The sequence below is a fragment of the Pseudoalteromonas sp. PS5 genome, from assembly GCF_004103255.1.
Classification (GTDB): Bacteria; Pseudomonadota; Gammaproteobacteria; order Enterobacterales; family Alteromonadaceae; genus Pseudoalteromonas; species Pseudoalteromonas peptidolytica.
Map to the genome: position 1 here is coordinate 1 of NZ_RCSQ01000044.1, position 54,250 is coordinate 54,250.

Sequence of the window (54,250 nt, forward strand, 5' to 3'; positions counted from 1 at the left end):
TTAAGTCAAATTGGTATTAAGTGGTCTACTATTTTGAAGCGAGAAAATCTTGTCGATAGCACCGCTCCACGCCCTGCTCACGCCGAGGTATTTATGTTCTGTAAGCAATGTAAGGATTTCTATTTGGTTGTTCTAAATAGAAATTTTTAACGCAATTAGGCGTCAGATTTACTCCTTCAAATTGAGCACGTATTAAGGCTAGTTGTTATTAAACATAACTTATGCGGCGATCACCAAGGAATTGCATCTCCTTTGTAGTCATAAAAGCCACCACTTTGTGCATCAACAAAATGTGATAACACGCTATAAAGCCCAGCAGCCGACTCCTCTGGTGTAACTGGTGCCTCAGCTCCCCCCATGTCTGTTTGAACCCAACCAGGGTGCAATGCCACGGTACGGATCCCATCAACCAGTAAATCATTTGATAAGCTTTTAATCACTGAGTTCACTGCAGCTTTGGAGCTGCGATAAATATATCCACCGCCTTTGGTATTCATTGTGTGGCTACCAACTTTGGATGACACCGCGGCAAATATTTTTTCTGTTGAGTTACTTAAGTGGGTATAAAAAAGCTCAGCAAGTCGCATGGTAGCAAAGACATTGACCTCCATCACCTCACGCCACGCTTCAATATCTGTTTCTCCAAAGGCGTAACCCTTTGGTCCATATATGCCAGCATTATTAACGACAATATCAATGGCAACTGGCGCAAGCTTTTCGCTCAACTCCGTCATTTGATCAAAATTAGTGACATCTAGGGCGAACACCTGAAGTTCAGGAAACGTCGCAGATAACGCATTTAAGTCAGTTGCAGCTAGTGGATCTCTACATGTTGCAAGCACGTGCCACCCCGATTGGAGGTAAACCTTAGTTAACGCAAGTCCAATCCCACGATTAGCACCTGTTATCAGTATTTTTTTCACAGAGTCAACTCCCAAGCCATTCAGATAAAAGCCGCTGGTGTTTATTCACTATACATGATGAGCAACTGGATAATCCACTTTTTAGACCAGTAGGATTCCTGTATTCATCATTGCACATCAATGTATTACTGTTTTGTGTGTGGTTATGATTTGTTTCTAACCCAATGTATTGCCTGACTTTTATCTCGAAAATATTTTACTTCTCCAGTTATAACCCAACTACCAATCAATGCAGCAAGGCGATGCCACTTTTTGCCACCATAAATGGCCACTCTTTTAAACTCGTGACTGTGCGTTAGTACTATCTGAAAATCGTCCCACATAGCCCTAAGCTCCCAACCTTCAAAGTCAATCGCATCAATCAGTGCATACACTTTTGGAGATTTTACCGTTTTTATCACCTCTTCAATGATAGGGGTAATAGCAACGTAATCTTCATGGGTGAGCTTACCGCTGAGTATTAAGGTTAAGTAGATATTTTCTTGAGACTTCTCAGTACCTATAGAAATACCATGAAACGACTTTGACATTACGCTTCCTATTTACATGTAAACCAACTAAAACCGAAGTGCAGATACAAATAAAGCATAAGTAAAGCTAAGCGATTACGCCAATTCATCAATTTTTGATCTCTGTCAGTTCCTGTTCAGATTTCTAATACTACTATGCGCGCCGTTGAGTCGATGTAGCTCAATGTATGGAAATATAAAGGATGAACATGAAAAAACTACTATCTATCGCAGCTGTTTCACTACTTGTTTCAGCGACCGCTCAAGCTAACGCAGGAAACGTTCAAAAAGAGTGGTTCAACGCTGCTAGTTACACAGACTACGATAGCTCCGATAACAGCTTACTGATGCTTTCTTCTGACTACTTTTTCGCACCTCAAGAATCAGTTGGCGTATGGGATGACTTTGGTTACCTAGATACAGACAGTAATGTTGGCCTAAGCTATGCCAACGATGATTTCTCAAATGCCTTTTCTGCTCACGGTGAAGGGTTTATCACTAAAGAGTGGTTTGTTACTGGTAGTATTTCAGATCTTGGTGAAGCTGACGATCACTACTCTTTTGGCTTTGGTTACTTATATAACGAGAACCTAAAGCTAAGTATTCGTCAGGAAGAGTTCGAACATGGTGATACAACTTGGTTCAAAGCAGAATACAACCATGAGCTCAACTCTACAGATTATATTGGTTTTACCATTGAAACCGAAGATGAGTTTGATTACCTAAACCTAAGTGCTCGTTATTTGATGCACGTAGGTGGCGAAAGCTACTTCACAATCGACGTGGAACATAACCGCATTGACATCGAAGGCTTTGATGACAATGTGACGAATGTACTAGCAAACTACTACTTCACTCGTAACTTTGCACTTGGCCTTGGTTCATATGACTCAGACTTAGCGGTGGAAGCGAAGTACTTCTTCAATGACACTTACTACCTTACAGGTAGTGTTGTTGACACAGATGGCGGCGAAACAAGCAACCTAACTTTTGTTGCACAGTTCTAAGTTGACACAATATTGAGGTACACCAGTGCCTCATTGATCCTCCCCCAACAACTCAACATCCCTTCGCGACCACACTCCGCGTTGGGGTGTTTTTCACATTTTGAAACAAGCTACTCATCTAAATTGGGTGCATTTCAGTGCTTAATCGTTATTATGTATCAAAATAATAACGGAAACGCCTATATTATGATGAAAATAAAAACACTCGTGCTCGCCATAGCTACGGCAGCCGCGCCTTTTGTTTCAGCGTATCAAACAGAAGATACTCGCTTACTTCGCTTTCCTGACATTCACAAAGATAAAGTCACTTTTGTCTATGCTGGCGACATTTATATCGCAGATACCAATTCAGGGAAAAGTCAGCGATTAACTGACCACATTGGTTTTGAAACTTTTCCTAAGTTTTCACCAGATGGTAGCAAAATTGCTTTTGCCGCTGAGTACAATGGTAGCCGCCAGATCTATGTTATCAATGCCGATGGTTCAGGGTTAAAACAGCTCACCTATTATAACGATGTCGGCGCGATGCCTCCCCGCGGTGGTTTTGATTATCGGGTGATGGATTGGACGCCTGACGGCAAACATATCGTGTTCAGAGCAAACCGCACCCCATGGGGTAAACGCATGGGTCGCCCATATATGGTACCTGTCGAAGGTGGACTTGAGCAGCCGATGGCCATCCCAGAAACCGGTGGCGGTATGCTCTCGCCTGATGGCAGCAAGTATGTTTACACCCCTATCGACAGGGAGTTTAGAACCTGGAAACGCTCACGCGGTGGCCGTGCACAAGATGTGTGGGTTTACGACCTTGAAAACAACACGTCTAAACAGCTCACCACTGATAAAGCAACGGATCAGCAACCGACTTGGGTAAATGACAGTATTTATTTTGTATCTGATCGTGACTATACACTCAACCTGTATAAATATCGCGACGGTAAGTCTCCAGTAAAAATGACTGACCACAAAGACTTTGATGTCTTGTGGCCATCAGCAGGTCCTGACGCCATCGTTTATGAAAATGGCGGTTACCTATATCGTTTTGATGAAGCGACAAAGTCTGCCAAAAAGCTAAACATTGATGTTGCTGGTGTGCGCCAATATGCCATGCCTTACAGCAAAAATGTCAGTGATTTTATTGATTCAATGGATATTTCACATGATGGTAAACGTGCATTGTTTACTGCTCGTGGTGAGTTATTCTCTGTTCCAGTAAAACAAGGTCCAACTCGCAACATTTCTTACACCCCAGAAGGCCGAGAGATTGAAGCAAGCTGGTCACCAAATGGCCGTTATATTGCCTACATGAGTGATAAAACAGGTGAATATGAGATCTATCTTAAAGATAGAGCAAATAACAACAAAACCATCCAGTTAACCGACAATGGTACCATCTGGCGCTTTACGCCAATTTGGTCGGCTGATAACAGCAAACTGCTCTTTGCTGATAAAAACCACACGCTATGGTGGGTTGATGCGAAATCTGGTGATACGCATAAAATTGATACCGCCAAATACGATGAAGATGGTTTAACCGAATACACTTGGTCACCTAACAGCGAAGATATTGTTTTTGTTAAAAACAACGAGAACCGCTACGCCTCGCTATGGCACTATAATATCAAAGATAAAAAGGTCACTCGACTGACTGACGAAATGACCAGCGAGCGTAACCCGACTTTCTCGCCAGATGGTAACTACATTTACTTTACGTCTGAACGCGACTACAACCTCACCTTTAGTAGCTATGAATTTGATTATATGTTCAACAACGCCACACGTATTTACAGCGTCGCGGTAAACAATCATATCAAGCCATTAAACGCGTTTGAAAGCGATGAGTTAAGCATTCAATCAGACGATGAAGCAAAAGCTGATAGCACCAAAAAAGAAAATTATATTGATGCCAACGGCTTTATGTCTCGGGTTGTATCCCTCTCCGCTCCAGCCGGTAACTACGGTGCGCTAACAGGTGTCGACGGTGGCGTTCTAACACTAACAGGTGGTGCATTAAAGCTACTTGGTAGCGAACCTGATAGCAAACTAGAAACAGTTGCCGAAGGGGTAAGCAGCTATAAGGTTGCCGCTGGCGGTAAGCATCTAATTGCTCGTGCTGGCAATAATTACAGTGTTATCGCACCTAAGCCAAAACAGGACTTAAAGAGCAGTCAGCTTGACCTATCTAAGATGACACTGAAAATCGACCCTAAAGTTGAATGGCAACAAATGTATGTAGAAGGCTGGCGTACATTGCGTGATTGGTTCTACGATGAGAATCACCATGGCCAAGATTGGGATGCAATTTTAGAGAAGTATCAGCCTCTTGCCAATGCAGTTGCGCATCGTAGCGACCTAGACTACGTACTAAGTGAAATTGCAGGAGAGATAAACGCCGGTCACATTTACGTGCAATCTGGTGATGCTCCAACAGCCGAGCGCAAAAAGCACGGCTTGCTTGGTGCAGAAATAAGCGCTCACCAATCAGGTTATGTGAAAATTGAACGTATCTTTAAAGGTGAAAATTGGCATGAGAACTACCGCTCACCGCTTGACGAGACAGGCGTCAATGCCAATGTGGGTGATTACATCATCTCTGTAAATGGTCGCTCAGTAAAGGAAGTGGTTAACTTTTATGAGTTACTTGAAAATACCCAAGGTGAGCAGGTTGAGCTTGTTCTAAGCAAGTCTCCAAGTGCCGAAAATAGCTGGAAGACAACGGTCAAGCCTGTTGCCAGTGAGCAAGGACTACGTTACATGGCTTGGGTGCAATCACGGGCTGACTACGTAAGCAAGCTTTCCGATGGTAAAATCGGCTACGTCCACCTACCAAATACGCATTATGATGGTAACCGTTCTTTATTTAAGAACTTTATGCCACAAACAACGAAAGAAGCGCTGATCGTCGACGATCGTTATAATGGTGGTGGTTTTATTCCTGAGCACATTATTACTTGGCTTGCTCGTAAACCGCTTAATTACTGGAAACGTCGTGGTGTTGAGCCAACAAAAACTCCACAATTTGCCCACGACGGTCCAAAAGCGATGTTGATCAACGGCTATTCAAGTTCAGGTGGTGATGCCCTACCTTACTATTTCCGCCAAGCGGGTCTAGGAAAGCTAATTGGTACACGCACTTGGGGGGGCTTAATTGGGATTTCCGGAAACCCAAGCCTTGTTGATGGAGGCCAAGTGATAGCAGCAACCTTCCGTATCCTAGATAATGACGGCAACTGGATCATTGAAAATGAAGGAGTAAGCCCTGATATCGAGGTGATAGATAGGCCTGAACTGATCCACGCAGGTAAAGACCCTTCTGTCGAGCGTGCGGTCGAAGAGCTATTGAAAGAGTTAAAAGACAACCCGAAAAAGACACTAACAGTGCCACCTGCACCAACTAAGTTTTAAATTCATATTCAAAGTGGTTTAAAGGGTCACCTTTAAACCACTTTTCAGCCTCGCTGCAGCCACCAATTTCATCACTCACACTAGCACGTTATAAAAAAGTTACTGATACGTAATACTCCGTAATCGAATTTTTCCTAATTTACGTCTACTTTTATCTCGTGTGTTTATTACATATGCCTATATGCTTAAGTTCTAAGTTGCTTTAGGTACGCCGTCTGTATCCTAACTTATGCCAATTTGCTTAATCACATGATCTATTTTGAGGTGAAAAGGCTGTACCAGTAATCAGGCAAAAATTTTGCTATTAAGTTGTTTTTAATATGAAATATTTAACGCTGTTCGTGCCTTGTTTACTCCTTAAAATTGAACACATATTTAAACAGATTAGTACTATTTAAGCCTGTGGTATTGCACAACATTCACCGTCACAAAGGAGCAAACCATGAATGTGCAAAACAAAACGGATCAATCTGTTGTTGAAGTAAAAGAAGAAATTGATGCCGGCGCGATGCTAAGTAATGCCCAAAAGCAACAAATTAAAGCCCGTGATAGTCAGTATAAAGCTGCTGATTTATCCTGTTTGAGAGCAATTGCTCAGGCTGCAATTAATGTTGAACTCTTTACCATCCCACTTTACATGACAGGACTTTATTCAATTCAAGGAACTCACCAAATTGCAGATCCGTCAGATCTATACCCCGGTCGCTACTGGCCTGGACTTAGCCCAACAGCGGGATATATTCCAGAGCACCGCCTAAACAAAGGCTACGACGTAGAGCTTAAGCCCCTATTTGATATCGATACTTTGGTGGGTGATGATGATGACCCAAACAACCAAAAGAACGCTTTTGAACTTTCTGTGAACCAACAAGTGTTTAACGGCGTGTATAGTGTTTTTATCGAAGAGATGTTGCACTTACAACTTGCCTCAAACATGGCAAGTAAGCTGGGCCTAACACCAAGTTTTACCAGCCCAGCGCTAATTGATGAACAGTATGGCTGGAAGTGCTATAACAACCAAAGTGGTATCCCTCATATTTTAGACTTTGCCGATTGTAGCGATGACTTGTCTAAACTCAGCCCTGAAGTTCAGGCTTATTTTAAACGGATCTTTCCAAACAAGACGTTAAAGGATCTCCGTGTCAATGCCACAGAACTTAACAAAGAGCAAACACTACTCTTTATGTTGATTGAGGAAACGGAAGAAAACGCCAAAAAAATTATTAAGAACTCATGCGTTAAAGTGAATGAGAACACCACAAGACCAAAATATTTTGAGCAAGCTCCCTTTGATTGGTGGAAGCCAGATTACACCGAAAAGAACCTACCGCTATTTGGTTCGATTGGACACATGTACCTCTGCTATTGGGATTACATTCAGATCCAATATGATGATGGCACGAGCTTGCTCGACTACGCGACCATTCAGCGTGACTATTTTAATGAACGCCCCGGTAATAAAGATTACAAGGCGCAATTCCCTGGAATTAAGGGCTCACTTTACGTTCAAGAAGATCACACTGCATTAAAAGAAGCACTAATGAATAACGTGAATGCCATTACCGATCAAGGAGAAGGCGATGGTGTAGCTGACATGATATGCAAACGCTGGGCTGATGAAAAGTGGGCACAAACTCTACTGGCAGCAAAAGCGGCTAAAGCTGATGATACACATCTCAGTACCGTAGAAGAGAAGTTCCAACCCAGTGCGGAAGCATTGAAAGCGGATTATCCTGCAAGCCCCGAAGAGGGCCCAATTTCAGGGTCAGCATGTGCACGGATCACCAACAAGTACAAAGACCACTTTCAGATTTTTACAGATACAATGAAGCTCATCGTCGAATTTGAAAAGCCTGCAAACAAGTCAAACGAGCGCTACATCACTTGGCCGACTTGGTTTGCTGAGGGGAATAGCTGGAACGAGGCATTGTTGGATCCCAAAGGTGGTGATAAAGCGGCTAAAGCCAACCCAAATCTACCTTGTGTAACCAGCGTTGTGAAGGCACTAAATAACTTAAAACTGACATCCAATATTGGTAATACGCACCAATTATTTAGTCAATCAGCAGTGGGTACGATTAAAGGGCTAACCACGGCACTTGACCGCTATTGGTCAGGTAAAACCAATGAATTTCCAGGTCCTGCGATGGGTGGCTCTGGCGATAGAATTTCTATCTGTTGGGCAACGACTGGAATTGCACCTGATTTAGTTACTGGGATTAAAACACAAGATCCAAATACCCTCTACCATGCCTGTCAAGGAATGAGTTACACCAACATTGGCGCTGATAACTTGCCACCTCCTGAGGTTTATCACAGCTGTAAGGGCAGTAACGATTGTAAAGCTCAAGGTGGCTGTGGTTTCGTGCATAGTACAACCCCGGGCGGGAGCTGTGGTGGTAGTGTATCGACTGGGCCAAAAAGTGCGCCTGCCGATAACAAGTGTAACAACTTGGGCGGCTGTGCTGTACCTATCTCTGCTTCTCAACTATTCCCTGAGCTTTCTGGTGAAGACAATGAATACGAGATGCAGCTATTTAAGTTTGACTTAAAAGATAACACCTTCTCGCCGATTAAATACAAAAATATAAAAGGTCAAAACGAAGACTTCATGCCCTACAAAAAAAGGGATGCAGTGTACGATATTGCATGGCAGGCTTACTGTAATGCCAATGGATTGTTGAAAGAGGATAATACGCCCATAGATAAACCAGAGCCTTCAGATATTCGCCTTGCACTGCCTCCATCAACTTGATTGGGAGCGAGTATGAAAAATCCAATCCGGACACAGCAGTTTGCTGCGTCCGCTACACAACAATTAACCAACTTAGGATTTGGTGTTGGCCTTCGCAGCCAACACTACCCCGTTATTATGTCTCACTTAGCGCGCGGAGTATCACTTGGTGTAGACTGGTTTGAAATCATCAGTGAGAACTATATTGATAATCACGGCTATGGTCGGCATGTGCTTGCTCAACTCAAGGAGCAATATCCACTCGTGATGCATGGTGTATCAATGAACATAGGTAGTAGCGATCCACTCAATCTTGAATACTTAGGTAAACTTAAAGCGTTGGGTGAGTATGTCAAGCCGCAGCTTATTTCTGATCATTTATGCTGGACAGGTATTGCAGGCCTAAATAGCCACGATTTACTGCCTATGCCACTCACTGACGAAAGTCTGCAACACGTTATCAAGCGTGTTGACCAAGTACAGAGTTTTTTAGAGCGCCCTTTAATACTTGAGAATCCATCAACATATCTTGAATTTCAACACTCGACCCTCACTGAAAGCGAGTTTTTTAGTGAGTTAGTCAAAGCAACTGGCTGCGGTATGCTGCTGGATGTAAATAACGTTTTTGTGAGTAGTTTCAATCACGGGTTTGACGCTGAAGCTTTTATTCGTCAGCTCCCTCATCAACACATTGTCCAACTCCATCTAGCAGGTCCTAGTGACTGCGGTGATTGTTTAATAGACACTCATGATCATCCAGTACCCGCAAGAGTTTGGCAACTCTATCAACTGGCGCAACATTTAACCGGTGGTGTGTCTACTTTGCTTGAATGGGATGCCAATATCCCAAGCTTTGGTGAACTTGTGGATGAGTTAAACAAAGCAAAATCAGTGCTTGCTGGACACATTCCAGAGCAAGAGACTGGCACCACCCTTAACGCCATTTCAACTCCAATCGTTAATGACAGAGCAGAATTAATCAAATGAAAACGCCAGATTTAACGCAAACTCAGCAGTGGCTTAGCACAGTTTTAATGGTGCGAGGCGACCTAGAAAAAAAGCTAAATATCGCAGCCAACCCTCATGGTGTAATGCTACATGACTGTATAAAAAGTACGAAAAAATTGGGGGCGATGAGAAGAGTCGACATCTATGCAGCAGGCTATGTGATGCGGTTGGTCGAATGCCTAAAGGGCGAGTTTGCGCTGCTTAACCAATTTATGGGAGAGGAAGTGTTTGAAACATTCGCCAAAGCTTTCATCGTCAGCCTCCCCTCAGAGTCTTGGACACTGCATCAGCTTGGCGGGCGCTTTGCTGACTTTCTGAGGCAAACAAAACCCATTGGAGATTTTTCCGCTCATCAGCAAGCGATGCTGAGTATACCCGCAGAGCTTGCCAAGTTTGAGCGAGCAAAAGCACAAGCTCTACTAAAACCCGGACCAGAAACCGGATCGGAAACCGGATCGGAAACCGCCCTGCCCACCCCAGCAATAAATGAAATAGAGCTACTGTGTGGGATAGCGGAGGACTTTACTATCGCAGTGCCAGAATCAGCACAGCTTATTCATACCGACTACCCCCTGCTACCACTTATTGCGCAACTTGAACAATCTACACCATACACGATACCAGAGCCAATGCAGACGCATATTGCAGTGTCTCGACAGCAATACCGTATCAAGGCTTGCACGATAAGCGATTGGCAAGCAGACTTTTTACTCCATCTACAAACTAAGCCTCTGCGCTTACGAGATGCAATAAGCTCCTGTGCTCATCACACCAATGTGGCTGTACAAACGCTCCATTCACAGCTAGCCGTTTGGTTACCAAGCGCAATGAATGTGGGGCTGGTAATGCGAGTACCGTAGCAGTAAAAGCCTCTTTAGGTGAGGTAGGGTTCTCACTGTTTCACAACACAGCGGAGCTACTTTTAATTTTAGCCTATTTGACTTTTTAAACTATTATTTAATCTGGGATTGAAATCGGTTAGTTATGCAAACCTCGATTTTTAACCAACCACAATATCGTTTCGCTGGATCGGCAGCTGATCGTACAAAGGTGACATAGCTATGCTCATTTTTGACTTGGGCTCATTGAACGATAACTTTACGGGCAAGGAAAAGCACGCTATCTACCAAATAGGTGTGTTATGAATTTAAGTAAAAAGCTCTTTGTAGCGTTCGGCGCATTAATACTGCTAATGACTTGTTCGAGCGCATTTGTTTGGGTTAAGGTTTCAACCGAAACAGCTCGAGCATTAGAAGTTAAAAATGACGACTTACCCGGTATATTGTTATATAACAAACTCATCGATATAGAGCATAAACTCAAAACATCAGCGCTTGAATACATCAACGGCGACATTAGTAAAAAAAGCGATTTCAACCAGTTATTTGCTCAATTTAAGCAAACTCAGCAGGAGCTGTACAAGTACGAGTCAGCCAAGCAATCTGATCGGGAAAAAATGGCAATAATCTTAAATACTATGACTCAATTTCACGAAAAAGTTAACCGTCAGGTATTCGATTCCTATGATCCCACATCTCACGAACGGATCAAAAGCCGCGTCTATAAGCTCAAACAAACCATAGGTGAAGATTTAGAGTCCATTTTAGACAAAGCCAAAGAGCAAGAATTCAATGATGCGCTGCAGTCTACCAATTTACAGGAATCCCTCAGCGATGATTTACCTGGCGTGCGCTACTACCTTGAGTTAGTCGATGAATCAGGCGATATGCTCGCGGCAATTATTGCCTACACCATGGGTGAACCGGGAGCAAAAGCAGAATTTAAGGAAGATTCTGATAGTTTCAAGCATTATCTCGCAAAACTCAAACCACTTGAACAAAAAGAAAACGAAGTAAAAGACATTGCAACCATTGAGTCAATGTATGATGAAATTCAAAAAGAAGCGGAGTACATATTTAGCGAGTATGACGGCGGTGCAAAAGCTCGTGCAGTAGCTAGCCTTCAGCAGCTCGACAACAGCTTATTGGTCGAGCTTGCAAAAATTCTCAGTGTTTCATCTGAGGAAGAGCGCCACGATGCAGAAAGCGCACTCGACTTGCTAGTAGATGGATTAAATACCACGCTACTTATCATCATTCTGATCACATTGATTGCCGCAATATTCGGTGCAACCATTGCATTTTTCATCAGCAAATCTATTGTTTCTAGATTGAACAAGGTACTGGAAGTGGCTGAACGGATCAGCGAAGGAGATATATCTCAACCAGATATTAGTCACGACGGTGTTGATGAAATTGACGGTCTTGCGGATGCCACAAACAAAATGTCAGCATCGCTGAATACTCTACTTGTGGCTATCACTAAAGTGGTTCACGATGTACAAGTCTCCAGTAATGAAATCTCGGATACTAATAGCCAGATAGCAAACAGAAGCCAAAGCGCGTCAGAGCAATCTACACAGGTCGCAACTGCAATTGAGCAAATGAGCGCAACAGTTTCTGAAGTAGCCTCGCAAAGCCAAGTCGCTGCGGGGCATGCAGATCAAGCCAGAGTTTCAGCCAGTGCAGGTGGCGATTCGGTTGGTCAAACCATAACTAAAATAAAAGAAGCATCGAGTAATGTGCAAAACACCGCTGATAATGTAACCAACCTAGGAGAGCTTAGTAATCAAATTGGTAATGTAATAAGTGTGATCGGTAGTATCGCAGAGCAGACGAATCTACTGGCGTTGAATGCAGCCATAGAAGCTGCTCGTGCAGGTGAGCAAGGACGGGGTTTTGCCGTGGTCGCAGACGAAGTAAGGACATTAGCAGAAAGAACATCCAAAGCCACCGATGAAGTAGTGTCAACTGTTCAATCTATCCAAACACAGACGGAGCATGCCGTAGCCTCAATGGAAAGCAGCGTTGCACAGGTTGAGCAAAGCGTTACTATGGCTGAAAAAGCCGGTTCGCTATTAGAAGACATAGTAAAAGGCGCATCGGAAATCGCAACGATGATTCAATCTATTGCAACAGCAACTGAGCAACAATCTGTTGTGGCCAGTGAAATGGCAAAAGATATTGCTCACATAGAGCAATCTAGCCAAAGTTCATTGAATGATACTCAAGTCGCTGCGCATTCGGCCAAAGAACTAAACCAACAAGCTAAAGCGCTATCGGAGTTAGTTCAAAAATTTAAGCTAAAACGTTAGCAAATTAAGTGCGGTTAAAGCCACCGCACTTTTCCTTATCAACAATTATTCTTATTCATCTCAACGGGTTTTCACATCCATAAATTCACCTTTTAAATAGCTGATTCACGTCAAATAAAATTCAACTAAGCGCAATAAATAATGCAACAACTATCAATCCAGTGTATAAGTAAATCAGTGCAAAAAGCCTCTTTACGCTGCGTGCTATATATCTAAAAATGAAATACTCCGGTATGACTAACTGACTTATTTCATTTTCTTCAATGGCGCTTAATAATAACAAATCGTTACGATTAAATGCGATGAAACCGCAGCTGAACTGCAAACTAATTACAGTGCACATAAAAATAATCTATCTCAATAAAGACTCTCTACTCTCTGGTTGTAACAATGAAGCTAAGTAAAAAACTCTATTTCGCATTTGGTACTCTGATTTTACTCATGACACTATCCAGTATTTTCGTATGGTTTAAGGTGTCGACTGAAACATCGCGTGCACTTGAGATCAAAAATGATGATCTCCCCGGTATGATTTATTACAACAAATTATTGGATATAGGTCATAGACTTGAGGCATCTGCACTGGAATATGCTAATGGTGATCTGAGTAAAAAGCGTCAGTTTAATGAGCTATTGGAAGACTTTAAGGAAACACACGAAACCTTGTATTTCTATGAATCAGCCAAAGCATCTGACCGACAAAAAATGGCTGAGATTATGCGCTTGATGTCTCAATACCATAAACAGATAGATGCCACGATTTTCGCCAGCAACGGTAATGCACAAAGCAGCACCCGTGCTATTCAGCTCGCCGACACAAACTATCTCCAACCTTTGAAGAAAATATTAACCGTCTCTGCAACTGAGGAACGAGACGATGCGACTCAGTCTCTCGACCAGTTGGTTAATGGATTAAACTCAACGCTTTTGATTATTATTACTATTTGTATAATTGCCGCGATATTAGGCTTAGTAATTGCTTACTCATTAAATAAATCTATTATTACCAGATTAAATCAAGTACTAGAAATTGCTGAGCGTGTCAGCAATGGAGATATTTCTCAACCTGATATTATTCATCAAAACCAGGATGAAATAGATAGCTTAGCAACATCAACAAATAAAATGGCAGCCTCCCTTAACCACCTTCTAAAAGAAATTAGCAAAGTTGTCGGTGAGGTGCGTACCTCTAGCCATTGTATTGCTGAAACAAATAATCAGATAGCTGTGCGAAGCCAAACATCTTCAGATCAATCAACCCAAGTGGCTACCGCAATTGAAGAAATGAGTGCCACAGTGTCGGAAGTGGCAGCACAAAGTCAAATTGCAGCTGGGCATGCAGAGCAAGCTCGCTCTCTTGCTAGCCAAGGCGGTAAATCTGTCGGCGAAACAATAGACAAGATAAGAGCCGCGTCAAAGGACGTACAAAACACCGCAGACAATGTTACTAGCCTTGGAGAGCTGAGCAGCCAAATTGGTAATGTGATAGGCGTCATAGGTAGTATTGCCGAGCAAACTAACTTGCTCGCGCTCAATGCAGCCATAGAAGCAGCGAGAGCTGGAGAGCAAGGACGAGGCTTTGCTGTCGTAGCAGATGAAGTTAGAACCTTAGCAGAACGCACTTCACAAGCCACTGAGGAAGTCGTTTCGACAGTACAGTCAATACAGCAACAAACTGATCACGCGGTCAACTCAATGCAAAGTAGCGTCAGCCAAGTAGAGCAAAGTGTCGTGATGGCCGAAGTCGCTGGCTCTCAACTTGGAGAAATCGTGAAAAGTGCCTCAGAAATTGCTTCCATGATCCAATCTATTGCAACAGCAACAGAAGAGCAGTCAGTTGTGGCAAGTGAAATGGCGCGTGATGTTTCGCATATTGAAGAATCAAGCCGAAACTCACTGCAAGACACTCAAGTTGCCGCACGCTCTGGTGAGGCTCTGAGTACCCAAGCAACAACACTGGCGCAGCTTGTACAAAAATTTAATTTGCGCACGTAAGGTTGATCAATCAAGCGCTTTATTGCCATTTTTAATCTATAAGTTAAACCTTACGTACTTGTGTCTCAAGTGCGTAAGCATTCTTATCTTGTAGGAATGAATATCGCGGCGCAGACGCCACTCTCAATTACGCAATAATTGGCCTATGAAATGGCTAGCTTACATCTATAACCCGCGAATTAAATTAGCCTCAGGTAGGGTCGAAACTAATTTCTTGTGTAAACTTGGAGCAATGGGAATTTACTCTCACCAAACGATAACGTTAACGAGAGGGTTTCCCCACCATTAAAGTGCTCTGAAAGCTCCATAGGCATGATCCGTTGACCATTTGCCGTCAATGCTAACAGGTGTTTGTGCGTTAATGTGCGCCGTCCACTTGATTGGTTTTTAAGGGTAACTGTTGCAAATCGTTCACCGCTATCATTACTCATCAGCACAGCGTTAAGCACTGTAAAATCACTGCTGTCTGGATACACCTTAGCATCGTTTGGAAAGGCCAGCTCCATATGACTTGGTACTACACTGTCTATTGTCAACGCCTCTTCTGCAGCTTGGCTCTGCACAGCCAACAACATCCAAAGCGCACTCATTATCCTTTTATACATAGCTTTACCTTCCTAATATCTGTTAACTGTTTAACCTGAGACTGGGGCTATGAGTAAGTTAGCTCGTTGTTTTTGAAAATGGAAGTAGCGCCAAACCAAACGTGTTAAAAAAGGCATCCCTCATCCGAAGCTCAGATTACTCGAGTATGCCTACGATTTATGTACGCTATAGCTGCCAACTCACTTGAAACTCAACTAGCTTAACAAGACTTGTCGCCACACAGGCTACTTTCTGTTGAACACAAAGTTGTGAGCCTTTAGTAAACCCCGCAGGCTGCGTCAATTATTTGCTTTTAGCTTCGCGATAACTCTCTCAGCGAGCAGTGTTGCTGATGCTGGGTTTTGTCCCGTAATTAACTGACCATCTTCTATTACATTGGTTTGCCATGCAGCTGCTGAGGAGTAAATACCGCCACGTTCGATAAGCCGGTTTTGCAATAGAAATGGGACGATATCCGTTGTCCCTAAATCACTTTCCTCTTGATTGCTAAACCCTGTCACCCGCTTACCTTTAACTAAATAATCTCCGTTCGCAAGTTTAACATTCGTGATCGCTGCTACACCATGACAAACAGCAGCAAGTACTCCATTTTTATTTAAAATATCGGAAGCGACACGCGCAACATCACGATTGTCAGGGAAATCCCACATAGGCCCAGATCCGCCACTAAAAATTACCGCATCATATTCATTTGCATCTATTTGGTTTAGTGGGATCGTATTGATCACCTTAGTCATTAACTCCGCGTCATTTAAAAAAACCTGATGGTAATCGTCCGGCTCAGCCAATGCTTTTGCATCTATTGGTGCAAGGCCACCTTTAATGCTGGCAATATCCACGTTGATATTAGCCTTTTTTAAACGGTAATATGGGTGTGTTAATTCAGGGAGCCAAAACCCTGTTTTTCGCCCCGTAGTGCCAAGTTGATCATGGCTGGTTAGTACGATTAATACTGTGTGCTCATTAGATGCGTTTGCAACCGAAGTAAAAGTGCTAATCGTCAAAATAAAAATCAAAAATATCTGTTTAATCATATGCTAATCACCCTAATTGTTTTCAGTGATTACACTGTAGCGCGCTTGATTACCTACTTCATTTACATAGGTTGATAATACCTTAGAGTTAAACTCATTGGACTCAAATAGATTGGTTCAGCTCAAGCATTGCGATAAAGGTTGCTTGTTAGCGACACTTTTACTTTGTCTATATGGGATAGCTATCTTGTTGATAGCACACTGCCGTAGCAAGGTTTTTGGCAGCATTTTTTTATTGGAGAATAAGTTTCTTAATTACGAAGATTACGATTAAAAGTCGCAGATACAACATTAACCGCCTGTTTTTGTATCGGAATAACAACGACTCAAAGACGTTGCTATTCCGCGTACAGTTTTATTATTCAATCAATGATGATTGTTATATTGACTATAGTGTCTCATCTAACCACTTGAAGAATTCGCGCTGCCATACTATGCCGTTTTGCGGTGTCAGTACCCAGTGGTTTTCTTCAGGGAAATATAAGAAACGGCTTTTTAGTCCACGTAATTTAGCTGCCTGAAAAGCTTGCATGCCTTGGCTTAGAGGAACTCGGTAATCTTTACCACCATGGATCACAAACATGGGAGCATCCCATTTGTCGACATAGCTGATTGGATTAAATTGCGCGTAAGCCTTGTTGATTGCCGCGTTATTTTTCTCCCAATACGCACCACCAAGTTCATGGTTCACGAAGAACATTTCTTCCGTTGTGCCATACATACTGCGTAAGTCAAAAATACCACAGTGAGAGATAAAGGTTTTAAATCGCCCTTCATGTTTACCAGCTAAGTAAAATGCAGAGTAACCACCAAAACTTGCACCTATAGCTGCAATTCGTTTGTTGTCAACGTAAGATTCTTTAGCCACATTATCTATCGCATCAAGGTAGTCTTGCATTACCTTGCCACCCCAGTCTTGGCTTATGTCTTTATTCCACTTCACACCATGACCTGGCATACCACGACGATTTGGTGCCACCACAATGTAGCCCTGTGATGCCATCACTTGGAAATTCCAGCGGTATGAATAAAACTGAGACAACGGTGACTGCGGACCACCTTGTAGATATAACAGGGTTGGATATTGCTTGCGCTTATCAAAATTAGGTGGATAGATCACCCACGTTAGCATATCTTCACCGTCTTTTGTCTTCACCATTCGTTTTTCAACATTCGGTAAATCAAGACCTGCATACAGTGCTTCATTTACGTTGGTTAGCGCGACAAGCTTTTTGCTATTGAGATCAAAACGGAAAATCTCTTTCGCTTGGTTCATGCTATTTCGCGTAACCACCAGCTGACCATCCAAGGCTGCAACGATGCCATTGACATCAAACATACCCTTGGTTAACTGCTTAATTTTTGGCTTATCTTTTGTTTTACGATTTACTGCAACCTGAAACAGCTGAATTGTACCGTCTATTGGCGCGATAAAATAAATGTGCTTACCATCGTGGCTCCATTCAAAGCTACTCACCGTGCCATCCCAGTGTGCCGTCAGGTTTACTTCTCTTTCACCCAGATTAACAATTATGTCGTTTTTATCAGCTTCGTTACCAGGCTCATCCATACGCAAAAAAGCAAGCTGGCCTGTTGGCGAAAATTCAGGACTTTTATCATAACCTAAGTTTTGCTCTGTCAGGTTTGTGGTTTTCTTACTGGCTAAGTTGTAGCGATAAATATCAGTGTTGGTGCTTGTTACATACTCTGTGCCGGTCAGTTTTTTACTGACATAGTAGATATTCTCACCTTTAGGGCACCAAATGTAGTCACTGGAGCCACCAAATGGTGACGTTGGACTATCAAAAGGCATCCCTTTCATAATGTCGACTTTTTCTTCCGTGATAAGGTCTTGATAAAAAACATGTTTAACGCTGCCATCTTTCCATGTATCCCAATGACGGTAGTTTAAATCGTCAAATACATAAGCATTGGCTTGAGTTAATGCTTGGTATCTATCTGTGGCTAAAATAGACTCTACTTTAACGCTATCATGGAATAACTTTTTGCTACCATCAGGTGACACATTGTTATCTGATAGCACTCCCTGATAAGCGGTGAGTAGCTGCGCAGTGCCGCCTTTTAATGGTACTTGATACACTTTACTATCAAAGTCATTATTCTCAACGCTTGGTGTAGTAACTCGGTAAATCACATGTGTTTTATCTTTAGATAACCCAAGTGCACTTACGCGCTTTACTTGCCATAGCTTCTCTGGGGTCATTACCTCTTGGGCTGATACCCCCACTATTGGTGCTAACCCTAAGCTAGCACATAAAAAAAATTCGCAACATCGGCAAATGTCTCCACTAATCAAAACCCAGTTAGACTACATAATAAGAAGAAAACTTAAAAGAATACGCGACAAGATACTTTAACCCTAAGCAAAGTTGATGAAGCATGGCCACTTTACACCATAAGGTGATGGAGTTTTACTCAATGTAGTAAGCCAGCCTGCGTTTTACTGTAAGTTATCAGTACGGTACTTTTTTGGTGTTTGGTTGAATAGCTTCTTAAAAGCTTGGACAAAAGCAGAGTCAGAGGCATAGCCCAGCTCAACGGCAACTTCCTGTATGGTTTTTTGCGAGTCCAACAATTGCAAAGATAACACTAACCTTATGTTTTGCCGCCATCGTGCAAATGATTGAGAAAACTCTCTAGCACATAATCGAGACAAAGTACGCTCTGATGCACCCACTATATTTGCCCACTCCTTTAACGTAAATGAAAGATATGGCTGCGCTTTTAGTTGTGAGAAAATGGATAAAAGCCGCTTGTCAGTAGGAATGAGCAAAGGGATTTCATAACTTGTTGCCATATCAATTTGATCTCGCAATACCGTCAATAAATGCGTGATATTCGCTTGTGGCTGCTTGTACGTATTGTTTTCAAATAGCATTAATATCAATGCTTTGATAAAGGGGGTAACCTGACAGGATTTAGGCTGCTGCGCATACTGAACATACTTTTTAGGGTTGAGGTAAATCGCTAAAAACGTTGTATTGGTCACTGCGATGGATTTATGAGTTGTATGTGCAGGTATGTAAAGCATGCCATTGTGAGGCACAATACTACGCTTATCCCCAATATTTGACTGTAGTAGCCCTCGCAATGGAAACACAATTTGGTGCCACGAATGACAGTGGAAGTCATCAATATAGCCAGCCGCCATATTAATCGTCTTTGTTATGATTTGTGTATTCGGAGCGTTTTTGATTAGGTCGTTTGCTTGCATCTTGGCGACTTATCAACATTAAACGTCAGTTATTATAAATGACGCCATGATAATTTGATATAAAATCTATGGCTTACATTAATCGAAAGGTTGAAAGATGCATATTCACTTTATCATCCATGAACATTTTGAAGCGCCCGGTACCTATGAAGTATGGGCTGAAAAACGCGGCCACACCATCACCTACTCACGAGTTTATCAAGCCGAACCACTTCCAAAAAGTATCGAAGACATAGATTTTTTAATAGTGATGGGCGGCCCTCAAGATCCGTCGACAACGATTCAACAATGCCCACATTTCGATGCTAAAAGTGAACAAGCTATCATTTTAAGCTCCATTACAGCCGGAAAAGTTGTGCTTGGTATATGCTTAGGAGCCCAGCTTATTGGTGAAGCACTAGGAGCAACATTTGAACCTAGCCCTGAACGTGAAATCGGAAAATACCCGATAACCTTGACAGAAGCCGGGATGCAACACCCGCTATTTAGTCATTTTGGACAAGTATTGGATGTGGGTCATTGGCATAATGATATGCCAGGGCTTACCAATGGAGCACAAGTAATTGCATATAGCGAGGGGTGCCCAAGGCAAATTGTCGCCTATCAAGAGTTGGTATATGGCTTTCAGTGCCATATGGAGTTAACGAAAGAAGTCGTCGCATTACTTATGGCAAATGAGGACTTAACTAAAGCGTCTAACTATCGATTTGTCGACGAACCAGAGGTATTACTTAATCATGACTATCAAGAAATGAATCAAAAGCTGCATGATTTTTTAGATAAGTTAGAGCGCTTTTATAGCAATTCGCTTAATTAAGTGGTCTGCAACAGTTAGCATTTTAACAATATAGCGTGATATGAAAGCGTTTAAGTACTACGGTTGCCCATACCTGAATAAAGCGTAGTGCTTTTTAATTTGTTTGTTTAACAGAGGTAACACTATTGCAACCACTGAATAAAACGCCGACATAACACATTCTACTATAAGCTCTTCAAATATGAGCACCGCGCTCGTGTTTTTTAGTTGCAGGCACTGCTGTTCAAAGGAGTACATCTTTTCAAATGGCGATTTTCCCCTCGATATCCGCTTTGTTCTTTGTGGTGTAGGTCGGTATTTTTATATTGATCAAAGTGGCAACGAACGCAATAAATCCTTGGTCAGAAAAGGCGGGGCTTTTGCAAGTATAAGCTAAATAATAGTTGGGGAGACTTAGTGCGCAAAATGTTAAAACACTGAGAGTGGAAGAAATGCCCTTCGCCGTATTACGATGTATTTAGGTATTACGAATGTTACGCTCTCGTGTATTCGTCGCGAGATAGGCTTAACATAGGTCAAGGTACTGATAAAATGATTCTTGTATGCTCAAGCTTTATCAAAGGAGTGCTTAGATGAAAATGCTGTTACCACCATTTTTGTTCTTAATTTTTATTATTGCTATGGGCCTTATTTGCTGGGCAGCAGGCTTCCCACATCCATTCGGTTTTCCATATAACCTAATTGGCATATCTATTATTGGTATTGGCTTTATCATTTCAATGACAGGTAAAAAGTTATTCAAAAAACTCGAGACTAACATTATGGCGTTTGATGAACCAACGGTCTTGGTAGCAAGTGGGATTTATAAATATACTCGAAACCCGATGTACCTTGGATTCACTGTCGCCATATTTGGTTTTGCTATACTTTTAGGTGGCTCCCTTTCATCTTTTTTACTGACAGCTGCTTTCTTCTTAATAACTGATAGATGGTATATACCGTACGAAGAACGAATGATGCACGCCAAGTTTGGTGCAGAATATGAAGTATACTGTAGAAAAGTTCGCCGCTGGATTTGAAGCGTAACAGAGCAGCAACATACTCTAACTCTGACACCTACGCCAATTTGCATCGATATTGTGGTGGGTGTCTGTGTTTGGAGGGGCTAGGGTGAATTAAACAGTATCTAAAAAAGGGGGATGCCAGTAAAACTAGTCACCCCCTTCACCGAAAATATATTATCGTCAATCCCTTGTAGGTGCGCTGGCATAAACAAGATCAACTAAGTTACTCATCGTTTTGGATTTCTGCATATACGTTTTTTCCATGTGCGCAAGCTCTTGTAGCTCAAATAACGTCGTTTCCACAAGTGATAGCCACTTAGCCGTTGACTCAGGCACTTCTGGTTCCTTCATACTCGCTTTTTTTAATGCCGCATAGTAAATATGAAGATCGTTATACTGGCGTAGATAATCCATATAATGTCCTTAATAACTAACCCCTATGTTTATGAGATTAAGCTTATCAAAAACTTCGCCTGAAAATTCTGCCGAACAAAATAATTTACAAAAAAAAATCACAAAACCATTAAAATTCATAACTTTAAATAAGAACAAAACCATTTTAGCAACATTAAAGTAAAACAAGCTTGCAAATTTGGTACATGCAGTTACAATCCAGATTTTACAAAATAGAAACAGTAACAGCGTAAAATTTAACTTTCGCATATCCGCGAGCCCGATTAAAAAAGGATTAAGTGAGTGGGCAGAACCCGATTTAAGTGTACAGGTGATGATCTTCGAAGACTGCGAATGTCGGCTGATAAAACCACCCAGCAGATGGCTGACTTAGTAGGGATCTGGCGGCAAACCTATGAAGAGTATGAAAAAGGGATTCGGAAATTTTCATTCGAGTACTTTTTAGAGTGGAGTACTTATTGTGGTATGGATGTCAATCCAATTACAGACTATTTTATGGATTTACGCTCCAAAATGAAGGACGTCAAACTATGGCGAGAAAGTCCTTCTCCTGCAAAAAAGCGCAAAAGCCCCAAAGGTCAGTAGCATTGATGTGTTAACATCTACTCGTTAATACTGCTTCTTTAGTTTCACTTGTTTACAGCATAAGCAACAAGTTATTCTCATTTTTGGTGTTTCGCGATAAAGTAGTGCGAACCAAAACACCGAAAATAATCCTGAAGGGAAATCAACATGCAGCTATTCAAAAATGTAAGAGTAAACATACTAACCTTTTGCTTTATCATGATAAAAGAGCTTATAAGTAAAATAATAAAAGTTACTAATGAGCGTTTACTTGATGGTGCTAATCGTGACAAATATTGTGCTGTTGCAACTCAGTGCTATCGCAGCGGTAAGACTATGACGGAGTCACAAATTTACCAAATAGTGGGTGGTTCAGGTTTAGACCAAGCTAAAGACCCAAGAGGTGAGCAGGTTAACAATATTGCTCCTTTAGTGCTAAATACGCCCGAACTACGTAAAGTTAAGGGTGGCTCAGGTTTAGACCAACACAAAGATCCAAGAGGTGAGCAGGTTAACAATATTGCTCCCTCAGTGCTAAATACGCCCGAACTGCGTAAAGTTAAGGGTGGCTCAGGTGGGCACCACAATGATGATCCACGTGGAGTAGGCAAGCAAGGTGAATTAATCCGAGACAAAACGGCTTCAGCATTGACTCAACACACTCTAAATACCACACAGCTGGCGAAGATTGTAGGGGGAAGTACTGGTGTTATTTTCGAAGATCCTAGGGCAGAAGGTCAAAGCGTTAAAGTCAAGAGGTCTGCGTTCATATACGATAATACAGATGAGAATTAGGATCAGATGATGCCAACTTCAAGTTATTTTTTATTGTTTTGTATTACTTTTTCGGGTGTAGTGTCATTCGTACATCTCCAATTGGTGGATCACGTACATCTTCTCCTAATTAGCGCTCTACTATTGGTCTCTTTGCTCATAAGATATCAAGAAAATATGAAGCATATTATTTCTCTTATTCTAATATCACTGATTGTAGAGGCTGCAATCTTTAAGCTCTTGGCGAGTTTCTTCGCCTCTGGTGAACCTCCTTATATCGTGAACTCGTACTTACTTACAACTCATTTGGTATTAGACATCATAGTTTTTAGAATCCTCAAATACCGAGTTCGTTTTTCGCTCCAATTTGTTAAGCGTTTTCAACCAAAGAAATGGCAATACATCTACACCACTCATGCAGATATCCTTTTATATGGTGTCTACTTAGCTTTTATCGTGGTGGATTTACTTGTTTTAGGTGAACACCTACTGCGAAATATGGACTATATCTTCGGCGTCTCTGAGGCAACGGCCAAACCCTTCTGGAGCTGGAATTGGGTTTACAAAAGCTACCCCTACGCTAAAAGTATTCTACTTTCTTGTGTTGTAACTATTTTACTCGCCACTATTTTTGTAGAAAATCAACGCCCAGAACAGGAAGACGATGAAGATGAAGATGATGGCAATGGCAATGGCAATGGCAATGGCAATGGCAATGAGATAATGCACAAAACCGATAAACAATCGCAGTGATAAAAGGAAGGAATTAGCACAGATACCCACGCCAATTTGCAACTATATTATGATGGGTGTCTGCTACCTAGTTTCGCGAAATTCTTGTTATTCTTCTGTTGATTTGGCCACCCTACAACCCTTGACTTGCTTAAGGTTTGGGACAGATGTCCGTGAAACTTCCCCAGCAAGACCGCAAAAGTAGTGCAAAACAAGTGACCCGCTCACTGCGTTTTGCCACTGCTTTCTCCCTTGAAACAACAAAATTTTGTATGTAAATCTCCTTGGTTGTTTTAAAATGGATGTTGAACAATCTCAGGTGTTTTTTCACCCTCGGTGGCAAGCCTCGCAGATCAGGAAATTTCTAGTGCAATGAAGTTAAACACACGTATTATTTATGTCGAAGATGAGCAAGATACTGCTGATATAGTTAGTGCTTACCTTGAACACGCGGGTTATTGTGTAACTCACTTAACCACCCACGAAATTGCGAAAAAAGCGTTGTATAAAGAGGATTTTGACTTAGCCATTCTGGATATTATGTTGCCTGATGGCAGTGGCCTTGAACTGTTGCAAAGTGCCGTTGAGCACAATATCCCGAGTATTTTATTGTCGGCCAAAAAAACAGAGGCTGAGCGCATAGAGGGGTTCAGATTGGGAGCTGATGACTATGTCTGTAAGCCATTTAGCCCGCGAGAGCTAACGTACAGAGTAAAAGCGCTATTAAACAGACTACATCCCACCCAGCACGGTCGTGTTCTTTACTTTAACGGGTTACAAATAGACCCTGAATACCATACTGTAACACTCAACGATACCGCTATCCGTTTTACAAGCCTTGAGTTTGCGCTGTTATACACACTAGCCAGCAACGCCAAAAAAGTCTTCTCACGGGATATGCTGATCACTCAGGCATGGCCAAATGCTTCCGACATTACTGACAGAGCAATCGATACACATATTGCGAACCTGCGCAAAAAGCTCAATGACGATCGACAAAACCCCTGCTGGATACAGACCATTTACGGCCAAGGCTACCAGTTTATTGCGACCCCATTAAATGAAACTACAAACTAAGTTACCCCTAGTGGTAGCAATGTGCACCATTGCCCTACTTGGCAGCTATTATCTACTTTCCAGTTTCAGTGCTAACAAGGCGATCATTAAGTTTGATAGCAGTGCACTCATCACGCTCTCACGCGCATTCACCCAGGAGCTTGAGATGTTTCAATTTATACATGCCCTCGCTCCCCTTGACTCCCAAGCTGAGCTGATTGCATTGTTAGAAAAAACGTATCCAAATCATTATTTTATCGTGCTAGTCAATGATAAAGTCGCACAGCATACATTTCATCAACATGACTTTAAATTAGAGGTACTTATTTCATCTCCTAGTCATCAATTTACTGTCACAGATGAAAACAAGACGATCGTTATGCAGGCGTTTATGGAACCTGCCGTGGTACAAATCAGTCAGCAGCATACTGAAGTACTATGGTTTTCAAAAGACATTTTAAAACAGCATAGTCAGGATATCGATATGCGCGCTTTACTGCACAGAGACTTTGCCTTTTGGCTCGCAATACTCTGTGTATTGGCGGTGCTCGTGTCATGGCTTAGCGCATGGTACTTCCTGAAACCCATAAAGTCTTTGAGCCGTGCCTTTAGACGTATTGAGTCAGGCAATTACCGTACCCAGGTTGAGCATATAAGTAATGACGAATTTGCTGTACTGATCACGCGCTTTAATCAAATGGCGGCTGAGCTGGCAAAAACCACTGCACAGCGCGATCAGCTTACGGCCGATCTGGCCCACGAACTCAGGGCTCCCCTGACCAGTTTAAGAGCAAGAATAGAAGCGATCCAAGACGGTATATTACCTGCCGAATCCGATCAATTTAACACTCTGATAGGTCAGACCGTTTCATTAGATAAGCTGATTGAGGACTTACATGCGCTTAGCAGTGGTAAGGTCTCTCTCACCGCTTTAGATATACAACTCTTACAGCCAGCAAACCTTATCAGAGACTTATGTGAGATTTATCGACCATTGGTTGAGCAAAAAGGAATGACGCTGTTTTGCAATTGCACCGACAACAGAAAGGTAATGCTAGATGCCCAGCGCTTAAATCAGGTGCTGCTAAACTTGATTGAAAATGCGATTAAATACGCTGCTCAGGGCGGTGAAATCCGGCTTATTGTCGAACCTCAAGGGACCCAGCTTTGCATCCATGTTATCGACAAAGGGCCTGGGGTTGATCCCAATAGAATAGAAGATATTTTTAATCGTTATTATCGTGAACCTGGGCAGCAAGACACAAAAGGCCAGGGTCTTGGACTGGATATTTGTGCCCGCCTCACCCGTCAAATGGATGGCAATATAGGCGTAAACAGTAAGCCCAACGAGGGAGCCTGCTTTACGCTAACATTTACTGCTTTGGAAGGACCCTAGTTAGACTGTCTATTAAACAGGCTCACCAGACATAACGCTTACTGGGTGTCGATTGATATTGCCATCATCTCACTCCCGGTTCCTTGCACGACAACATGATGTTCCGACACTGCATCGATATAGTATTCATTGTCAAGATAGTTGTGCCACAACACACCTGAAAACACTTTGTGTGCATCATGAGCCGACAGAAGCCATAGCTCTCCTGTTGCATTCGTGCTGCTGGTGTCACCAACATAACCCAACAAATAGCCTCCTTGGGCCACAACTTGGGTTGAGACCTTACTGTGATTTTGCGGGAAGTAGAGATCCTGATTTCGCCAGTTTGGTAGCACCACATAAATATCCTTATCGGTTACCAGCCTAGCTTTTAACCCTGCGAGGTTGATTGCCACGTCACCACTTTTGATATAACTTAAGCGACCAAATTCATCCCCCTCATTTGCCGTGCCGGCCAATAACGTGGTCAGGTCGCCTCCCAGCCAGTTAACAGGTTCACTGTTTAGCTCGCCTAAATCAAGTGCCACAGTTCCCTCAACGCCGTTGACTTTGACATTGAACTGCTTTGCCTGATTGTTCTGCAAATAAAACAAGTACTGATTTTGTTGGCTATCTTCCCAAAGTGTTACATCGCCGACATTTTCGTACTCAAATACCGCCTCATGCCGATAAGGCAGCACAGTGTCCAGATAATTCACCAACAAGTTACCCTGCTGGGTATAACCTGCAAAATAGTTGCGCCCATCGTAATTAAACGCAGGCAGTAAACTGGGTACGTCTATCTGCTCAGAAATTACTTTAGGGTAAATGTACCCACTGTCTTTAATTTGACCCAATGCATGACCCCCTGCGTCCTTATTCAGGTTAAAATACAGGTCTTCATTATTCTGTGAAAAACCACCTGAGATCTTCATATCATCATATATGGCAACCGTTTCCCACTGCCCATCAACGAACTGCGCTATCTGATTAGCGTCACTACCGACAGGAGAGGATAGCGCATAGAGTTTGCCTTTGTTCGCTTTTACCGTGTATGCATCAAAACTGAAATTAACAACCCCCATGGGCTGGCCATTTTCAAACTCAAGTTTGTGAACCATGTGCACATTCTCGTCCCAGGAGCTAAACCACACTCCCTCATCAAACCATTCATAACCCTGTCTTATCAGGCGCTTATTGGCATTCTCCCAGACAATTTTCGGCGCTTGATTATCTCTTGATATCGCCAGTTTTCTGCCCAACAAACCAACAGTAAAACTCTCACACGCCAGCTGATACTCTAATCCCGACAGTTTCTCGGCCAGTGTACACGTCTGTGGTCCCTGTAAATCCGCGACTTTTGGCACTATACCTGGCTGATAATCAAACACAATCGTTTCTGAATTGAACGGGTGTACCGTGTCACCATAGCGAATATCCAGCCCGTATGCAGGGCCAATGTCGGCGTGTACCTTCACCTGGCTGGTAACACAGTTTACCGTTAACTCATAAGTATGCTTTTCACTTTCCTTTATTTCGGAATCACACTGTGTCGCAATAGACGATACCTTGATGTCTGGCGCTTTAAACTGTTTTCCTGCCTGCGTAAACTGATAGTCTTGTTCAGCACTCAACGTTTCATTGTGTCCCATCCATTGCAAACTCACCGTTTCAAAGTCTCCCGACGTAGTTACGTTCAGTACATATTGATTGTGGTCATCCGTTTCACGTTCAAGCGGGAGTGTTGAGTTTTTTGAACCGCCACAGCCTGTCAATATACACAGGCTAAATAGGCTTAAACCTAAGGAATAATGCATAGTAAATCCTCGATAGTTATGGTTAATAAGTCACCTTCGATCCTGAGTCAGTATTAGTCTGACAAAACGATAACTTAAATACGCTGCGTGTTATCACACCCTAGGGTATTCGTAAGTCATCACTGAAAGCACTTGTAATTACAGAAAAAGCAAATAATGCCTTGATCAGTCCCCAGTTTAATGACCAATTGTTAGGGAATTATCAGGGGGAAGTTGTTTTGTGATTTCATATCAGCAAGGCGCTGAGCGAAATAGACTCAGCAGCCAGCCTATACTTAGTCCGTACTTCATCAACTAATCGACGTCTTGAGCTATTCGCTCGCTCGTGTGGGGCAAACTGAGCACTCACACTGTCTAACAAGTTAACGGCAAAAATCAGTGTTTCACGCTCTGCTTGGTTTAGTGTTTTTAACTGGCATAGCTCATTAATTTTTATGATGGCAAATTCCTTGGCAGCAATGTCCTCAGGCAAGCCAGTTTGAGTACACAAGCCATAGGTGCCATCCAAAAAGTGCTGCCATTCATCCGCAATATGGTTCGACAGAGAGGTCGTTAATTTAGGATGACTGGAGACATATCCAAGGTGACCAAGTCGCGTAAGCGTTTTTCGGTAACGTGCTGAGAACAGAGCATAAATCTTGGTTTGATCCTGCTCTTCCAAAATAACGTTCAGCCAAGATGCATAACCCTTTGCGTAAAAAGTCAGTATATGGTTTTCTTTGAATTGACCAAAGAAGGAATCACACCCTAAATTCACGTTGAGCGTATAGGAAGCCCGAGGCATTAATTGACTATCCTGAAGTGCTTTCAGCTCTTGTTCGGAAATATTGGCCACATCCAGTAGCTCTTGCATAGTATAGAATGTTGTATTGAGATATTGGTAAAGCACCACTGTTCTTACTCCTTTATGTCAAAGTCCACGACTTAAATAGAAAATTAAACAGACTGTTTTCTTTGTTAGATAACATATATACATTCAGCGTTTCACTGTGCCCCATCCATTTCAAACTCACCGCTTCAAAGTCTCTCAACGTGGTTACGTTCGGTACATATTGACTAGGGTCATCCGTTTTGCTCTCAAACGGGAGTATGAATTGGTTGAACCGCCACCCCTCTGCCAATATACGTAGGCTAAAACCTAAAAAATAATGCATAGTAAACCCTCGATAGTTACGGTTAATAAGTCACTTTCGATCCTGAGCCAGTATTAATCTGACAAAGCGATAACTTTAATACGCTGCGTGTTATCACACCTTGGGGTATTGGTAAGCCATCAATGAAAGCAATACAATGACAGAAAAAAGTAAAATAACACCTTAATCCCTACCAGTGTAATGACCAATTGTCAGGGAATTATCAGGCTGGAGTCATTTTGTCATTTCATCTCGGCCAGGCGCTGAGTGACATATACCCAGCCGCCAACCCATAATTAGCCCTTATTTCATCAACTAATCGACGTCTTGAGCCACCTGCTCGTGTGGGGCAAACTGAACACTCACACTGTCTAACAAGTTAACGACAAAAATCTGTGCTTCACGCTCTGTTTGATTCAGTGTTTTTAACTGGTATAGCTCATTAATTTTTATGGTGGGTGTCTGTGTTGGGGAGCTTAGCACAGACACCCACCACGATTTGCATCTATGCTGTAGTGGGTAGACTGTAATTTTTACCCCTTAAAATGGTCATTTACCAACTCAGGAAAATACAGTACACCCAATATATGTATAAAAATATAATTGCTTATGTAACCAGCTTTAGGTGTAATGGGTACATCGTTAAGCCAAAGTAAAAGCTACGCTGATTTGCCCAGCTATTTTACAATCATTGAGAAAAGTATTAGTTAGTTCAATCTAGAGAGGTTTTCACTTGAAAGAAAAAATCAATTTAAAAGAAAAGTTTTCAAAGTTCAGCGAATTCTGGACTCCCAAAGTTATTGCTGAAATGAACGACTATCAATTTAAATTAGCCAAATTTAAAGATGATTTTACTTGGCACAAGCATGATGACACTGATGAGGTTTTTCTAGTGATTGAGGGTGAAATGGTAATCGAGTTTCGAGATAGTGAAATTGCGCTTGCAGAGGGCGAAATGTTTGTTGTCCCCAAAGGTGTTGAACACAAGCCATCCGCTAGAGCGGAGTGTAAGGTGTTACTCGTTGAGCCAAGGGGTGTTATCAACACAGGTGAAAGAGTTGACGAGCTAACTGCTGAAAATGATGTTTGGATTTAAACTGCTAACCTATCGCTCTAACGGGCGTTATATCACTATACGGCGTGACTCGCTTTTATTTATCCTTTTGGTATTGGTTAAGCTACTAGGGTGCTCTGAACAACAAAAAGTAGATAGTAAAATTAGCAAACAAGTAGTAGATGAGTGGAACGCTAAAATCGAAGGACAACGTCAAAAATCCAATAATTATAATGATTTTAAAGATTGGTTATCTTCTAACACACCAAAAGAAGACAAAAAATCTACTATGATAAAAAGCCTTACTGGCACTTCTAACTACGTGACATTAGATACCATAGCAAGTAAAACAGATCCGAACTGTTATATCGACATATCTTTACAATTTGAAGTTTCAGTCGATTCAATCGTCGAACATTATAAAGTTAGTGCTACACAAGTATGTCGATATAAAAATACTATATAAAAGGCTAGCCAACCCAAAGTTAATTCAAATCAATAATGAGAGTTAAAGCAAATTAACACAGACACCCTCTCAAATTTGTATCTATATTACGATGGGTGTCTGCTATCTAATTTCGCAGCATGTTGACCAAATAAAACCAATACGTTTTATCTGATAGTATTTGTTTATGCGTTAATAAACACTTCTGCTAACTTATCTAGCCGATCCGCTCTTAGACAATCGACAACCTCTGCCTCTACATCAGAAACTATTCCGCTGTGTTTAAGCTCAGTGAAGGCAGCAATGTATGATTCCTCGTGTTCATACCAAGCACAGCGTTCACCGAAAGATGAAGTGAACTGATAGGTGATTAAATAATATTCGCGAGATTCTTGCCATACTTCAGTTGATTCGGTCGCCTTACGACCCTTGGCTTGCTTAACAAACAAGCGGAAAATTTCAGGGTTAAGATGATAAAAACCGAAGCATACGTCGAGGCACTCGGTGAACTCCTCTTCTGAAAACGTGCTAATGTCAATCTCAGGACGTTGTAGTAAACGGAACAGATAATCAGCTGTATATGGTATGGGATCTAGATAACCCACGATATCACACACTAATTTGAAAAATACAGTGATAGACATTCTCCCAGCTTGATGCAATTGCTTGAAACCAGGCTCAACTGTACTTTCGAAAAACTCAACATCAAACTCCATTCGGTTTGCGGTCATTTCAGTTGAGTAATAGTCATAAAATGGGAAGCCAATTCCAAGCGCAATACTATTGCGACAAGCCATTTCAATATAATCTGGCTGATGATGATCCACCAATTCTCCCATGCAAACATCAAGCTTGATATCAGTGAGCACATCTCCCATTATTTCAGCATATTTTTCAATTTCTTTTATCTCTAGCGCTGCGGTTACATCAAGATAACTATCAAATAATTCTTCACTAAGCGCAGCCACTGTTTTGGTATCTCCCGCTTCCAATGCGTTTTTCAATACAGTTAGATTCCCTGAGGTATAATCATTATACCAATTGCCAAAATAGTGTTGAGTCATGATGCGGTTTCCTTGTTGGTTGTGTGTACTACAAACTGGCTTTGATGGCGCAAAGGGTGAGACAGGATGTAAGGTAAATGAACACAAGTAACAGCGACGCGTAACGTGCGAACAATCGGGGTAAAATACATCCTTGTTTGAACTTTACTATTATTTCTAGCCAGTCACATAACTGGCGGCGAGCTTATCTTATTCAAAGATATTTGACCACAACATGAGGCGCTTTATCCGCCTTATTCTTAAAGCTCGGATTATTAACTGTTCAAAACGCTTTCTATGACAACTCAAACCCGGTATTTATGATGGTAACAAGGTAAAAACTAACACAATATTTTTATATATATTATTGTGGACACCATATAAAGGAAGTTAAGGGACGGTGCTCAAAGCCACTTTAAATCGATTATCTTCTATGTACGTGGACAAAATCTTATTATATTCGCCACTTCCTTGGATTTGGGCAAGACCAAGGTTGAAGCGCCTGATGATCTGTTCGGCATTGGGATGTAACATGTTCACGCCAATATGAAGCGGCCAGCGAATAAGCGCAGGGTGATATGCTTGTAGTTGATTGTATTCAAGCTTTTTTGAGCGTTCATATTCAAACGCAAGATAATCTGCAATGGCAACTTCAGCTCTTCCTTTATTCACCAGCTCCAAGCAAGTATGTAAATTAAGTACATCGATTATGCCTAATTCATCAATACTATCGAGTAATACGTGATAACCATACCCTCGAACAGTCGCTACACTTCGATAACGCAAGCTTTCAACCCCCTGATAGTCGATTGGGTTGGTCTTTTTACTGACTAGTACCATTTCATTGTAAAAGTAAGGCGCGCTAAATAAGAAACTTTTACGTCTTTCTTCAGTTTCCCAAAGTGCTACAACTAAATCTATTTGCCGATTTTCAACCATCATCATAATACGACTAAATGGTGCGATTTTTATTTTAAACTCAACTCCTTGTGTACGAAAGGCTGCCGACACAATATCATTGATTAGACCCTTGCCGTTTTCTTCGATATAGGGTGGCCACGCATTATGCCCACCTGTCAGCTTAGTTATTTTTGGCTGTGCTTGTATTGAAGTTAATGTGAATAAAAAAACAAGGTAGATGAGTCGTATTCTCATAAGTACACCTGCCACCAGCTGCTTACTCATAGTTTAGACTAATAAAATACATTTACTGAGTTGACTGTACGTAGCGCACTTTTCTTCGCGTATGAGTTCTTCATGACATAAGCTCTAAAATTAATTGTTAGAGCTTGCCAAAGTTCTTTGTTATCTTGCTTCTACAAGATCGCTACAGAGAAATGTAGATGGAATTTACAATCACTAGAATTCAAACCCCAATAGGGATATTCAGATTAAAAGGTTTTATGCCAGTGACTGCAACGATCAGTTTCTCTCATGCTGAATTTATGGGGTCGGATGGTTGGGTTGAAATTGACCTTGAATCTGATGGTGGGCGCTCAATTTTAAGCAGAATCGAGGCCGATGTTATCTTACATTTACGGGGTTAATTACATGAAAAATATAAAGATAAATATGATTTTGGTGTAACTCCACCCAATTTAGTACAGCTATTTAGTTGTCAGTCGTCAAAATATCCTTTTATAGCGCCTTTCTTAATCACGCAACGAGCGCAGACACCCATTGCAATTTCTACCTTCGTTATAGTGGGTATCTGCTATCAATTCTCTCTTGGGTCACTAAAAATATTTAATCCAGTACTAACACAGACACCCACTGCAACTTCTATCTGTGCAACCTTGGAACCTGTGACTTCCCTTCAGCTTTCTGACTGCACTTTGTACTTATATTGAGCGTGGAGTGTGTGTCCGTGGATTGGCGACTTATTCATTGATATTATAATTTATCGCTGATAGGTTATTAAAACTACAAAATAAATTTAGCTGAAGCTTTGTTTTTCAATTGGTAGATAAGTGGGTAATCAAGAGTTAACCGCTTATTTACTGTTATAGCGCTAAGGAAAGAATATGCGAAAGCTGGTAAGTTCTGGTTCTCATCTAGAGGAACCAATTGGGTTCTCTCGCGCGTGTCGTCTAGGTCAAAACATAGCCGTAGCTGGCACCGCTCCGATAGCCAATGGTAAAACGGTATTTATTGGAAACGTGTATGAACAAACGAAATATTGTTTGGAGATTTCGCTCAAAGCGATTGAAGAAGCTGGTGGCAGCATTGAAGATGTCATTCGCACTAGGATAATGCTCACTAATATCGAAGAGTGGGAACAAGCAGCTAAAGCCCATGGAGAGCTATTTTCGACTCAGCGTCCTGCTTGTACGTTTGTCGAGGTTAAAGGTTTCATTGATCCTGAGTGGCTGGTAGAAACTGAAATTGATGCAGTGGTATCTGAGTAGTAATAATTGCTTGAGAAAATAACTCGGACATCTATTACAAGAGAGATTATGTTTTGGTGAGAGTCTGCAATTTCCATAACCTCTTAATTTGTAATTAATTTTAGCATTTAGCGAAACTACCAAAAATATTATCGAGATATTTTTGTGTTATTTTTCAAGGAAAGGCAAAGTGAATTTTCCAAAAATAAAAACATCACGACTAATTTTAAACCAACTTGAAAACGCAACGAGCGCAGACACCCATTGCAATTTCTACCTTCGTTATAGTGGGTATCTGCTATCTATTCCTTCTATCAATTCTCTCTTGGATCACTAAAAATATTTAATCCAGTGCGCTGATGTCTTGCGTTTGTATTCCGCAAACCATTTGCATAGAGGGTATAAAAGTACACTTAAGCACATCGCAAAAAGCCACACTTGCCAGACGTGATAAAAGCCGAAATATGCAGTTTTATCAATGCCATAATGCATGTTTTTGCCAAATAACCACTGCGCCACCATGCTAGAAACAAGCAATGCGTATAAGTGCATGATGTAGAAAAACATGGGAGCCGAGCCCAAAATTCTTACAGGCTCTAACAGCTTGAATACGCTTATTTCTAACGCCGCTAATACAAATGCGCCAATTCCCAAAGTCAATAAAATAAAATCAAGAGACGGTGGATACTTGGTGAAGTTGAAAAAGTCCATCACAGTCAAAAGCGCGGTTGCCTGTTGAGACCATTCAAGAGTTTCGCCGTAAATGTTTAACCCTCTTAAAATCAATAACCCTAATAAAAGCAGCGCTCCACTTTGCATCAACATAGTTCTTCGCTTTTGCGAAGTTATTGAACTAGAAAATAAAGGTCCCACCGCATAGCCACACAGAATAACACCAATCCAAGGTAAAACTGGATAAGAGGCTTTTACCTTAATTAAAGCGCCTGTGACTAAATATCCTCGGTCATGCAAAATCGTCCATAGCGAATAACCAATCTCATGCGGCGCAAACTCTATGGGCGATAATAAGTTATGCCCCGCCACTATAATTACACCCAATATTGCGATGGTGCTTCGAGGTAAAGCGACCACAATGGCTAAAGCCACCATACTCACGCCAATGGCCCAGATAACTTGCAAGTAAACTGTTTGATAAGCGCCAAACCAAGAGAAATTGACTAATGTCATTTCTAGCAAAATTAAAAATAAGCCTCGCTTTAGCAAGAATGACTGAGCTGAACGCTTTGCACCGTTTGCGGGGTTTTCATACAGCCAAGCAGACAGACCTGTCAAAAACACAAAAATTGGCGCACAAAAATGTGCACTTAAACGGGTAAAATATAGTTCTGGACTCGTAGTTTGAATGTCCATAGGGTCAAGCACTTGAGCATGTAAGAAGAAACGTTCTCTCACATGATCAACCAGCATAAATAACATCACGATGCCACGGAGTATATCAATGGACGGCAAGCGCGTTTTACTGTTTTGAAGATGATTCATTACACCTTTTCTCGTGTTTTAAATGAAAAAACAGCCTAAATAACCTGAATTCGGGCTAATAACTTGTTCTCTGGCCGCTGTTATCCCAACAGCTTCGTTAAATTTGTTTGCAATAGGCTAACTATTAACACACAAACTTGCCTTGTATTAAGAAATAACTTTTGGCTAGCGTGATATTGCACCTTTTGAACTTAGGTATTTTTTATTAACCAAACACTTACCCCAAGTTCAAGTTAAATTCGATTACTCAAGCTGCTGCTTTTCAAATAGTGAAATTACTTAGAACACACTAAGACTGTTAGCTCATATTTAAGATCAGAACTGATACTTCACCGTCGCGCTGTAAGTTGTTGGTGAACCTGGCATAGTCCAAAGCTTGTGGTAAGAATTTTCAAAGTAAGCCTTATCAAACAGATTATTGATATCGAATTTCATGCTTACCTTGTCACTTATCTCTATCGATGCTGACAAGTTAACGAGAGTGTATGATGGCAAAATGAAGTTTGCATCTGTTGTTTCGCCTAAACGATCACCCACATAATTTACAGTTGCACCAAGGTAAGATACTTTACCTAAAAGTGTGGTGTAATGTTTTAGTGAAACATGGCCAATATGATCAGCAATATTAATTAAACGCGAGCCTTTTGGAATAGGCACGCCCCAATCGGCATTAACCACGTCATTTGCTGTTTTTGCATCTGTGTAAGCATAAGCAAATTCAAGCACTGTATCACCTGTCAGCTCAGTGGTTAGCTGAAAATCAACACCTTGGCTTTCAACTTCACCTAATGTTGCCGATAAACCCGTATCTGGCTCAGCGGTTAGCATGTTGGTTTTTTGCGCATCAAAAAGTGCAATACTCCCCGAAAAACGACCTGCAATACTTTGCCACTTTGCACCGATTTCGAATGATTTGGTTTCTTCTGGTTCGAACGCATTACGGTTTGAATCAAGACCCGGATTTGGTCTAAAGCCTTCGGCATAACTTGTATACAGATTAACTTGATCATTCGCACTATAAATAAGACCAAAGCGTGGCGTAAACTCAGTTTGCTCTTGGCTTTGCGCTTCATCACTGCGTAAGTTAAGAATGTTTTGCTCAAACTTATCAACGCGTACCCCCACTAACACCTTTGACTTTTCAGTCAGTTCAATGAGATTTTGGGCATAAAGGCCTAAGCCTTTTTGATTTTCCTCTGTCAGCGTTTTTTGTACTGGTTCAGGTTGAACTTGAGTGTAATCTGGATTGTGAGGATCAATGGTATAAGTCGTATCACCCGAGCCCCATGCCGTGCGCCATACTTTGTAGTCGGTATCTATATCAAGATTATAGTGATCAACACCCACTAAAATATTATGTGTTAAGCTGCCAAGTTCAACTTCGCCATTTAATTCAAAGCGGGCTGATACATCGAGAGCTTGATAATCTCGATCTCTTCGTTGGCGCGACAGTAGATTTTCGTCGGTATAAACCAGTTGTCTACCGGCTGATAACTCAGTATCAGAAGATAGGCCTTTAAAAGAAGAGTCTCGGTAAGCAAAACCTGTCAGTAAATGCCAATCACCGTTTAACTTATGAGTTAACACTAACTGATGACCTAGTGCCTCAACTTGGTGCGCGCCATCACGAGTATCTCCGTAAAAAGCATCCGCTTTCACACCATCAAAGCTATTATTCAGAATATATACACCTCTATCTAAAGGCTTTTTCTGATCGAGTACTTCCATTTCGTAACTCAGGCTGGTGTTATCAGAAATATTCCACACTACCGATGGCGATAAATGTAAGCTTTCGACTGAAACATGATCTCGGTGTGTATTTGAGTCTTCGTATGAACCATTTAGTCGATATGCGGCCTCTTTATTCAATGCACTGGTATAATCAAATTCAAACTGTTTCTTACTGTAATTACCCAATGTTGTTTGAATATAACCTTGTTCGTCGAATTGCGGTTTTTTGGTGATGATATTGATAGTGCCACCCGGTTCACCTTGTCCATAAAGTGCAGAGCCTGGACCTTTCATCACTTCGATACTTTCGATGTTAGCGGTGTTCCTATTACCGTTATAACCTCGAGAATTAAAGCCATTCACTAGGTAACCTGATGGGTTATTTTCATCTCCAGAGAAACCACGAATGGCAAAGCTATCGAACATACCACCTGAGTTATTCTGTCTAACTATACTTGGTGAAAGCTCTAGGGCTTCCATAAAACGGGTAATGCTTTCACTCTCTAGCGTGTCAGAGCTAATCATATCGACTGTTTGCGGAGTTTGAACTATGGGCACATTACCACGGTAAGGTTGCCATACACGTTTAACTTCAATGTGTTCAATGTCTTCACTTGAGTTTGATTGAACAACATCTTGCGCAATGACACCATTAGATGCCACCAAAAGTGAGAGTAGTAATTTATTTTTCAAAAAGACCTCGATTTCATGAATGATAAATTCAATACAATATAACATAGCAGAAGCCATTGTTGTTATATACTGAAAAGTAAATTGACTTTATCTTTGCGCATTTAATCGAAAATTATGACGTGATTGAACTTTAAAGTTCACTCTTCGAACAACTAAGGAGCACGCTAATCATTCATTTGAGTGTGATGGTCGCTGTTATGATACTAATTCCCTGAATTAACTTGAGATTGAAGTAATTAACCTATAAGCACACTAACGTAAGCTGCTCTTGTATTCGCTATTTGTGATGTGTATGGTGGCAGGCATTATACACTCCCCCAGATATATCCAATGCGTGATTCTTTAAGAACCAAAGTGATAGAGGTTTGCACTAAAAAGATTAAGCACAAAGGTGAGAATGTTGGTGTCTCATTTTACGCTTTTTTTGCTAATAAAAATGATGATCCAGAGCTGTTAATGGAAGCTGCTACTTGGTGGATAAAAACACACCGGCTAAATCATTTCGAGAAAGCCAGCAAAATCATTGAAATGATAGAACTTGGTAAATAATTACTTGAATCACTAGAAGTCAACAGCGTCCATTTTCTACCTTTTAGTAAAAGGGCTCGTTTATAGAGCCCTCTTCAATATCACTAGCCTCATACTAGCTCAAGTATTATGCAGCGACTTGTCCTTTATGGATCAACCTTTCACACAGTGCTTGCCATTCGTTGGTTTGTTTTTTGCCTTCAATTCTGCGACCAAACAATGTTAATACCGTCTCACGATTGGCATCGAAAAACTCTATTGAAGTCACCACAGTGTCCCCATTATCCGTTGGTTTTCTAACCACAAATGCACGTGTTAGCTCATCAGCTTTTATGTGCAGGTTAAAATCAGGGTCTAGCACGTTATACCAAGAGCCAACTTGTTTGAGGTTGTCGACTTTGCCAGAAAAAATCTGCACCGCACCTTGATTACCTACGAATACCATGATCTCTTGCTTGAATGTTTTTGCCTGTTGAAAAATATCTTCAAGTGCAAAATTCTGAAGCTCAAAACTCCACGGCGAGCCTACCAATTCCAGTGCTTGTAAGCGCTCAAGTTGATGCGACGCTAGCAATTTTGGAAAGTGGTGTACATCTTCAAGTTCACCCCATTGCGCTCTAAAGTTGTCTAGCTGCGATGTGCTCGGTGATGTTAATTCAACCTCTGCTGACTCAAAAGGTACAACGGTCAATGGGCGCGATGATGTCGATTGATAGCGTGCTTTTATATTTACTAGCTCATTAAAATCTGAATCCGCAGTCGTATACACTTTGTGTACTGCACACCCATGTTTATCAAAAAATTGGAAGCTTGTGTGACGCTCAGTTTCAACTAAAAAGGCACTTTGCCAGCGATATAAAAATAGCCTTAAGTCAATGCCTCCGGGATTAATAGCAATGCCACTTAATTTCCCGTTATTTTCTGAGACATATAGCTTTTCATACACTCCTTTGATCTCATTGACTACCGAGCCATTGCGGGTCAATGCCATGACCTTGCCTAACTTTTTTAAGCTTTTGAGAATCTCAGGCAACTGCGCCTCATCTAAGCGCGTTATTGACGCTGTTACCGATTCATCAAGCTGAGCATATAACAGTTCAGCCTCACTCACCCCTAATTGCATTGCGGCATCAACTGGTCGAAGCCTTGGCTCACCCACAAGTAACGTTTTATAGTCTTGAATAAGTTGGTTCATGATCTCTCCTTAAAAGCGCCAGCTGATCTGGGTTTTAATGTTACGGCCAAAGCCATAGTCACCAATGCCACCACCTGTACCAGCCATAAGTTTGTATTCTTTGTTAAAGACATTATCAATGGCTACTCTTAGGTTAAAAGCACTATTAATGTCCCAACTTGCATACAAGTCAGTCAGGGTGTAACTCTTTTGGGCTTGTGTAGCATATTGCCGGGTTGCTCTGTCCATCACTTGTACATCGCGCGAGCCACGTCGCACTATTTGCGCGCCAACCTGTAGTGAGTTATCAAACAATGATGTACCTAAATCCAGAGCGATTTTATCAGCTGGTAAATACCAAAGTGGTTCATTATTTTGATCTTCACCATCAATATCACTATAGGTAAGGTTGCTGTAAAAACGTGGCGTTGCAAAATTCACTTCTAACTCAACACCATCTCTGTCGTTGCTTGCCCTATTGGCATAACGCGGCGCCGGTACAGGGTTTATAACGTTACTAGTAACAGACGTGATCTCATCATCCACCGAGATATCAAAGTAAATAAAACGTGCGGTTAATGTGTCGTTGTCTGTGAGTATGTTATTTGCCTGATAAGTCACACCCACTTCAGTGTTGTTACTATATTCTACGTCCAACTCTAAGCCTGGCTGCCTGCCTCCGTATTGGTCATACAACTCGTCAATTAGAGGAGCTCGAAAACCTTCTTGGCGGTTTGCAAAAACAGCCCATTGTGGCGTCAATTGATAGTTTACGCTAAGCGCTCCTGCCCAGTCGCTGTGTGTCAATTTAGTATCCAGTGTTGAAAAAGCTTGTTGAAATTTAGCAGTTGGCGAGGTGCTGTAACGCTCATAACGAAGCCCTGCAATCACGGTAAGTTGCTGCCAAGTAAATTCATCCTGAATATACACACCAGAGCGCTTTTGTGTGCCTCCAGGTTGTGATGTCATCTCAGCAGTAGTTGGAGTAGTGCCGTATTGCTCACAAGCATACGTCTCATAATTAATTTTTAGACAGGGTAATGCAGTCTTTTCTCCAATTCTTTCTTTATCGGTATACTGCACCCCGTAAGTTACAGTATGTGACCCTAAGACACTGGTATTCATTACATCTAAGGTGGTGATATTGTATTCGTAGTTTGACTCAATACCGATATAGTCTTTTAACATCCCTACCCCATCAGATTCGGTAACCTCACTGCTGGTGAAACCAACTTTGGCACTCAAATCAATTAAGGTATTGTTAGCGGGGTTATATTCATAGCTGAGGTTAGCAACTGACTGTTCAACTTCACGATATACTGTGCCCCATGCGCCGGGATCTGTGGTATTGAACTCAGTTCTTTGGTCGTCTTTGGTTTGTGTATAACTTGCGCCTATAATCGCATCATCGCTAAGAAAGTACTCCCCTTTGAGCAATACAGAACTATTTTCAATCGCAGAGTTTTCTAGCGTTTCATCATTGGAAAGTTCCCAATCATCGCTCTCTCGCTTGACTATTGCGCCAAGAATATCCAATGAGTCATTGGGCCTTGCGAAAGCTACAACTGAACCATTTTTTTGTTCATTATTGCTGTCATAGCCTAGTTTTACTTTAGCTCCCGCAGATTCGCCATCTTGCAAAAAGTCAGCTGCATCTTTTAACTCAAATTGCACAACACCACCAAGCGCTCCGCCACCATGCAGTACTGTACTAGTACCGCGCTTAATGCTAATGGAGCGATAGAGATCAGGATCTGTAAATAAGCTTCCCATGCGATACTTTTCAAAAGTCTGCAACATACCATCGATGGTAACCATTACATCCTCTGCGTCACTAAAACCACGGATATTAAATTTATGACCCGTCGATCTTGGCCCACCATTCGCTGAAACGTTTGCAATGGTGTCTAGGGTATCAAACACATTACTGTCCAGCTTACGCTCAATCTGCTCTGAAGAAATAACATTCACTGCCTGCGCAGACTGTAAAGCTGTTTTTTGTGTACGAGTGGCAGTTACTGTAACTGCATCAAGATCGGTTTTTATTACTTCGGATGATTGAGTAGCAGAAGAAGCTGCTTGCACCCAGGTGGCAGAAGTTGCAAGCGCGATGAAAAGAGTTAATTTAGATAAACGCATAAGAATACTCCAAGTGTCGTTATTGGTATTCATACTTCAGCTCTGCCCCTGTTTGTCCCTAATGCCCATAGAATAAATACAGGCTTTCCTCAGTGAAGTATGATTTTCGCGGCGCAATATAACACACCCAAACCTAAATGGTAATTATTTTTATTCGCTTTTAACAATTAGATTTGCAACTTGGATATTTAATTCGCTTAGTTTTGCAAATAACGACACCAGGGCTTCACTCGGTACATGTTTATCTACAGCAATAAAAATAGTTTCGGAACTATCTAGATGCGCGAGCGCTTGCACTAAAGTATGCTCAGCGCTAAAGGGTTGTTCATCAATGGCGTAACTCACTTCATCATTGCTAAGCAATAGGCTCACAACCTTGGGGGTTTGCTTCAATTCAACTTCAGCTTGTTCGCCTGCACTGGGTAAGTTCACCTCAAGTACATTTAATTTCACCGCCACACTGAGTAGTAAGAACACAAGTACGATAAATAATACATCTAGCAACGCAGTCAGATCGGCACCAAGATGCTGGGCTTTCGGAGCTGGTAATTCAAGCATGTGCTTCACCCGTCGATAAAAGTTGGCCGTTCATACACAGTGTTAATTCACTTTGAAATCGATCCACCACAGCTTGCAATACCCCATAAACGAGTAGACATGGCATTGCGATAGCCAATCCAGCCATTGTCGAGTACATGGCTTCCCACAGTCCGTCTGCCAACAGCGCAGGTGTTACCGCTTGCTGGGTTTTAGCTATTGTTTTAAACATCAATACTAATCCCCATACGGTACCAAACAATCCCATAAGCGGGCTCAAAGTGCCAATAATACTTAACATAGCTAAGCGCTTTCGCCATTCAAAAACATACTCTTGCAAGCATAATGCGGCACGTTTTTGATCCCTGAAAGTCTGTTTATTTTGCTTAATATTACGTACCTTTATCCATGCTTGGCTGAGCACCCAGCAGCGCTCAATGATGATGGCAAACGCAATAATTGATAAACAAAGAAACGGCCATTGCATCGGCCCAAGTTGAGAAAACCACGACTGCATTGTTTTATACTCACTTTAAGATAGAGAAAATTTAATGGGTACGGTAAATAAGGCCTTTACCGCACTACCGTTATGAATAACTGGATGAAACTGCCACTGCTCAACATTTTGCCGAGCAGCGGTGTCTAGGCTTTGGTATCCACTGCTTTTGATTAACGTTAAATTGGTGATCCTTCCTTCTTGATTCAGTTCAATCTCAAAAATACTAACACCTTCAAGACCGCGACGCTTTGCCCTAAGCGGATAACTCAAAGTGGGCCTTGGCGCTTTAAATAGCGGCAACTTACTGAGTCGTACTGGGGTATTGTCATTGTTACTGATTTCGCTCGGTCGCTGGGCTGTCGCAAGTTGTTGGGTCGTTTTCTTGGGCGCGTCCATAGTAGCTGCCACAGGTTTTACGGGTTCAATCTGTTCTGATTTATTAGCAACTTGTATTTCTTCTGGTGCTGTAGTTTTGACTGGTTTTTCCTGCACTTGTGGTACCGCCGCCGTTTCTGGTTTTATTTCAGCCTTACTGTCTTGGCTTTTTTTTAGTGCATGAGTAACGCCCTTAAACTGAGATGATACTGGCTGAGACACAGCCTTAGATGCTGTTACTGGTGTTGGAGAAGAAAACGAAAGCACCAAAGGTGTAGTTACTTTACTTACCTCATGGGCGCTGACACCTGCGCTCCACTGCGGCTCCACACTAGCTGGCGATATCCACCACAAACCATGTAGAAATATGGACACTGCAATACAGAGAATAAATTTCATATTGATAAAAGCAAATGATAACTGTTACTATTCGCAATAAATATAACAAGTTTGGATTTGTAATGAAAGCTAAAATTACAGCACTATTGACCTTTGGATTACTTACCTGTGCCACATTGCTGCAGCCAGTCTTTGCTGATGAAAGTGACCAAAAGATTGTCGTTTCTGGCGGCTCTATCACTGAGATTATCTATGCGCTTGGCGAGCAAAAGCGCATTGTAGGCGTAGATAGCACAAGTGTATTCCCAGCTGTTGCCACCCAAAAACCACAAATAGGTTATGTAAGAAAAATTAATGTCGAGGGAATTTTGTCACTTAATCCAGATCTCCTCCTTGGCGAAGCCGATACAGGCCCAGACAAAGTGTTACAACAACTCCAAGATACTGGATTACAGACACACATTTTTAGTGAGAATGACAATCTCTCAGGTGTGGAGGCAAAAATAGCCAAAGTTGCACAACTGCTAGCTGTTGAACAAAAAGGCCAAGCGCTTATTGACTATATTCAAGCTGATAGAAAAGCACTGATACACGTGCTTGAGCAAGTCGACCACAAACCAAAAGTGTTATTTGTATTAAGTCTTCGCAGCGGTCAGCCAATTGTTGCTGGAGCGGGAAACTCAGCACATGAGGTGATCACCGCAGCAGGAGGGATCAATGTTGCAGCCACACATTTTGAGGGTTGGAAGCCGTTAGCAACTGAGTCAGCTATCGCGATGAACCCTGATGTGATTATTAGTATGGGGCGTCATGGCGATCAAAAAGCGACGGATTTAAGCCAAGTGCCTCACTTTAAGTTCTCAAATGCAGTAAAAAACAACCGAGTTTTATTAATCGACGGAACATACTTACTTGGTATGGGTCCACGTACACCTCAAGCTGTGGTCGAGCTGGCAACATTACTCCACCCTAACACCACTTTGCCAAATGATTACCGATTCCGAGCTGCTCAGTCAGCACCAGTAAATGAGTCACTATAATGCTAGCACTAGAGCAATCTTTGATCCCCGCAGATGTCGCTAGAAAATGGATGATTGCAGGACTTGCTGTTGGCTGTGTTTTGGTTAGTGTAATTGGCTTGACAGTAGGTGGAGTAGACATCAGCTATGAGCGCCTAATCGCTATTCTTTTTTCGAGTCATGAAGATACCCTAGAACAAGCGGTGATCTGGCAGATCCGTATGCCAAGGCTCGTACTTGCTGTTATTGTTGGAGCAGGGCTTGGTGCTTGTGGCGCTGCAATGCAGGCTATTTTCAGAAACCCTCTTGCCGATCCGGGCTTAATCGGCATTTCAAGTGGTGCCGCACTTGGTGCAATTAGTACTATCGTACTTGGAAGCTCATTACTTAGTGACTTTACCGCTTACTACGGAATTTATGCCGTGCCAATTGGTGCCTTTTTAGGCTGCCTTTGTGTGTGTAGCATCATCTACCGGTTATCTAGTCAAGGCAATCGCTTTACGATTGTTAGCCTCTTGTTAGCGGGAATAGCCGTTAATGCGATTGTCGGCGCTGTAATAGGTATTTTAACCTTAATTAGCTCAGATCAGCAGTTACGTGATCTCACCTTTTGGAGCATGGGGTCGCTTGCTGGAAACAGCTTTCAGATGATCATTCCTTCGCTGTGTTTGATGCTGGCATGTTGTTTTGGCTTCAGCCGTTTAGCGCAGCCTCTTAACTTGTACTTATTAGGTGAGCAACAAGCCAAGCATTTGGGAGTAGATGTCGTTAGTCTAAAAAAGAAAGTGTTCGCCTTTACCGCTTTGTGTACAGGTGCCGCAGTGGCGCTAACTGGTATAATTGGCTTTGTCGGCTTTATCGTGCCACATATAGTACGCTTGTTAATCGGCCCTGATCATCGATATTTATTGCCCGCTTCAATGCTTGGTGGTGCCATCTTATTATGTTTAGCCGATTTGCTTGCGCGTACTCTCATTCTTCCCTCTGAATTACCAATAGGCCTTATTACCAGTGCACTGGGTGGCCCATTTTTTCTCATTATGCTGGTTAAAACATATCGTTTGAAGGAGCTGTAAAATGTTAATTGCCAACAAAGTTAGTGTACAAGTAGGGAAAAAATCACTGCTCAGTGGTATCGACTTTGCTATTCGCCCCGGTGAAGTTGCGGTTGTCCTCGGTCCAAATGGCGCAGGAAAGTCAACCCTGCTAAAAGCGCTATGTGGCGATATAACCTTGAGCGAAGGCACTATCACCTACCACCAGCAAAGGTTGCACGACATAGACAGCTTGTCACTTTCACATCTGCGAGCAGTGCTTACACAGCAGTATGATTGTGAGTTTCCATTTAGTGTACAAGAAATTGTAGATATGGCTCACTATGTCCATCAAGAGCGTCATACTGTGGATTCATTGCGCCGCTACTCTAAAAAAGCGATGCAAATTTTATCTGTTGAACACTTATCACAGCGCAGCTTTACTCGACTTTCAGGGGGAGAAAAGCAGCGGGTACAATTTGCCCGGGTACTTTGCCAGCTACTGCCAAATTTAGACGCAAAAAAACCATGCTATTTGATGATTGATGAACCGACAGCCAGTCTGGATTTATACCACCAATATCAAGTCATGAAGCTAGCACAAAGCATTGCAAAACAAGGCGCGGGTGTAATAGCTGTAGTACATGATCTGGCACTTGCAGCCAGTTTTGCCGATACCGTATATCTGCTAGAAAAAGGAAAACTTGTTGCATCGGGAGCACCTGCACACGTGTTGAATAAAGCGCAGCTTCGCAAAACCTATGGGCTCGAAGCACAATTAACTCAATCCGAGACATTTTTGCCGACGCTAGGTGTTTCTAGGGAGTTTGACCTCAGCACCGCACTGTAATGAGCATTTGAGCAGGCTGGTCAACACCGGCCTGCTCCTCATGTTTATAGCTTGTGCTGGGCTAAAAAATGAGTCAAAGGTAAAAACAAAGGCTGCGGCAACGCATCCAATGCAAACCACCGCCAATGCTTACATTTATCTGGCTCTTTTACCTGTGCATGGTGATCATCACACGTCGCTTTCACAAACAAAGTCACGTAATGCTTTTGCTCTTGCGCAAAAAAGTCATTGGTAAAGCCGAGGTTTTCTACGGTGACTACGTTCAACCCTGTTTCTTCAAGCACTTCTCTTTTGGCACATGTTTCAATGGTTTCCCCATACTCCAAATGCCCACCAGGGGTCGCCCACGTATTGGCACCATGTGCGCCTATGCGCTCACCAAGTAAAATTTTGTCTTTATACATGATGATTACACCAACTCCAACGCGTACTGCTTGCTCCATTTCTTTTCCTTATGCCAATTCGCTTAATACTTGCTCAATGTTAAGGCCAGTTAACCTCAACTGTGACATTCTATACTATTACCACACAGTCTATACGTTATTTTTGAAACGCAAACATGACGATAACGACACGACATTGGCACTGTGCTAATTCACATCTACGGTCTTACTTTTCCCTCAAGCTTGTGAAAACGAGTATTTTATCCCGCATGTAAGGCTTAGCTTGGTCAAAATGGCATTGCATTTGACAGCATAAATCTTGTTAGTTGCGGCGCTTACCATTGACCCAAGTTTGCTCGACTTTCGTTGCCTTAATTTCCTCAGCGGTCAACTCGAACAAGTTATTCTGCAATATAATAAAGTCAGCTTGCTTTCCGGCTTCTAAGCTACCCACTATATCATCTTGGCGCATCGCGTATGCCGCGTTAATCGTATATGCCGCAATAGCTTGTGCTAAAGAAATAGCTTCAGGTTGACGACTTATCGCATTCGCAATCCCAACAAATGGGTTCAATGTACTGACATTCCAGTCACTGCTGAGTGTCAGCATTGCGCCATGATCGAGTAAGCTCTTGATAGGGACTAGGCTGCCAGCGCGCTTTCGCCCCAGTAGAGGCTGCATTTCCTGCCAGTGCGAGGGCTGTGCAAATTCACCTGCTACTTGCGCATCAGCTATCACACCTAACTCAGCAAACTTTTTGTAGTCACTGGGGTCAATAACCTCAACATGAGTAAGACGATGTCGAGCTTTACCATTAGATGCTGTACTAATTGCGTTTAGTGCCTCATGTACTCCTCTATCACCAATGGCATGAATATTAAAATCGAAGCCGCTCGGCTCTAACGCCTTTAAATACTTTTCTAATCGCGCTTGTGTAAAATAATTCAAGCCACGATTTTCACTCCGCGCTAACAAATCAATATGATATGGCGCTTTCATAGCCGCGGTGGTATTAATCAAAATACCATCCATATAAAATTTAATCTGATCTATTTTCAGCATGCTGTCTGGTGTGACGTTATACATTGACTTAAGTGCTCGTATTTGACGCTCATCATTCGCCTGTGGATAAGCCCAAAGCCCTAGACTGACTCGTACTTGTAACGCACCATCAGCTTGTAACTGCTGCCACGTATCAAGCTGACCGCGCTGCCAATACACACGAGCATCACTGATAGAGGTAATACCGTGTTTTAGTAACGTAGGTTGCGTATATTCGACAAAACCATCATAGTTTTTGAGCTTTTCATCCCCCTGTGCTTGCATCGCAAGATCCATCACGATATTGCCTGCGTTGTCATACAAGATACCATCGGTGTCTCCTAGCTCATCGCGTCCAATTACCCCGCCAATTGGATCGCGGCTTTGCGCATGAATATTGGCAAGCTCAAGTGCCTTGGTGTTTACCCACATAGAGTGAGAGGTCTGCTCCATGATAACCACAGGTCGATTTGCAATTACTTCATCTATCAACATTTTTGGCGGTATAGCCAACTCCAGTAGCGTATCAATATTATGTCCATACCCTATCAGCCATTTAGCATTAGGGTGCTCAGTAGCGGCTCGCACAAGCACATCCTGATAACCTGCAACGGTGTCATATTGCGACACCGTAAAATGTGTCGCGTCCGAGGCTGATTCTAGAGGATGAATATGAACATCATGCAGACCTGGCAAGATCATTTTTCCTTTTAGGTCGTGTACACGAGTGTTGTCTCCAATATAGGGTTGTATGCCATCCATACTGCCTACGTACATGATTTTCCCATTTTTTATAGCCATCGCTTGTGCCCACGGATGAGATTTAGTGACGGTATAAATAGCGGCATTACTAAACACCTGCTCGGCATGTTGAGTGGCTATTGACTGAAGCTCTTCGGTCATCAAAGGGGACTCAGCACATCCAGAAAGAGTACAACTTAAGGCTGCAGCCGTTAATGTGATTATCATGACAAGATCTCGAATACGGTGTTTTATAAAAATTATCTTAATTAAGTGGTCTATTTTGAGGCGAGAAAATCTTGTCGATAACTCCGCTACCGCGTCCTGTTATCACTAAGGTACCTACATACATGTAGGCAAGGCAAAAATTTACTATTTAGTTGTTCTAAATAAGAAATTTTTAGCGCCGTTAGCGTCAGATTTACGCCTTCAAATTGAGCCGTTATAAAGTCTAATTGTTATTAATATAGTGGCAACTTATATGATGCGGTAGAAGCCACAAAAAGGTGCCGTGTTTTTTGTATTTTAGTCGTTAAAGTAGCCTGTGCACACCACGTTGAGCAATAGCCAAAAGCAAACTGCCTGATTAATCAAACGACTTTTTTCACTCCCAAAGGTAGCCGTAATGCGTTGTAACACTGTGTAATATGCGAAACCCGCAGGTGGTACTAATATGAGGACGGAAATTGTTTATCATTATTGTGAGGTCATTATGTGTACTCGAGTATTTAATAACTGGGATGGTGCCAACTTAGCTACTGCTCGAAACATGGATTGGATGTTTACATTGCCGACCAGTCTATTTGTATTTGAAAAAGGGCTCAAAAAGTCAGGCCTAGAGCCAATATCAGCACTTAGTGCAAAAATAGAAGCTCATCATAATCCACTAACTTGGACATCTTCTTATGATAGTGTTGTTGCCATGGTTGGAGATGATTGCAGTGGATGGGCAGCGTCAGATGGTATGAACTCGGTGGGGTTAGTCGCAAATGTGTTGTATGACTCAGGAGCCTCATACGGTAAGCTTGATTGCAAAAAGAAACAACTAAGCGTGTTACGTTGGCTCCAATACGTATTGGACAAGTTTGTGCTGGTTAAAGAAGTTGTGGATACGTTTAACAAGCAAGATATTCAAATTGTAGGAGCGGAGGTGCCTAATAGCGAAGGAAAAACAGCCGCATTACATTTGATAATTTCAGATATCAGCGGTGACTCAGCAATTATTGAAGTCAACGATGGCCTATTTAACATTTATCATAGCGCCGCATATCGCGTTGCCACCAATGAACCTAGTTACGCAGCCCAGCTTAAAATTAATGATTATTGGCTATGGCAATGGAGTGAAAAGAACAACTACCCAAGTCATACCATCCCCGGCGGCCCTTATTCAACCGACCGGTTCGAGCGCGCCACTTTTTATCTCAACCATTTAGATACACCAAAAGATGAGCATGATGCCGTCGCGCAAGCAAGAACGGTTGCCGCGAATGCTTCGGTACCCTATGGCTATAACTTTATAAGTAGTGCTAGCCCAAATATATCCAACACATTATGGACAAGCATTGCTGCGCATAGAAGCCAGATATATTACTTTTGTAATGCTCGAACACCACATATTGCTTGGGTTAACTTAGCGAACTTTAAGTTTGAAACACCCGTGAGCGCCTTTACGTTAATACATCAAGCTCCTACGGGTAATTTTGTTAATAGTAGCCGTAATGGCAAACTCAATAAGCATTTTGAAGCAGCAGTTGATCCATTTAAAAAATAGAACACGTCAGTAAAATGTAGTGATCTATTTTGAAGTGGGACACCCCATCGGTAGACAGTGCTTGATTGGCACTTCTACTGTGTCGCCCCACAGGATGTGGGGTTTGGTGATTTTATAGGTGAACAACGCCTTTATCGCCTGAGTCACATAGAGCATCTATGCTACGCAGGCTCCACCTTGTATAAATACCAATTAAATTGCTGCAAAAAACAAACTTAAAAGATCAACGGGCTCTAATAATTGAGTGCCATATTAAAAGCCATGACCAATAGCAAAACTGCAAACACTTTTTTAATGGTCGTAACAGGAAGGTGATGAGTCGCTTTTGCGCCAAGCGGTGCAGTAAACCAAGAGGTGCATACAATGCCTGCCAATGCGGGTAAATACACAAACCCAGCAAAGCCATCCGCTAAAGTGAAGTTGGCACTTCCCGCGCTAATGTAGCCAATAGATCCAAAAAGCGCGATAACAATGCCACACGCCGAGGCGCAGCCAATGGCTTTTTTCATATCAAGAGAAAAATATGTGAGTAATGGTACCAACAGTGCTCCCCCACCAATTCCTATCATGGCCGATAAGCCACCTGTGATACTTGTAAGTAAGGTGAGGATTGCTTTGTTTGGAAGCTGTCTATCAGGCACTTTTGTGCTTTTACTACTTTGCAGCATCTTGAACGCAATAAGTGCCACGCTCAGCGCAAATACAGCCCGTACTGCGCTTTCTGGTAGTAATGCGGCCAAAAACCCGCTGATCAGTGCACCTAATGCAACACCAGCCATTATCCAAGGCGCAACTCCCCATGGCACATTACCATTTTTATGATGCGCAATTGCAGATGAGGTCGATGTAAAAAGAATAGAAGCCAGCGAAGTGGCAACGGCAGCTACAACCACTTGCTCTGCGGGTAGCACTTCAAAATACAATAAAATACCACTTAATATTGGGACGATGACTAATCCGCCACCAATCCCCAACAATCCAGCTAAAAATCCCACTCCACTTCCTAACAGAGCGCAAAATACAAACAATAACAGTAACTCACTCATTCCATTTATCTCTTTTATATCTCTTTTAGTTAAACCGTAACACTCAGGTTTGTTCCCTAAGTGCGGCGAGTATATCAATATGATGCACTGTTATTGGTGATTTTACTGAAGATAAGTATTGAAGATTACTCATGTTTTACATGAGTCAATTGCAACTTAGACACTTAGACATCTAAACATCTAGATTTCCCATTGGGTTTTATGTGAAATCGCTCAAATTTATGAGTAACGCTTGGGAAAAATTGCATCAATTGGGCATGCTTATGAATCAGACTCATGTTTTATGTGAAATAAAACCGTTTTTCTTCATGCTCTGATCCACGTATAAATTTTACATCACTCAACGCTCGGCACCGTCTCAGTACCTCGTGCAACGCTCTGTATCTTAATCAGGTGCTGTCAAGATTATTCGTCGAGCAAGCCCGTATAAACAATGGATAGCGATTATGAATAACGAGTTTACTTTTACCATCAAAAAAATTTGCCTAGATGAGAACTATCACCCGTCTAACAGCACACGACTCACGACTAATTTTGCCAACTTAGCAAGAGGTGAGAGCCGTAAGCAAAATTTACGTAACGCGTTAAAAATGATTGATAGCCGCTTTAACGCACTTGCACAGTGGGATAATCCAACTGGCGACCGTTACTCTGTGGAGCTAGAGATTGTGTCTGTTGATATTGACGTTGCGGGCAGTGGTGAAACCTTCCCGTCGATTGAGGTGCTTAAGACTTATATTATTGACCACAAAACGAACCAACGAGTTGAAGGTATTGTTGGCAATAACTTTTCTTCTTATGTGCGCGATTATGACTTCAGTGTATTACTACTTGACCACAACAAAGATCGCCCTCAGTTCAGCATACCTGATAATTTTGGCGACCTTCATGGCAAGCTCTTTAAATATTTTGTCGACTCTGACAGCTACAAAACACATTTTAATAAGCCACCTGTAATTTGCTTGAGTGTGTCTGATAACAAAACATACCACCGTACAGAAAATCAGCATCCAGTACTTGGCTATGAATATCACCCAAATGAATCTTCCTTAACAGAGCAATACTTTAAAAAGATGGGCCTACAAGTACGCTACTTCATGCCACCAAATAGTGTTGCCCCATTTGCTTTTTACTTCTTTGGCGATTTATTAAATGATTACACAAACCTTGAGCTGATCAGTACCATCAGTACCATGGAAACGTTCCAGAAAATCTATCGACCTGAGATTTATAACGCCAATGCGGTGGCTGGGAAACACTATAAGCCAAACCTAAAAAATCAAGATCACTCTATTACCCAAGTTGTCTATGACCGTGAAGAGCGCAGCCGACTGGCAATTGAGCAGGGTCGCTTTGCGCAGGAATATTTTATCAAACCTTACCAAAGCTTACTTGAGCAGTGGTCAGCAAATTACGCTGTGTAATACCCGTTGTCTTAATACTGAATAAATTTGACGCTAACTACGTTTGAAAATTCCTATTTATAACAGCTAACTAAGTCACTTAATTAAGATAATTGGTATTCTCATCGAGAAAATGGAAAAATTGACTATGAAAACATTACTACCGACCTCCACAGCGGGGAGCCTACCCAAGCCTGCTTGGCTTGCTCAACCAGAGACACTATGGTCGCCTTGGAAATTAGCCGGTGACGAACTGATTGACGGCAAGCACGATGCGTTACGTATTGCTTTGCAAGAACAGCAGCTTGCAGGCATTGATATTGTGAGTGATGGCGAGCAAACCCGCCAACATTTTGTGACCACCTTTATAGAGCATCTAAGTGGTGTAGATTTTGAGCATCGTCAAACCGTAAAGATTCGTGACCGCTACGATGCTAGTGTCCCAACGGTGGTAGGACCCGTAACCCGTCAAAAGCCAGTTTTTGTCGAAGACGCAAAGCTGTTACGTAGTCAAACCGATAAGCCTATAAAATGGGCATTACCTGGGCCGATGACAATGGTAGATACTTTGTACGATGCGCATTATCAAAGTCGTGAAAAGCTTGCATGGGAATTTGCCAAAATTTTAAACCAAGAAGCCAAAGAGCTTGAAGCCACAGGGGTTGATATTATTCAATTCGATGAGCCTGCATTCAATGTGTTTTTTGACGAGGTTAACGACTGGGGAATTGCAGCATTAGAGCGAGCAATAGAGGGATTACAGTGTGAGACTGCCGTTCATATTTGCTATGGCTATGGGATCAAAGCCAATACGGATTGGAAAAAGACGTTAGGCTCAGAGTGGCGCCAGTACGAAGAAGCATTTCCAAAACTACAAAAATCTAATATCGACATCATTTCATTGGAGTGCCATAACTCTCATGTCCCCATCGATTTGTTAGCCTTGATCCGTGGGAAGAAAGTAATGGTTGGTGCCATTGATGTTGCAACCAACACCATTGAAACGCCAGAAGAAGTTGCCGCCACACTGAGAAAAGCACTTGAGTTTGTTGATGCTGACAAACTATACCCTTGTACAAACTGTGGCATGGCACCGCTATCTCGGGAAGTCGCAAGAGGTAAGCTAGCAGCATTGAGCGCTGGGGCTGAACTCGTACGCCAGGAATTGCTAGCGGAAAAGTCAGCTTAATACCAATTTGCTTAATTAACCCCAGCTCGGGA

At 42.0% G+C, this 54,250-nt stretch carries 48 protein-coding genes; 25 read left to right on the top strand and 23 right to left on the bottom strand.

Annotated features, from left to right (window positions below; all coding sequences use genetic code 11):
• Nucleotides 1–230 precede the first annotated feature (230 nt).
• Both D9603_RS06005 and D9603_RS06010 read right to left on the bottom strand, forming a co-directional pair.
• Nucleotides 231–923, bottom strand: a complete 693-nt coding sequence (locus tag D9603_RS06005; RefSeq protein ID WP_128730629.1) for an SDR family oxidoreductase — start codon at nucleotides 921–923, stop codon at nucleotides 231–233.
• A 143-nt stretch (nucleotides 924–1,066) separates the two neighbouring features.
• Nucleotides 1,067–1,453, bottom strand: a complete 387-nt coding sequence (locus tag D9603_RS06010) for an STAS/SEC14 domain-containing protein (protein WP_128730630.1) — start codon at nucleotides 1,451–1,453, stop codon at nucleotides 1,067–1,069.
• 188 nt (nucleotides 1,454–1,641) lie between these two features.
• On the opposite strand from D9603_RS06010, the gene D9603_RS06015 reads away from it, so the two are divergent.
• The 7 genes from D9603_RS06015 to D9603_RS06045 all read left to right on the top strand — a co-directional run bounded on the left by D9603_RS06015 (nucleotide 1,642) and on the right by D9603_RS06045 (nucleotide 14,735).
• Nucleotides 1,642–2,439 carry a putative porin gene (locus D9603_RS06015; protein WP_128730631.1) on the top strand — a complete coding sequence of 266 codons (798 nt, stop codon included), beginning with the start codon at nucleotides 1,642–1,644 and terminating at the stop codon, nucleotides 2,437–2,439.
• 153 nt (nucleotides 2,440–2,592) lie between these two features.
• Complete coding sequence (locus D9603_RS06020) at nucleotides 2,593–5,844, top strand: S41 family peptidase (protein ID WP_194086955.1); 3,252 nt, start codon at nucleotides 2,593–2,595, stop codon at nucleotides 5,842–5,844.
• A gap of 442 nt (nucleotides 5,845–6,286) precedes the next feature.
• A complete protein-coding gene (locus tag D9603_RS06025; protein ID WP_128730632.1) occupies nucleotides 6,287–8,599 on the top strand; it encodes a ferritin-like domain-containing protein in 2,313 nt (770 codons plus the stop codon).
• A gap of 12 nt (nucleotides 8,600–8,611) precedes the next feature.
• A complete protein-coding gene (locus D9603_RS06030) occupies nucleotides 8,612–9,565 on the top strand; it encodes a DUF692 domain-containing protein (protein ID WP_128730633.1) in 954 nt (317 codons plus the stop codon).
• Complete coding sequence (locus tag D9603_RS06035; protein WP_128730634.1) at nucleotides 9,562–10,446, top strand: DNA-binding domain-containing protein; 885 nt, start codon at nucleotides 9,562–9,564, stop codon at nucleotides 10,444–10,446. The genes D9603_RS06030 and D9603_RS06035 overlap by 4 nt, the downstream gene beginning before the upstream one ends.
• Nucleotides 10,447–10,727: 281 nt before the next feature.
• On the top strand, nucleotides 10,728–12,740 hold the full coding sequence (locus tag D9603_RS06040; RefSeq protein ID WP_128730635.1) for a HAMP domain-containing methyl-accepting chemotaxis protein: 2,013 nt from the start codon (nucleotides 10,728–10,730) through the stop codon (nucleotides 12,738–12,740).
• A 390-nt stretch (nucleotides 12,741–13,130) separates the two neighbouring features.
• Nucleotides 13,131–14,735 carry a HAMP domain-containing methyl-accepting chemotaxis protein gene (locus D9603_RS06045; protein WP_128730636.1) on the top strand — a complete coding sequence of 535 codons (1,605 nt, stop codon included), beginning with the start codon at nucleotides 13,131–13,133 and terminating at the stop codon, nucleotides 14,733–14,735.
• Between the two features lie 206 nt (nucleotides 14,736–14,941).
• On the opposite strand, the gene D9603_RS06050 is transcribed toward D9603_RS06045, so the two are convergent.
• The 4 genes from D9603_RS06050 to D9603_RS06065 all read right to left on the bottom strand — a co-directional run bounded on the left by D9603_RS06050 (nucleotide 14,942) and on the right by D9603_RS06065 (nucleotide 19,610).
• Nucleotides 14,942–15,340, bottom strand: a complete 399-nt coding sequence (locus D9603_RS06050) for a hypothetical protein (RefSeq protein ID WP_128730637.1) — start codon at nucleotides 15,338–15,340, stop codon at nucleotides 14,942–14,944.
• A 279-nt stretch (nucleotides 15,341–15,619) separates the two neighbouring features.
• Nucleotides 15,620–16,375 carry a type 1 glutamine amidotransferase domain-containing protein gene (locus D9603_RS06055; protein ID WP_128730638.1) on the bottom strand — a complete coding sequence of 252 codons (756 nt, stop codon included), beginning with the start codon at nucleotides 16,373–16,375 and terminating at the stop codon, nucleotides 15,620–15,622.
• Nucleotides 16,376–16,763: 388 nt separating this feature from the next.
• Complete coding sequence (locus D9603_RS06060) at nucleotides 16,764–18,599, bottom strand: S9 family peptidase (RefSeq protein WP_347232144.1); 1,836 nt, start codon at nucleotides 18,597–18,599, stop codon at nucleotides 16,764–16,766.
• Nucleotides 18,600–18,836: 237 nt separating this feature from the next.
• Nucleotides 18,837–19,610, bottom strand: a complete 774-nt coding sequence (locus tag D9603_RS06065; protein WP_128730639.1) for an AraC family transcriptional regulator — start codon at nucleotides 19,608–19,610, stop codon at nucleotides 18,837–18,839.
• A gap of 97 nt (nucleotides 19,611–19,707) precedes the next feature.
• On the opposite strand from D9603_RS06065, the gene D9603_RS06070 reads away from it, so the two are divergent.
• Together D9603_RS06070 and D9603_RS06080 are read left to right on the top strand one after the other, a co-directional pair.
• Nucleotides 19,708–20,427: a type 1 glutamine amidotransferase gene (locus D9603_RS06070; RefSeq protein ID WP_128730640.1), complete on the top strand. Its 720-nt coding sequence runs from the start codon at nucleotides 19,708–19,710 to the stop codon at nucleotides 20,425–20,427.
• 572 nt (nucleotides 20,428–20,999) lie between these two features.
• On the top strand, nucleotides 21,000–21,446 hold the full coding sequence (locus D9603_RS06080; RefSeq protein ID WP_128730641.1) for an isoprenylcysteine carboxylmethyltransferase family protein: 447 nt from the start codon (nucleotides 21,000–21,002) through the stop codon (nucleotides 21,444–21,446).
• 165 nt (nucleotides 21,447–21,611) lie between these two features.
• On the opposite strand, the gene D9603_RS06085 is transcribed toward D9603_RS06080, so the two are convergent.
• Entirely contained in the window at nucleotides 21,612–21,845 is a 234-nt protein-coding gene (locus tag D9603_RS06085) for a hypothetical protein (protein WP_128730642.1), read from the bottom strand.
• A 282-nt stretch (nucleotides 21,846–22,127) separates the two neighbouring features.
• Here D9603_RS06085 and D9603_RS06090 point away from each other — a divergent pair, with 282 nt between their 5' ends.
• The 5 genes from D9603_RS06090 to D9603_RS06110 all read left to right on the top strand — a co-directional run bounded on the left by D9603_RS06090 (nucleotide 22,128) and on the right by D9603_RS06110 (nucleotide 26,367).
• Nucleotides 22,128–22,430: a helix-turn-helix transcriptional regulator gene (locus D9603_RS06090; protein WP_128730643.1), complete on the top strand. Its 303-nt coding sequence runs from the start codon at nucleotides 22,128–22,130 to the stop codon at nucleotides 22,428–22,430.
• Between the two features lie 147 nt (nucleotides 22,431–22,577).
• Complete coding sequence (locus D9603_RS06095; protein ID WP_128730644.1) at nucleotides 22,578–23,204, top strand: hypothetical protein; 627 nt, start codon at nucleotides 22,578–22,580, stop codon at nucleotides 23,202–23,204.
• A gap of 156 nt (nucleotides 23,205–23,360) precedes the next feature.
• The gene (locus D9603_RS06100) at nucleotides 23,361–23,936 is read left to right on the top strand and encodes a hypothetical protein (protein WP_128730645.1); all 576 of its coding nucleotides are present in this window, start codon (nucleotides 23,361–23,363) and stop codon (nucleotides 23,934–23,936) included.
• A gap of 351 nt (nucleotides 23,937–24,287) precedes the next feature.
• Nucleotides 24,288–24,992 (top strand): response regulator transcription factor, encoded by a 705-nt coding sequence (locus D9603_RS06105; protein WP_128730646.1) that lies wholly within the window; start codon nucleotides 24,288–24,290, stop codon nucleotides 24,990–24,992.
• 145 nt (nucleotides 24,993–25,137) lie between these two features.
• A complete protein-coding gene (locus tag D9603_RS06110; protein ID WP_161972721.1) occupies nucleotides 25,138–26,367 on the top strand; it encodes an ATP-binding protein in 1,230 nt (409 codons plus the stop codon).
• Nucleotides 26,368–26,405: 38 nt separating this feature from the next.
• Here the strand turns inward: D9603_RS06110 and D9603_RS06115 are convergent, their stop codons facing one another.
• The 4 genes from D9603_RS06115 to D9603_RS21600 form a co-directional block, all read right to left on the bottom strand.
• The gene (locus tag D9603_RS06115; protein WP_128730648.1) at nucleotides 26,406–28,163 is read right to left on the bottom strand and encodes a hypothetical protein; all 1,758 of its coding nucleotides are present in this window, start codon (nucleotides 28,161–28,163) and stop codon (nucleotides 26,406–26,408) included.
• Nucleotides 28,164–28,389: 226 nt separating this feature from the next.
• Complete coding sequence (locus tag D9603_RS06120) at nucleotides 28,390–29,055, bottom strand: DUF6058 family natural product biosynthesis protein (RefSeq protein ID WP_128730649.1); 666 nt, start codon at nucleotides 29,053–29,055, stop codon at nucleotides 28,390–28,392.
• 13 nt (nucleotides 29,056–29,068) lie between these two features.
• The gene (locus D9603_RS06125) at nucleotides 29,069–29,317 is read right to left on the bottom strand and encodes a hypothetical protein (RefSeq protein ID WP_128730650.1); all 249 of its coding nucleotides are present in this window, start codon (nucleotides 29,315–29,317) and stop codon (nucleotides 29,069–29,071) included.
• Nucleotides 29,318–29,611: 294 nt separating this feature from the next.
• A complete protein-coding gene (locus D9603_RS21600; RefSeq protein WP_161972722.1) occupies nucleotides 29,612–29,779 on the bottom strand; it encodes a hypothetical protein in 168 nt (55 codons plus the stop codon).
• A gap of 250 nt (nucleotides 29,780–30,029) precedes the next feature.
• Between D9603_RS21600 and D9603_RS06130 the strand changes: the two genes are divergently transcribed.
• Nucleotides 30,030–30,392, top strand: a complete 363-nt coding sequence (locus tag D9603_RS06130; protein WP_128730651.1) for a cupin domain-containing protein — start codon at nucleotides 30,030–30,032, stop codon at nucleotides 30,390–30,392.
• Nucleotides 30,376–30,816 carry a hypothetical protein gene (locus tag D9603_RS06135; protein ID WP_128730652.1) on the top strand — a complete coding sequence of 147 codons (441 nt, stop codon included), beginning with the start codon at nucleotides 30,376–30,378 and terminating at the stop codon, nucleotides 30,814–30,816. The genes D9603_RS06130 and D9603_RS06135 overlap by 17 nt, the downstream gene beginning before the upstream one ends.
• A 164-nt stretch (nucleotides 30,817–30,980) precedes the next feature.
• Here the strand turns inward: D9603_RS06135 and D9603_RS06140 are convergent, their stop codons facing one another.
• Both D9603_RS06140 and D9603_RS06145 read right to left on the bottom strand, forming a co-directional pair.
• Nucleotides 30,981–31,859 carry a hypothetical protein gene (locus tag D9603_RS06140; RefSeq protein WP_125252657.1) on the bottom strand — a complete coding sequence of 293 codons (879 nt, stop codon included), beginning with the start codon at nucleotides 31,857–31,859 and terminating at the stop codon, nucleotides 30,981–30,983.
• A 369-nt stretch (nucleotides 31,860–32,228) separates the two neighbouring features.
• Nucleotides 32,229–32,993, bottom strand: a complete 765-nt coding sequence (locus D9603_RS06145) for a transporter substrate-binding domain-containing protein (RefSeq protein WP_161972723.1) — start codon at nucleotides 32,991–32,993, stop codon at nucleotides 32,229–32,231.
• 188 nt (nucleotides 32,994–33,181) lie between these two features.
• On the opposite strand from D9603_RS06145, the gene D9603_RS21800 reads away from it, so the two are divergent.
• The gene (locus D9603_RS21800) at nucleotides 33,182–33,385 is read left to right on the top strand and encodes a hypothetical protein (RefSeq protein ID WP_128730654.1); all 204 of its coding nucleotides are present in this window, start codon (nucleotides 33,182–33,184) and stop codon (nucleotides 33,383–33,385) included.
• Between the two features lie 477 nt (nucleotides 33,386–33,862).
• Nucleotides 33,863–34,246, top strand: a complete 384-nt coding sequence (locus D9603_RS06155; RefSeq protein WP_128730655.1) for a RidA family protein — start codon at nucleotides 33,863–33,865, stop codon at nucleotides 34,244–34,246.
• A gap of 312 nt (nucleotides 34,247–34,558) precedes the next feature.
• Here the strand turns inward: D9603_RS06155 and D9603_RS06160 are convergent, their stop codons facing one another.
• Both D9603_RS06160 and D9603_RS06165 read right to left on the bottom strand, forming a co-directional pair.
• A complete protein-coding gene (locus D9603_RS06160; RefSeq protein WP_128730656.1) occupies nucleotides 34,559–35,725 on the bottom strand; it encodes a heparan-alpha-glucosaminide N-acetyltransferase domain-containing protein in 1,167 nt (388 codons plus the stop codon).
• A gap of 315 nt (nucleotides 35,726–36,040) precedes the next feature.
• A complete protein-coding gene (locus D9603_RS06165; protein ID WP_128730657.1) occupies nucleotides 36,041–38,149 on the bottom strand; it encodes a TonB-dependent siderophore receptor in 2,109 nt (702 codons plus the stop codon).
• Nucleotides 38,150–38,479: 330 nt separating this feature from the next.
• Between D9603_RS06165 and D9603_RS06170 the strand changes: the two genes are divergently transcribed.
• The gene (locus D9603_RS06170; RefSeq protein WP_128730658.1) at nucleotides 38,480–38,698 is read left to right on the top strand and encodes a DUF6500 family protein; all 219 of its coding nucleotides are present in this window, start codon (nucleotides 38,480–38,482) and stop codon (nucleotides 38,696–38,698) included.
• A 106-nt stretch (nucleotides 38,699–38,804) separates the two neighbouring features.
• Here D9603_RS06170 and D9603_RS06175 read toward each other — a convergent pair whose 3' ends face one another.
• The 5 genes from D9603_RS06175 to D9603_RS06195 all read right to left on the bottom strand — a co-directional run bounded on the left by D9603_RS06175 (nucleotide 38,805) and on the right by D9603_RS06195 (nucleotide 43,800).
• On the bottom strand, nucleotides 38,805–39,872 hold the full coding sequence (locus D9603_RS06175; RefSeq protein WP_128730659.1) for a ChuX/HutX family heme-like substrate-binding protein: 1,068 nt from the start codon (nucleotides 39,870–39,872) through the stop codon (nucleotides 38,805–38,807).
• A 9-nt stretch (nucleotides 39,873–39,881) separates the two neighbouring features.
• Nucleotides 39,882–41,990, bottom strand: a complete 2,109-nt coding sequence (locus D9603_RS06180; RefSeq protein ID WP_128730660.1) for a TonB-dependent receptor — start codon at nucleotides 41,988–41,990, stop codon at nucleotides 39,882–39,884.
• Between the two features lie 150 nt (nucleotides 41,991–42,140).
• On the bottom strand, nucleotides 42,141–42,548 hold the full coding sequence (locus D9603_RS06185) for a biopolymer transporter ExbD (protein WP_128730661.1): 408 nt from the start codon (nucleotides 42,546–42,548) through the stop codon (nucleotides 42,141–42,143).
• On the bottom strand, nucleotides 42,541–43,044 hold the full coding sequence (locus D9603_RS06190; RefSeq protein ID WP_128730662.1) for a MotA/TolQ/ExbB proton channel family protein: 504 nt from the start codon (nucleotides 43,042–43,044) through the stop codon (nucleotides 42,541–42,543). Before D9603_RS06190 ends, D9603_RS06185 begins: the two co-directional genes overlap by 8 nt.
• 15 nt (nucleotides 43,045–43,059) lie before the next feature.
• On the bottom strand, nucleotides 43,060–43,800 hold the full coding sequence (locus tag D9603_RS06195; RefSeq protein WP_128730663.1) for an energy transducer TonB: 741 nt from the start codon (nucleotides 43,798–43,800) through the stop codon (nucleotides 43,060–43,062).
• A gap of 62 nt (nucleotides 43,801–43,862) precedes the next feature.
• On the opposite strand from D9603_RS06195, the gene D9603_RS06200 reads away from it, so the two are divergent.
• Genes D9603_RS06200 through D9603_RS06210 form a run of 3 tightly spaced genes read left to right on the top strand, consistent with a single transcriptional unit; the run spans nucleotide 43,863 to nucleotide 46,643 of the window.
• Nucleotides 43,863–44,780, top strand: a complete 918-nt coding sequence (locus D9603_RS06200) for an ABC transporter substrate-binding protein (protein WP_125252648.1) — start codon at nucleotides 43,863–43,865, stop codon at nucleotides 44,778–44,780.
• Nucleotides 44,780–45,835, top strand: a complete 1,056-nt coding sequence (locus D9603_RS06205) for an iron ABC transporter permease (protein WP_125252647.1) — start codon at nucleotides 44,780–44,782, stop codon at nucleotides 45,833–45,835. The genes D9603_RS06200 and D9603_RS06205 overlap by 1 nt, the downstream gene beginning before the upstream one ends.
• Before the next feature lies 1 nt (nucleotide 45,836).
• Nucleotides 45,837–46,643, top strand: coding sequence for a heme ABC transporter ATP-binding protein (locus D9603_RS06210; protein ID WP_128730664.1), 807 nt, complete (start codon nucleotides 45,837–45,839; stop codon nucleotides 46,641–46,643).
• 44 nt (nucleotides 46,644–46,687) lie between these two features.
• On the opposite strand, the gene D9603_RS06215 is transcribed toward D9603_RS06210, so the two are convergent.
• On the bottom strand, nucleotides 46,688–47,086 hold the full coding sequence (locus D9603_RS06215; RefSeq protein ID WP_125252645.1) for an NUDIX hydrolase: 399 nt from the start codon (nucleotides 47,084–47,086) through the stop codon (nucleotides 46,688–46,690).
• 262 nt (nucleotides 47,087–47,348) lie between these two features.
• Nucleotides 47,349–49,037, bottom strand: coding sequence for an amidohydrolase (locus D9603_RS06220; RefSeq protein ID WP_128730665.1), 1,689 nt, complete (start codon nucleotides 49,035–49,037; stop codon nucleotides 47,349–47,351).
• A gap of 445 nt (nucleotides 49,038–49,482) precedes the next feature.
• Between D9603_RS06220 and D9603_RS06225 the strand changes: the two genes are divergently transcribed.
• Nucleotides 49,483–50,580 carry a linear amide C-N hydrolase gene (locus D9603_RS06225; RefSeq protein ID WP_241651604.1) on the top strand — a complete coding sequence of 366 codons (1,098 nt, stop codon included), beginning with the start codon at nucleotides 49,483–49,485 and terminating at the stop codon, nucleotides 50,578–50,580.
• A gap of 233 nt (nucleotides 50,581–50,813) precedes the next feature.
• Here D9603_RS06225 and D9603_RS06230 read toward each other — a convergent pair whose 3' ends face one another.
• Nucleotides 50,814–51,626 carry a sulfite exporter TauE/SafE family protein gene (locus D9603_RS06230; protein WP_125252643.1) on the bottom strand — a complete coding sequence of 271 codons (813 nt, stop codon included), beginning with the start codon at nucleotides 51,624–51,626 and terminating at the stop codon, nucleotides 50,814–50,816.
• Nucleotides 51,627–52,072: 446 nt separating this feature from the next.
• On the opposite strand from D9603_RS06230, the gene D9603_RS06235 reads away from it, so the two are divergent.
• On the top strand, nucleotides 52,073–53,050 hold the full coding sequence (locus tag D9603_RS06235; RefSeq protein ID WP_128730666.1) for a DUF1852 domain-containing protein: 978 nt from the start codon (nucleotides 52,073–52,075) through the stop codon (nucleotides 53,048–53,050).
• Nucleotides 53,051–53,177: 127 nt separating this feature from the next.
• On the top strand, nucleotides 53,178–54,218 hold the full coding sequence (locus D9603_RS06240; RefSeq protein ID WP_128730667.1) for a methionine synthase: 1,041 nt from the start codon (nucleotides 53,178–53,180) through the stop codon (nucleotides 54,216–54,218).
• Nucleotides 54,219–54,250: the final 32 nt, after the last annotated feature.

Bases quoted from the DNA above. Each gene is read 5' to 3' on its own strand.
- D9603_RS06010 (WP_128730630.1), bottom strand. From the start codon at position 1,453: ATGTCAAAGTCGTTTCATGGTATTTCTATAGGTACTGAGAAGTCTCAA.
- D9603_RS06015 (WP_128730631.1), top strand. From the start codon at position 1,642: ATGAAAAAACTACTATCTATCGCAGCTGTTTCACTACTTGTTTCAGCG.
- D9603_RS06020 (WP_194086955.1), top strand. From the start codon at position 2,593: ATGTATCAAAATAATAACGGAAACGCCTATATTATGATGAAAATAAAA.
- D9603_RS06025 (WP_128730632.1), top strand. From the start codon at position 6,287: ATGAATGTGCAAAACAAAACGGATCAATCTGTTGTTGAAGTAAAAGAA.
- D9603_RS06030 (WP_128730633.1), top strand. From the start codon at position 8,612: ATGAAAAATCCAATCCGGACACAGCAGTTTGCTGCGTCCGCTACACAA.
- D9603_RS06035 (WP_128730634.1), top strand. From the start codon at position 9,562: ATGAAAACGCCAGATTTAACGCAAACTCAGCAGTGGCTTAGCACAGTT.
- D9603_RS06040 (WP_128730635.1), top strand. From the start codon at position 10,728: ATGAATTTAAGTAAAAAGCTCTTTGTAGCGTTCGGCGCATTAATACTG.
- D9603_RS06045 (WP_128730636.1), top strand. From the start codon at position 13,131: ATGAAGCTAAGTAAAAAACTCTATTTCGCATTTGGTACTCTGATTTTA.
- D9603_RS06050 (WP_128730637.1), bottom strand. From the start codon at position 15,340: ATGTATAAAAGGATAATGAGTGCGCTTTGGATGTTGTTGGCTGTGCAG.
- D9603_RS06055 (WP_128730638.1), bottom strand. From the start codon at position 16,375: ATGATTAAACAGATATTTTTGATTTTTATTTTGACGATTAGCACTTTT.
- D9603_RS06060 (WP_347232144.1), bottom strand. From the start codon at position 18,599: ATGACCCCAGAGAAGCTATGGCAAGTAAAGCGCGTAAGTGCACTTGGG.
- D9603_RS06065 (WP_128730639.1), bottom strand. From the start codon at position 19,610: ATGCAAGCAAACGACCTAATCAAAAACGCTCCGAATACACAAATCATA.
- D9603_RS06070 (WP_128730640.1), top strand. From the start codon at position 19,708: ATGCATATTCACTTTATCATCCATGAACATTTTGAAGCGCCCGGTACC.
- D9603_RS06080 (WP_128730641.1), top strand. From the start codon at position 21,000: ATGAAAATGCTGTTACCACCATTTTTGTTCTTAATTTTTATTATTGCT.
- D9603_RS06085 (WP_128730642.1), bottom strand. From the start codon at position 21,845: ATGGATTATCTACGCCAGTATAACGATCTTCATATTTACTATGCGGCA.
- D9603_RS06095 (WP_128730644.1), top strand. From the start codon at position 22,578: ATGCAGCTATTCAAAAATGTAAGAGTAAACATACTAACCTTTTGCTTT.
- D9603_RS06100 (WP_128730645.1), top strand. From the start codon at position 23,361: ATGAAGCATATTATTTCTCTTATTCTAATATCACTGATTGTAGAGGCT.
- D9603_RS06105 (WP_128730646.1), top strand. From the start codon at position 24,288: ATGAAGTTAAACACACGTATTATTTATGTCGAAGATGAGCAAGATACT.
- D9603_RS06110 (WP_161972721.1), top strand. From the start codon at position 25,138: ATGTTTCAATTTATACATGCCCTCGCTCCCCTTGACTCCCAAGCTGAG.
- D9603_RS06115 (WP_128730648.1), bottom strand. From the start codon at position 28,163: ATGCATTATTCCTTAGGTTTAAGCCTATTTAGCCTGTGTATATTGACA.
- D9603_RS06125 (WP_128730650.1), bottom strand. From the start codon at position 29,317: ATGCATTATTTTTTAGGTTTTAGCCTACGTATATTGGCAGAGGGGTGG.
- D9603_RS06135 (WP_128730652.1), top strand. From the start codon at position 30,376: ATGATGTTTGGATTTAAACTGCTAACCTATCGCTCTAACGGGCGTTAT.
- D9603_RS06140 (WP_125252657.1), bottom strand. From the start codon at position 31,859: ATGACTCAACACTATTTTGGCAATTGGTATAATGATTATACCTCAGGG.
- D9603_RS06145 (WP_161972723.1), bottom strand. From the start codon at position 32,993: ATGAGAATACGACTCATCTACCTTGTTTTTTTATTCACATTAACTTCA.
- D9603_RS21800 (WP_128730654.1), top strand. From the start codon at position 33,182: ATGGAATTTACAATCACTAGAATTCAAACCCCAATAGGGATATTCAGA.
- D9603_RS06155 (WP_128730655.1), top strand. From the start codon at position 33,863: ATGCGAAAGCTGGTAAGTTCTGGTTCTCATCTAGAGGAACCAATTGGG.
- D9603_RS06160 (WP_128730656.1), bottom strand. From the start codon at position 35,725: ATGAATCATCTTCAAAACAGTAAAACGCGCTTGCCGTCCATTGATATA.
- D9603_RS06170 (WP_128730658.1), top strand. From the start codon at position 38,480: ATGCGTGATTCTTTAAGAACCAAAGTGATAGAGGTTTGCACTAAAAAG.
- D9603_RS06175 (WP_128730659.1), bottom strand. From the start codon at position 39,872: ATGAACCAACTTATTCAAGACTATAAAACGTTACTTGTGGGTGAGCCA.
- D9603_RS06180 (WP_128730660.1), bottom strand. From the start codon at position 41,990: ATGCGTTTATCTAAATTAACTCTTTTCATCGCGCTTGCAACTTCTGCC.
- D9603_RS06185 (WP_128730661.1), bottom strand. From the start codon at position 42,548: ATGCTTGAATTACCAGCTCCGAAAGCCCAGCATCTTGGTGCCGATCTG.
- D9603_RS06190 (WP_128730662.1), bottom strand. From the start codon at position 43,044: ATGCAGTCGTGGTTTTCTCAACTTGGGCCGATGCAATGGCCGTTTCTT.
- D9603_RS06195 (WP_128730663.1), bottom strand. From the start codon at position 43,800: ATGAAATTTATTCTCTGTATTGCAGTGTCCATATTTCTACATGGTTTG.
- D9603_RS06200 (WP_125252648.1), top strand. From the start codon at position 43,863: ATGAAAGCTAAAATTACAGCACTATTGACCTTTGGATTACTTACCTGT.
- D9603_RS06205 (WP_125252647.1), top strand. From the start codon at position 44,780: ATGCTAGCACTAGAGCAATCTTTGATCCCCGCAGATGTCGCTAGAAAA.
- D9603_RS06210 (WP_128730664.1), top strand. From the start codon at position 45,837: ATGTTAATTGCCAACAAAGTTAGTGTACAAGTAGGGAAAAAATCACTG.
- D9603_RS06215 (WP_125252645.1), bottom strand. From the start codon at position 47,086: ATGGAGCAAGCAGTACGCGTTGGAGTTGGTGTAATCATCATGTATAAA.
- D9603_RS06220 (WP_128730665.1), bottom strand. From the start codon at position 49,037: ATGATAATCACATTAACGGCTGCAGCCTTAAGTTGTACTCTTTCTGGA.
- D9603_RS06225 (WP_241651604.1), top strand. From the start codon at position 49,483: ATGAGGACGGAAATTGTTTATCATTATTGTGAGGTCATTATGTGTACT.
- D9603_RS06230 (WP_125252643.1), bottom strand. From the start codon at position 51,626: ATGAGTGAGTTACTGTTATTGTTTGTATTTTGCGCTCTGTTAGGAAGT.
- D9603_RS06235 (WP_128730666.1), top strand. From the start codon at position 52,073: ATGAATAACGAGTTTACTTTTACCATCAAAAAAATTTGCCTAGATGAG.
- D9603_RS06240 (WP_128730667.1), top strand. From the start codon at position 53,178: ATGAAAACATTACTACCGACCTCCACAGCGGGGAGCCTACCCAAGCCT.